Below are 57,671 nucleotides of genomic sequence, written 5' to 3'. Positions count from 1 at the left end.
CTCGAACTCGAAAACTCACTGACTTTGGCGGTGTTTAAAGGAACAGTATCCATAATTCGAGACTCGGTGTATGAAAAGATCGAAACGTCATTCAGGTAAGCAAGCGGTTCATCATGAAGAGATTTTCCGGTGCACTTAATTCGTGTAGTAAGCCTCAGTCGCCAGCGTAATCAGCACGATCAACATGACGGCAGCAAACAAAACCAGCAGCAGACGTCCAAACTTCGGACGCCCGTCATCTGCCGGTGGTCTTTCTTTTTCTTTCGGAAGCATAGTTAATCGCCCTATGGAATCAATAAACTCGACCCTGTTGTTCTGCGTGCTTCCAGATCCTGATGTGCATGGGCAACTTCACTCAAGGGATAACGCTGGCGGATGTCGATTTTAACTTTTCCGCTTTCAACCATCGTAAACAAATGTGACGCCATCTGTTCCAGATCAACTCTGTTTGCGGTGTAATTCATCAAACTCGGCCGGGTAATGAACAAAGAACCCCTTGAGGCAAGCTCACTCAGCGAAAACGCAGGGACAGGGCCCGAAGCATTACCAAAACTGACCATCATTCCAAGCGGAGCAAGACAATCCAGAGAGCCGGTGAACGTATCCTTGCCGATAGAATCATAAACGACCGAGACACCTTTGCCTTCCGTAATTTCCCTTACGCGTTCGACAAAGTTTTCCTTATTGTAATTAATAACATGAGCGCATCCATGCGCTTTTGCCAGCGCCGCTTTTTCGTCTGACCCTACGGTTCCTATCATATTGACACCAATTGCGCGCGCCCACTGGCAGGCAATCAAGCCCACTCCCCCCGCGGCGGCATGAAAGAGTATGGTTTCCCCGCCCTTAAGTGGATAGGTACGGTGAAACAGGTACTGCACCGTCAGTCCCTGCAACATCATTGCCGCCGCAGTCTCAAACGAAATACTGTCAGGCAGGCGAACCAATTGTGCAGCCGGCATGACCCGCGCCTCTGAATATGCGCCTAAAGGCCGGCCTGCATACGCAACCCTGTCGCCGACAACAACATGAAGCACACCATCACCGACCGCTTCAACGACGCCAGCGGCTTCCATACCTAAGCCTGCGGGAAGAGCTTGAGGATATAAACCGGTACGAAAATAAACATCGATATAGTTGAGGCCACATGCCTTATGCCGGATAAATACTTCGCCCGGCCCCGGCTTACCCAACTCAACATCCACGTATTCCATTACTTCGGGACCACCTACACTGCGCATCCTGATTGCTTTGACCATATTTGCTCCTACATTTTTTTTCTGGTTAACAAATACATCCCGCCCACCACTAACACCGTACCAGCTATCTGCCAGCCGGTAATCGGCTCAGCGAGAAAAAAAGCGCCAAGGAACAAGGTGGAGACCGGACCTATCATCCCCGCTTGTGAAGCAGTCGCCGCGCCTATACGCTGCACTGCAATCATTGTCATAAACACGGGCAATACCGTACAAAATATCGCATTAATGACGGACAAAAAATAGACCGGAGCTGGCTGCAGTAACATGGAAGCTGGACGCAACGCAAAGAACTGGCCTATGCAGGCAACGCTGGATACGCACATCGCATAAGAAACCAGCCGCAAAGAACCCAGTTGACGCACCATTTGCCCAGACTGAATCAGATAAACAGCATAAGAAACAGCCGCGCCCAGTACCATCGCTGAGCCCAGCAATACGTCTTTCCCACCAAACTCAAGATCGTGTAAAAACACCAGGACGATACCAAAATAACTGACAACCAAAGCCGCCCATTCCAACATCGAGACTTTCCGGCGATACCATACCGCCGACATCAGCAGAACAAATGAAGGGGTGAGAAACAGTATCAAACGTTCCAACCCGGCAGTGATGTACTGCAAGCCCAGAAAATCTAAAAATGAGGAAAGGTAATAGCCAACCAATCCCAACCCAACCAAGCGCCACCGGTCTGAAACAGACAAAGGAGATGAATTCCTCATTTGCCAGACGGCGATCGCCGCAAAAAGCGGCAACGAGAAAGCCATGCGAAAAGTAATCAGAGTGACTGCATCAACCTGATACCGGTATATGAGCTTGGCAACGATGGCTTTGGTTGAAAACAGAATGGCGCCGGCAATGGCTATGGCGAGTCCACCAAGATAATGCTGCCGCGTATGAGAGTTCGGTTGTTGTGAATGCATACCGGAATTGTAAGGCCATCTGACGAAATAAGAGGAAAACTGAGAAATGAGAACACCTCATTTACTGCAGAACAGACTGGAATAGCCTCAATCGCAAATAATTAGTACACGTTTATTGTAGGCAACTTGCAACATCCGGCCAAAAACGCAATGTGCGGTAGGCATCATTTTTTTGCAAACGCGTCATCAAAATGGCGAAAAAGCGAGGTCATGCATCGCATGCGGAAGACATATCCGGAAACCGCGACAATACAACAACGGGCGAAAAACCTCGGACCAACAAGGCTGTGCGTACACAAGGTTCAACGTCACCACTTCTTGCCATAACGGGGCTGCTTTGAAGGATTATTCAGACGGATGATTAGTGTGTCTATAAGCCTATCGGACTGTTGATTTCGCCATTTTCCACCATGCCAGTATGATAAAATGCGCGTCTTCAATATCAAACTAAGCCAGGCAAAACCGCTGACCAGATGGCTCAGCAATTGCCAATTCAGGAAAGAGCGACCATGGCAGGACATAGTAAATGGGCCAATATCAAGCATAAAAAAGCGGCTACCGATGCAAAACGCGGCAAAATCTGGACGCGTCTGATTAAAGAAATTACCGTGGCAGCGCGTATGGGCGGAGAAGACGTCGATTCCAACCCACGTCTGCGCCTTGCCGTTGATAAAGCTGCAGATGCCAATATGCCGAAAGAAAACGTCACGCGCGCGATACAACGCGGTGCTGGGACTCTGGAAGGCGCAAACTATGAAGAAGTTCGCTACGAAGGCTACGGCATTGGTGGTGCAGCACTGATCGTTGATTGTATGACCGACAACCGCGTCCGCACGGTTGCCGAGGTACGTCATGCGTTCAATAAATACGGCGGGAACATGGGCACAGAAGGTTCTGTTGCTTTCATGTTTAAACACTGCGGCCAGATGTTATTTGCGCCAGGAACAAATGAAGATGCGTTGATGGAAGCCGCGCTTGAGGCAGGTGCAGATGATGTGGTTACCGATGAAGAAGGTGGTATCGAAGTATTATGCGCGCCATTTGATCTGTCAGATATACGCGCAGCACTCGAAGCTGCTGGTTTCAAACCGGAAGTTGCCGAAGTCACGATGAAACCTGCGACAGAAACAGTCTTTACCGGTGAAGATGCGGCCAAAATGCAGAAATTGCTGGATGCACTTGAAAATCTGGACGACGTACAAGAAGTTTATACCAACGCCATCGTAGAAGAATAATATGAAAATTCTGGTTGTCGGCTCTGGTGGCCGCGAACACGCTCTTGCCTGGAAACTTGCTCAATCTGAGCGGGTACAGACAATTTTCGTTGCCCCTGGTAACGGTGGAACTGCAACGGACATTCGTCTCAAAAATATCGACATCACTGATCCCTCCGCACTTGCTGATTTTGTTCAGCAAGAGCAGATTGAACTGACCGTCGTTGGCCCGGAAGTTCCGCTGGCAGCAGGCATTGTGAATATTTTCCGCGACCGTGGTCTGAAGATTTTTGGTCCATCGAAAGAAGCTGCGCAACTGGAAAGCTCAAAAGACTTTGCTAAAGCATTTATGCATCGTCATCAGATTCCAACCGCCGAATATCAGACTTTCTCTGACGTTCAGGCAGCGCACGATTACATCTCTGCCAAAGGCGCACCTATCGTCATCAAGGCGGATGGTCTCGCTGCGGGCAAAGGTGTAGTGGTGGCGATGAGCCTGGATGAAGCACATGCGGCTGTTGACATGATGCTGTCCGACAACAAGCTCGGTGACGCAGGCGCACGCGTCGTCATTGAAGAATTTTTAGCCGGTGAAGAAGCCAGTTTCATCGTCATGGTGGACGGTAAAAATATTTTGCCGTTGGCAACCAGCCAGGATCATAAACGCTTGCTGGATAACGATGAAGGCCCGAATACCGGCGGTATGGGTGCATACTCTCCTGCACCGATTGTCACTCCACAGTTACATGCCCGCGTGATGCGCGAGATCATTGTGCCGACAGTACAGGGCATGGCAAAAGACGGCATCGTATTCACCGGCTTTCTGTACGCTGGGTTGATGATTGATGAGCACGGCACACCGAAGACACTGGAATTTAATTGCCGCATGGGTGACCCTGAAACTCAGCCTATCATGGCGCGCTTGAAAACCGATCTGGTCAGTGTGATGGAACATGCGGTCAACGGCACGCTGGACACCGTAGAACTTGAGTGGGACAGACGCACAGCGATGGGTGTCGTGATGGCCGCCGCCGGTTACCCCGATGCACCACGTAAAGGTGACAAAATTACGGGTATTCCAACAGAAACGCCTGACAGTGTTACATTTCATGCTGGCACCGTGCTGAACGACAAGGTACTCAGTACCAATGGCGGCAGGGTTTTGTGCGTGGTCGGCCTTGGCGACACAGTCAAACTTGCGCAAAAACATGCCTACGATGTTGTTGAAAAAATTCATTTTGACGGTGCTCAATACCGTCGCGATATCGGCTGGCGCGCGCTAAACCGCAAGCACTGACAAGCACTATAGGTGCTTCCGAGAGAGCATTCTCTGCGCAAAAATAAATGGGTTGGACTATGTCCAACCCGTCTTGCTTTTTGAAGATCACCCTGATCACCATAATAATGACCGATACACAAGCCGTTAAAAATTATTTACTGTCATTGCAAGCGAATATCGTTGCCTCGCTTGAGGCTGCCGATGGACATCAGTTTATCAGTGACAGTTGGGAACGCCCTGATGGTGGCGGCGGCATTTCCCGCGTGATCGAAGAAGGTCATGTTTTTGAACGGGGCGGGGTAAATTTTTCCCATGTCATGGGCAACAATTTACCGCCGTCAGCAGCAGCCAGCCGCCCGGAACTGGCAGGCAGAAAATGGGAAGCAATGGGTGTCTCACTCGTCTTACATCCACGCAATCCCTATGCGCCAACTGTACATATGAATGTGCGTTTTTTCACCACCCATGCGGAAGGTAAAGATGCGGTCTGGTGGTTTGGCGGCGGCATGGATCTGACACCGTATTACGGTTTCGAAGAGGATGCACGCCATTTTCATCAAACCTGCAAAGACGCACTGAGCCCGTTTGGCAGTGATTTGCATCCGCGTTTTAAAAAGTGGTGTGATGAGTATTTTTATTTAAAACACCGCAAGGAAGCGCGTGGTGTCGGCGGCATTTTTTACGATGATTTCAACGAATTAGATTTTGCGCAGAGTTTTGCGATGACCAAAGCAGTCGGTGACGCTTTCATCCCTGCCTACCTGCCAGTTCTTGAAAAACGCAAAGAACTCTCCTACAGTGAGCGGGAGCGGGATTTCCAGGCATATCGTCGTGGGCGCTACGTGGAGTTTAATCTCGTGTTTGATCGTGGCACACATTTTGGTCTGCAATCAGGAGGGCGGACGGAATCCATTCTGATGTCTATGCCCCCTGTCGTAAAATGGCGCTACAACTGGGCTCCGGAAACTGATAGTGCCGAGGCTCAATTAACAAATTATTTTCTGGTGCACAGGGAATGGGTTTAAGCAGTAAAAATCCTTATTGCGCCTTGGTTCTGGGTGGCAGTTTTGATCCTGTCCATACTGGCCATATCGCACTGGCAAAGCATTTGTGCGATGTACTTAAACCGGATGAATTACGCATTATCCCAGCCGGACAACCGTGGCAAAAATCCGCTCTGACGGCTACATCAGAGCAAAGAGTCAGTATGCTGAAGCTGGCTTTTGAAGAATGGTCAGGCTGCAAGCTGATCATTGATGAGCAGGAAATACGACGCGCAGAAGCCCATATCGCCAGTTACACCATAGAAACGCTACGCGAACTGCGAACAGAACTGGGGGCGCAAGCCTCTATCTGTTTTGCCATGGGAGCAGATCAATTGCTGAATCTGCACACATGGCATCAGTGGAAAGACTTATTCGGCGTCGCGCATTTATGTGCTGCAAGTCGTCCCGGATTCGATATCAGCCTCGCCTGCCCTGAAGTGACGAAAGAGTGGCAGGAAAGAATGATAAGCCCAGAAGAAATGCGTGCCAGTGCTGCCGGAGGAACTTATCTGGACTCAAGTCTGGCCATTGATGTATCCGCGACCCAACTGCGTAAAGAATTAAAACAGCATAACCCGACAATCAGATTGCTAGTCACTCACAAGGTGCTAGACTACATACAACAACATTCAATTTATCAAAATAATGGATATTAAAAAATTACAAACACTGGTCATTGATGCTCTCGAAGATGTGAAAGCACAAGACATACAATTGTTTGACACTATGCACCTGACCAGTCTGTTTGACCGTGTTCTGGTTGCATCAGGAACGTCGAATCGTCAGACCAAGGCATTGGCCGCATCCGTCCGCGATAAGGTCAAAGAAAATGGCGGCACGGTCATCAGCGTCGAAGGTGAAACCACCGGTGAATGGGTACTGGTCGATCTGGGCGACATGGTTGTGCACATCATGCAACCAGCGATCCGCGCTTACTATCGTCTGGAAGAAATCTGGGGCGACAAACCTGTCAAACTCGGCGCAGCAAAACGCACGGCAAAACCTGCAGCATCAGCAACATCCTCTGACGATGCAGAAAAGCCAAAACGTGTCCGCAAAACAGCAGGTAAAGCAGCACCTCTGGAAGTAACGCACGACATGATGGCGATTCAGACCACGATCGACGATGAGAAAAAACCAGCGCGCAAACCACGCGTGGCGAAAACAGTGGATGGCGACGCGAAACCTGCACGCAAACCTGCTGCCCGCAAAGCAGTCGATGGCAGCACAGTGAAAGCACCAAAAGTTCCGACTGGTGGCCGTATTAAAGTCGCTGCGACTAAAGCAGCCGTGGCATCGGCAAAAGAAGCTGCTGCCAAACGTCCTGCCCGTAAAAAAACAGCCGAGTAATCTGCGCTGTTCTGAATTACCAAATGGCTGCCTTGCGCAGCCATTTGTTTGCGCCAGACCTTTAGCTCATTTCAGTTTTTTAAAAAATATTATGCAACTCATCATCGCCGCAGTTGGTCATAAAATGCCAGACTGGATAGAAATGGCATTTCAGGAATACGCCAAACGGATGCCACCTGAATGCCGGATACACTTGAAAGAAATCAAGCCCGTAGAACGTTCTGGCAGCAAAACGGCGGAAACGGTCATGGCGTTAGAGCGCACAAAAATCGAAGCCGTCATTCCCAAAAATGCGCGCGTCATCGCATTAGATGAACGCGGTAAAGACTGGACCAGCGTCGCCCTTTCACAGAATCTGAGCCTATGGCAACAGGATGGGCGGGACGTGGTTTTTGTCATCGGTGGTGCAGATGGTCTGGATGCAGAATTCAAAGCAAAAGCGGACACGCTGATCAGAATTTCAAGTCTGACGTTGCCGCACGGCATGGTCAGAGTCGTGTTGGCAGAGCAGTTGTATCGCGCCTGGTCCATCACGCAAAATCATCCTTATCACCGCGTATAAATTGAGTAGATCATAAAAATGCAACGCGAAAATAAAATCTATCTCGCATCAAAAAGTCCGCGCCGCCGCGAGTTGCTCACGCAGGTCGGTATCGAATATGAATTACTCCTGCTCCGAGATATACCGCCGCGTGGTCCGGACGTGACAGAAATTGTGTTACCCGGAGAGTTACCTCACAACTACGTCAGCCGTGTGACCAAAGAAAAAGCTGAAATGGCATGGAAGGTTATACACATGCGCAAGCTGCCGGTGCGTCCCGTGTTGGCAGCAGATACCACCGTTGTGATTGATCAGAAAATACTTGGGAAACCGGCCAACCGCGACGAAGCGGTATCGATGCTCACACTACTGGCAGGAAACACCCACGAAGTATTGACCAGTATCGCGGTACAACACGAACATGGTCTTATCGCGGCAACACAAGTATCGGAAGTCAGCTTTGCGGCATTAACTGCACAGCAAATTCAGGATTATTGTGACACGCCAGAACCCTACGATAAAGCTGGTGGCTACGGTATACAAGGTGCTGCAGCGCGTTTTATTTCCCACATTAATGGCAGTTATTCTGGCATCATGGGATTACCGTTATTTGAGACTTGTCAGGTGTTACGTCAGTCTGGAATTTTTATCCCTTAATTTCTGAACTTCATGAGCGAAAATCTCCTCATTAATATTACGCCACAAGAAACCCGCGTTGCTCTGATTTTTCAGGGAGCAGTGCAAGAATTGCACATAGAAAGAACCCTATCCCGCGGCCTTGTCGGCAATATTTATCTCGGCAAAGTCGTGCGCGTCCTGCCCGGCATGCAGTCGGCTTTCATTGATATAGGTCTGGAGCGGGCGGCTTTTTTACACGTTGCCGATATCTGGGATGCACGCCCTCAGGAGGGTAGTTCGAATGCACCACTGACGCCGATAGAAAAGCTGCTGTTTGACGGCCAGGCCATCATCGTTCAGGTCATTAAAGACCCGATAGGAACGAAAGGTGCACGCCTGTCCACCCAGATCTCGATTGCCGGACGCATGCTGGTGTTTCTGCCGCAGGACACCCATATCGGCATCTCTCAGAAAATTGAAAATGAAGCAGAGCGCGAAGCATTGCGCAGTAAAGTACAAAGTCTGCAACAGGCCGATGAAAAAGGCGGATTCATTGTCAGGACGATGGCGGAAGATGCATCTGATGAAGATTTGAAAGCTGACGTCGATTACTTGCGCCGCACCTGGTCTACGATCACCCAGCTTGGCAAAACCAAGCCGCCAACGACCTTGCTGTATCAGGATCTGAATCTGGCGCAAAGAGTCTTACGCGATTTCGTCAATGAAGAAACAGAAAATATTCAAGTCGATTCGCGCGAGAATTATCTGATGCTACAAGAATTCGGCAGGCATTATATGCCTTCCGTACTACCCAAGCTGCAACACTATACGGGCGAACGTCCGCTGTTTGATTTGTATGGCGTGGAAGAAGAGATTGAACGCGCCTTAGGCCGCCGTGTTGATCTGAAATCTGGCGGTTATCTGATTGTCGATCAGACTGAAGCGATGACGACGATTGATGTGAACACCGGAAGCTTTGTCGCTGGTCGCAATTTTGACGACACGATCTTCAAAACCAATCTGGAAGCGGCACACGCGATCGCCAGACAACTGAGATTGCGTAATCTGGGGGGCATCATTATTCTCGATATCATTGATATGGAGAATGAAGAACACAAAGCTGCCGTGCTGTCTGAGTTAAACAAGGCATTGTCACGTGACCGCACCAAACTGTCTGTGTCTGGTTTTTCAGCGCTGGGGTTGGTTGAAGTCACGCGCAAACGCACCCGTGAATCACTGGCGCATGTATTGTGCGAAACCTGCCCTGCCTGCAATGGTAAAGGTCAGGTAAAAACTGCCCGCACTATTTGCTACGAAATTTTGCGCGAATTATTACGTGAAGCGAAACAATTTAATCCGCGTGAATTCCGCATCATGGCGTCGCAGGTCGTGGTCGATATGTTCCTTGAAGAAGAATCACAACATCTGGCCATGCTCGGAGACTTCATTGGCAAACCGATTTCACTGCAGGTTGAAAACGTGTTCCATCAGGAACAATACGACATCATCCTGATGTAATTTTTCTGCTTATTTTATTTCATGCAAAACCGCGATCACTGGGTTGATTACGCCAAAGGCCTGGGCATACTGTTAGTGGTGTACGGTCACGTGAGTCGCGGTGTATTCAATGCTGGCATCAAGGTCGATGCGGAACTGTTCAAGCTGATTGACAGCGTCATTTACAGCTTCCACATGCCTTTGTTCTTCTTTTTGTCGGGACTGTTTTTTTTACCGTCCTTGCAAAAATATGGCCGCACCGGATTAATCGCCGACAAACTTGACAGCGTGCTGTACCCGTATATTCTCTGGTCATTGCTACAGGGCTTTATTGAGGTTTTTTTATCCGGGTATACCACTTCTTCGACAACGACTGGCGAAGTGTTATCACTGTTCTGGCAGCCACGGGCGCAGTTCTGGTTTCTGTATGTGTTATTTGCCATTTTCGTTTTGATGGCAATGCTGTATCGCGAACGTCAGTCTTTACCCGAATGGGTATTACCTCTGGCAGCACTCGCCGCCTGGTTTTTACAGATGTTTGTGCAACTACCTTTTCCTCTGGATTTTATCAGCAGCTACCTGATTTTCTTTGTATTGGGAATGAACGCCTTGCGCTGGAAAGACGTACTGAAAAAGCAGGCACTCACAGCAACACTATGCGCTGTCGCAATTTTCACCGGACTGGAATATTTATTCCATGCCCAACTGCATCTGCTCTATACCGATAAGTCTGTACTGAATCTGGCGTTGGCAATCGCAGGAATTGCATTGATCTGCAGCACAGCGGTGTTGCTGGCGCAATGGAATCAACAGTGGATGACATGGCTGGCGATGCTGGGATACTGCTCAATGCCGATTTATCTGATGCATATCCTGACCGGCAGCGGCGTCAGGATAGTGTTAAGCAAATTACTGCATATACAAAGCGCCGCCCCACATTTAATTATCGGCAGCCTGGCAGGATTACTGATACCGGTGGCCGCGTATCAGCTTTCAAAAAATGCAGGATTGCACGGCTTACGTTATTTATTCATGCCACCAGCGGGCTTATCTTTGAAAGTGCGTTTAGCCCGGAAATAGCAAATCAAAAGCGTCCATAGCGGCAATGCGCCCTTCATCCGTAGGAACAACCCAGATTTCAACCCGACTGTCACTTGCATGAATTGCGCAGATTTCATCGCCACTCGCCGCCAGATTTTTCTCCTCATCTATCCTGACGCCAAGATATTCCAGCCCGGCACCGACCTGTTGTCGTAAGATCGCATCGTGCTCACCGATACCTCCGGTGAACGCAAATACATCGACGCCGTTCAGGCAGGCGGTTAAAGCGCCAGCTTCACGGATGACGCGATACGTAAATAAGTCTATCGCAGCTTGTGCCTGCGCCTGTCCGCTGCTGCGCAAGGTTCGCATATCTGCCGAAATACCAGAAACGCCTAACAGCCCGGATTCCTTGTACAGGGTTTTTTCCAGTTGTTTCGCATTCCATCCTGCCTGCAATAAATGCAGGATGACACCGGGATCAAGCGCGCCGCAACGGGTTCCCATCATCAGTCCGTCTAATGCAGAAAAACCCATCGTCGTCGCGACGCTACGTCCCTCTTTCATCGCACAAACGCTGGCGCCATTGCCCAGATGCGCCATCAATACACGTTGGTCAGCTTTGTCTGAATTTTGTCGCAGACGACCAGCCACATAACGGTAAGACAGCCCGTGAAAACCGTAACGGCAAATGCCCTTTTCACGTAAACTTTGCGGCAAAGCTATCGTACGTTCAGTCACAGGCATCTGTGCATGAAAACCCGTATCAAAACAGGCAATCTGCGGCACTTCGGGATAGGCTTTCTGAAACGCCAGCACACCATCCAGATTGTGCGGTTGATGCAGCGGAGCAAGCGTATTCAGCGTCCGCAGATAAGTCATGGTGTCATCATCGATCAACACTGACTCGGCATAGCGCGCACCACCATGCACTATCCTGTGTGCAACTCCGGCAATACGTATGCCTGCACTATGCTGGTCGATTAATTCCCGCAAGGCTTTGAGTACGGCAGCAAACGAGTCACCATCCGCATCGAGTTCCAGATCTTCCAGAACAAACTGCTGCCTGATGTCACCGGCATCCAGACGTATGCAAGGCTGTCCACCGGGTTCCAGCCCTTCCACGATGCCGGACATACTAGCGGCGTCTACCTGACTATCATGCAGAGGGTAAAGCGCAAACTTAATGGTTGATGAGCCAGAATTCACCGATAAAATCGCACTCATTTTCATGGCGTATTTTTTCTGTATTCATGCGCCAATAATTTGACCAGCGCTGCGGAAGCAACCCGCGCCGCTGGCCCATCAGCACGACTGGTCAGAGCAATTGGCACCCGTGCACCGAGTACCACGCCACACGTCGATGCACCGGCAAGATATTCAAACTGTTTCGCCAGCATGTTCCCGGATTCAAGATCAGGAACCATCAGAATATCTGCGTGACCAGCGACCACAGACGTAATACCTTTGATCCTCGCCGCCTCTGCAGAAATCGCATTATCAAATGCCAGTGGCCCGTCAACAATCGCACCGGTAATCTGCCGGCGATCCACCATTTTGCACAAGGCCGCTGCGTCGAGCGTCGAAGCGATTTTCGGATTCACTGTTTCGACTGCCGATAAGATCGCCACTTTCGGTTCAGCCGTTCCCAGTGCATGCGCGAGATGAATCACGTTTTGCAGAATATCGGCCTTTTCCAGCAGATCAGGGGCAATATTCAAGGCAGCATCGGTTAGTAACAACACCTTGTGATACATGGGAACATCAAGGTGAAAAACATGAGAAAGTCGGCGCTTGGTACGCAATGCAGGGCAATGGACGACAGCCCCCATCAATTCATCGGTATGCAGGCTGCCTTTCATTAAGGCTTCCACCTCACCCGCAGCTGCCATTGCAACCGCTTTTTCTGCCGCCGCATGGCTATGTGGCACATCAATCACTTCGATGCCAGAAATATCCAGTTGCGCGAGTTGGGCTACTTCATTCAGTTTGGCCAACGGTGCCACCAGCACAGGCACGATCAGTCCTTGTTTCGCCGCATCCAGTGCGCCAGCCAGAGAATCAGCATCACACGGATGAACTACCGCGCAACGTACTGCGGCCAGACTACGTACACTATCCAGCAATTTTTGCTGACGGGCACCCAGATCGAACATGGTGACAGTAGGTAAATGCGCACGCGGGCGACTGACCCGCTCAACAGGTGCAATCACCAGCGCGTTCCCGAACACCACTCGTGCACCATGCTGATTCACGATTTCACAACTCAGCGTAACGCGCTTTTTTTCATCATCTTTTGCGGCCACCGTCACCGTCGTCGTCAGCGTATCGCCGATACGCACAGGTTTTACAAAATGCAGATCCTGCTCGAGATATATTGTGCCGGGTCCCGGCAACTGCGTGCCGAGCACACTGGAAATCAGCGCCCCGCCCCACATACCATGTGCAATCACTCCGTGAAATAAAGTTTTGCCGGCATACTCCGGATCGAGATGCGCAGGATTCACATCACCTGAAATCGCCGCAAATGCCTGTATGTCTTCATTACTCAAAGTCTTGATATCACTGGCAGTCTGACCGATCTGTAATTCGTCATAGATAACATTGACTATCATGTCAGGCACATTGGTATCGCTATTCATGCGGTCATTCATAGTGGTATTCCAGAAAGAGATAAAACGTGGGAACGGAAAAAACAGAAGGATGCAAGAAATGATTAATTCACAATATGATAACCAGCATCGACATATAAAGTCTGCCCCGTCATTCCGGAAGAGGCGTCACTGACGAGAAATGCGGCAAGCTGCCCGATTTCATCCAGACTCACCAAACGCTGCAACGGGGAACGTGCCACGGCTTTGGACATCAGTGCGTCAAAATCCTGTAATCCTGATGCGGCACGGGTTGGTACCGGGCCAGGCGACATCGCATGGACACGGTGGCCGTTCTGCCCCATTTCCATCGCCAGATATCGCACCAGAGATTCCAGTGCCGCTTTGACCGGCCCCATCAGCCCGTAGTTTGCGACGGCTTCATCTGCACCCAGATAACTCATTGTGATCAGGCTTGCACTCTGGCTTAAATGCGGTTCGCATAAACGCGCCAAGCGGGCGAAAGAGTGACAGGAAATATTCATAGCCTGCAAAAACCCGGCAGCAGAACTATCTATCACCCTGCCCTGCAAATCTTCTTTCGGTGCCCATGCAATGGAATGAATAAGAAAATCGATCTGTCCGAGATGGCTGACGCTCGCATTCACCAGAAATTCGAGCGCATCGTCCTGCTCAACATTACAGACAATCAGGGGCGCCTCAAGCTCTGCCGCCAGAGGCGCAACATAAGTCTGCGCTTTCTCATTCACACAGGAAACGACCAGCGAGGCGCCCATTTTTTTTAACACCGCCGCGCAGCCATAAGCAATGCTATGCTCGTTGGCGAGGCCGATAATCAAGCCCCGCTTTCCTGCCAGTGAAAAACTGCCGCCTGTATTTATCATCTTAATTCCTGTTCTTATTCACAAGTTTTCAATCTGCGATTCAATTCAGAACTCAACTCACCCCGATTGATGAAATGAGTTTTAACCAAACTGTTTTTTGAAACGTAATATGGTCGCGCCGCTGACGATACAACCGATAACAAGAATGCCCGAAAACAAAGGCCACAATATGCTGATGCCTGCGCCTTTCATCAAAATGCCATAACTGGCATTGATGTAGTAATACAGTGGCGACACATACATTCCCCAGCGCATCAGCGTCGGCATCGCTTCGGGCGGCGTCCAGGCACCGGATAAAAACATCATCGGTGCCAGTATCAGAATCACCATCATACCGGCCTGCGCCATGTTGTTCGTCAACGTTGCAATCCAGATGCCTATACCCGCCAACGTGCTGACGTACAGAGTAGTTAAAGCAAAAAATAACAGCAGGCTACCGCTGACCGGAATAGAAAAGATCGGGACTAAGATACCGAACAAACCCAATGCTGTTCCACCCAGCAACACCGCCACCATCGCCACAATTTTAGGAATCATAATCTGCAAAGGTGACAACGGTGAGACAAGCAATTGCTCTATCGTACCGCGTTCTTTCTCCCTGACCATCGCCGCTGCCGGCAGCAACATAGAAAATAAGGTCACCACGTTGAGCAACTCTGAAATGCCCATGAACCAGGCGTCGTTCTGATTCGGATTAAACCAGACCCGGCTGTTATTGTTGATGACCGGGGCATCCAGCGCAGATAAATCAGAACTGAAACCGAGATTGCCTGCCGCCTGTTCCAGCCCATAGCGAGCCACAATCTGGGTGGCGTCAACGGCAGCTAAAAAACCCAGCACAGAATTCGACGCATCAATCTGCAATTGCACAGAAGTGTTATCGCCGCGCGTCAGCGCTGCGCCAAAACCCGGAGGAATATCCAACACAGCCATCGCTTTGCCATCATCAAGCAACTGCTGCCCTTGCTTTGCATGATCGATCGCACCTGCCCAGCGAAACTCCGGCGGCATAAAGCGTCCGGCGAGTTCGCGTGATGCGGCGCTGCGATCAAGATCAAACAACACCAATGCCGCATTATTCAACTGAAACGAGACGCCGGACGCCGCGTTATAAATATCCGCCGAGAATGCATACAGCACAAACACCAGCAATACAGGATCACGTAAGAGTTGCAATAACTCTTTCCAGATCATCGCCTGCAAACGACTCCACCAGACCCGGTCAAACAGAAATATCATGTCAGTTTCCTCATCGCTCAATTATCCGGACGTTTGTGAAACGCCAGAAATCCGGCGGTAAATAAGGCTGCCGCATAGAGAGTCAGTATCAGCAAATCCATCCACAAAGCGGCAAAACCAACGCCTTTCAGAAAACTGCCTATCGTAATTTCAGCGTAATACATCCCGGGTAAAAGATGTGCAATCACCGCGGCAATGGCCGATAACGATGGAATCGGAATAATCATTCCCGAGTACAGTACCGCTGGTACCACGGTCACGATAGCAGTCCCCACCATCGCCGCCACCTGCGTATTCACCATCACCGATACCAGCAAACCGATACCCGTCGTGCAGATCACATACAGTATCGTGGAGATAAGGAAGAACAAGGGATCACCTTTAAATGGCGCGCCAAATAACAGCAGCGCAAATCCGCTCAGTGCACAGGCATTGACGATAGAAATACCTACATACGGCAGCAATTTGCCGATCAGATATTCGCCACGGGATAAGGTGGAGGAATAGACGTTATAGATGGCTCCAGACTCTTTTTCCCTGACCACCCCCAGCGCGGTCAGAAATGGCGGTGATAGCATCAGAATCACCATGATTAATTTCGGTGCGACCGACCAGATGCTTTTGACTTCCTGATTGTAGAGGTAACGTGTTTCCAGTTTGACCGGTTGCAAACTGCTGCGTATTTTTTCCTGACTGATACCGGTCATTGCAGAAAAATGTGCCGATAAATTTTCCACATTGATCGCCGCGTTGATTGCCGTCACATAGCCTTTGGTGGTCAAAGCGCGGAACGGAAACGTACCGTCTATCCAGGTCTGTACTTCCGCAGAGCGCCCCGCTTTCAGATTTTGTCCGAACTGCGGCGGAATCACGATCACCGCCCGCAAGGTATTATCGATGACGAGTTTTTCCACCTCTTTCTCATGTCTGGCATAACCTTGAAATGAGAAATAACGGGAATCTGTAAAACGATGTGCATAGTCACGCGAAGTAACAGACTGATCGTAATCGACTATCGCCAGCGGAATATTTTCCACATCCAGCGACAAGCCATAACCGAACAAGAGCATCAGCAGAGACGGTACAAAAAAAGCTAATGCAAAAAACAGCCGGTCACGAACGATTTCGCGCCACTCTTTAAATGCGACCACCCGGATACGGCGCAGATTCATATTTTTTCTCCTCTGGCTTTCGCATCTTCCGCTTCAAGGCGAGTCACGATATGCACGAACACATCTTCCATCGCCAGACGTTTCGGTGACACTTTCAGCACTCCTGTATCCGCAATCACATCCGCCATCTGACGCAACGCCTGTTCATCGTCAGGCATCAGCACATGGACTCGCGAACCAAACAACGCCGCACTTGAATAACCTGCGGCCTGCAAACGATCCAAAGCCGCCTGCGCATCGCCGGTCTGAATTTCATAGAGTTTGCCAGCCTCTTTTTCTACATCGGCTTTTAACTGATCGGGGGAAGCATCGGCGACGATACGCCCGGCATACATCAACGCCAGGTGATCACAATGTTCGGCTTCCGACATGTAATGCGTCGTCACCAGTATCGTCACATTCTCTTCCCGCGAGAGGCGGAACAGCACATCCCAGAATGCGCGTCGTCCCATAGGATCAACGCCCGAGGTTGGTTCATCCAGAAACAATACTTGTGGCCGGTGTATCAGCGCGCATCCCAGCGCCAGCCGTTGCCGCAAGCCCATGGGCAAACTGGCGGCCAGTGCTTTACCAAACGGGCGCAAACCTGCCATGTCAAGTATCCAATCCATGCGCGCTGCTGTTTGTTGCCGGGTCAGGCCATAAATACCGGCATATAAGCGAATGTTTTCCAGCACCGATAAATCCAGATACAGCGAGAATGCCTGCGACATATAGCCAATGCGCTCACGTATCTGGCGTCCTGCCGTGCGCATGTCTGCACCGGCAACCCGCCCTTTGCCATCGGTCTGACTCAGTATTCCCGTCAGCATTTTGATGACGGTGCTTTTTCCGGCACCATTCGCGCCCAACAAACCAAATATCTCGCCTTGCGGCACCTGAAAACTGACCTGGTCAACGGCTTTAAATTCACCAAAAGTCCGACTCAGATTCACTGCTTCAATTGCCAGGCCATTGTCTGGATGTCGTTGCGCGGCAGGTTGTGCTGCGCTGTTTTTTTCGTCTTTCCCGGCCAGATCTTTTTTTCTCAGTAAGGCGATGAATACGTCTTCCAACTCAGGTTCCAGCACCTCGGTCCGCTGCTGCGGTATGCCTTGCAGGCAAGACGCCACTTCAGCTTTTGCTGACGCAGGATCTGGCTGATCGACAAAAATTCGCATGTCTTGCCCGAGCACTTCCAACTGTGGGAACGTCTGCGTCAGACGATGTACCGCCGCCACCTGTTGCGAGGCATCAGCGCAGACACTGCTGACAATAGCGCCTTGCGCAAGCATCCTGATCTTTTCCGGTTCTCCTGATGCCAGAATTTTTCCGGCATGCATCAAAGAAACGCGATGAAAACGGCTGGCCTCATCCATGTATGCCGTTGATACCAGCGCGGTGATTCCCTTTTCCTTCAGCAAGCGCGAGAGTATGCTCCAGAATTCACGTCGGGATACTGGATCAACCCCCGTCGTCGGCTCATCCAGAATGACCAGTTTAGGCTCATGTATCAGGGTACAAACCAGACCCAGCTTTTGTTTCATGCCGCCGGAAAGATTCTTCATCGGGCGGTCACGGAAACGCTCAAGCCGGGTGCTGCGTAACAATGCTTCCTTGCGCGTACGCAGTTCTTCACGGCTCAGCAGACGCAAGCCGCCAAAGTAATCGATATTTTCTTCTACCGATAAATCGCCATATAAATTCTGTCCCAGCCCTTGCGGCATCAGACCAATGCGGTCTTTGATCTGCTCGCTGGATTTTTCAGAATTAATCAGGCAGCCGAATACCCGTAAGTCACCACCGTCATGGGCAAGCACACCGGCAACGGCTTTGAGTAAACTGCTTTTACCCGCACCATCCGGCCCTATCAGACCGTAAATTTCGCCTGCCTGTACCTGCAGACTGATGCCATCCATGGCAACGGTATCGCCATACCGTTTAGTCAGCTCGCGCGCATCCACCACCGGTGCGGACGATGCAGACGGTGCAGCAACGCTATCCGCGTCTGACTGTTGATCAGGTTTCATTGCCGCAGACAAGTTCATTTCCAGCGTGGCTTTTGCCAGGTGATATTCTCTTTCCAGCGTATAACAGCATCGGCTGGAATTCCCGGCATCAGCTTATGGTCAGGATTTTTTGCAATCGCCAGTTTGACGGCATACACCAGTTTCACGCGCTCATCCGTGGTCTGCACTTCTTTCGGGGTGAATTCAGCACGTGAGGAAATATAACTGACGGTCGCTTCATAAAACTGATCCGGTTGTGCATCCGTGTAGATACGCACTGGTAAGCCCAGACGCAACTGGCCGATTTTTGATTCTGGCACATAGACTTTTAAATGCAACTGATCCAGATTCACCATTTCAACGACTGCGCCACCAGGTAAAACCACTTCGCCCGGTTCCCGCAAACGCGTCAATACGATGCCGCTTGCAGGCGACTTGATCACCAGATCGCCAAGCACAGAATCGGCTTCCGCCACTGCAGCGGCCGCTCTGTCGCGTTGCGCCCGTAAGGCTTCAACTTCCTGTTGTCTGGCTTTGACCTTATCTGTTCCCAGCCCTGCCTGAGATAAGCCTTGCTGCGCGCGTTTCACTGCTTCCTGTGAGGCTTTCACATCCGATTGCGCAACCTGCCATGCGAGATCAGCCTGCTCATACCGGTGACGTTCGATGACACCACGCTCAAACAATTCTTTGTGTCTTTGTGCATCGCGCCGCGCCTGCTGTTCAACCGCGCTGGCCTTAGCGAGCGTCGCCTGTGCCTGACTGACGCCAGCATCAGCAACACTGACGCCCATCGGCACTTCCCGTTGTGCAATATCTAAATTCGCTTGTGCTGCTTTCAATTGCGCATCGGTCGCATTCAGTGCCTGCCTGGCCTGCTCAGCTTTCGCCTGAAAACTGGTGTCTTCCAGTTGCGCGACAACCGTACCAGCCGCCACGGTGTCACCTTCTCTGGCGAATATTTTATTGATGCGGCCCGGATATTTTGCGGCAGCGACGATACGATCACCTTCAATGCGGCCGCTGGCAGCGATCAGCCCTTCAGGTAGTTTCCGGCTGCTGGCAAGATAATAAAAAAATCCAACGCCAATCACGATGGCGGCAACGCCCAACAATGCAGGGCCGATAAACTTACGATTTTTTTCCATCTGTATTCTCACATTGATAAAGGGGGACGCAAGGCAGAAACAAGCCAGCGTACGCTTGATGTGCACGGCGACTGCTCGCGATCAGGTGCTGAGTGAACGGTGACTGATGTGTAGTCATATCAAAGCTGTCCGGCAGCATGTTGTAATTGCAGACGCGCAAAGGCTCTGTCGTACAAGGCATTATCCCGGTTCGAGTAAGCCTGCAAACGACGGGTTTCTGCATCCAGCACATCGCTGTTCGGCGCAAGGCCTGAGCGATAACGTTCACGCGCCAGCAGTAAGGTTTCATCGGCCTGTTCGACTGCCTTAGAAACCAGTTGCATGCGGGCGTTCGCCTCTTGTTGAGACAACCAGGACTGGCGCACCTGCAAGGCGATCTTTTCCCGGACATCAAGTTCAGCTTCGCGCACAGCCTGTGCATTGACTGCAAGTTGTGATGCCTGATTCCGGATCAGCCCGCCGTCAAACAACTCCCATTTCATCACAACGCCAACCCACCACGCTTTATCTTCGGCCAGATAGCGATTTTCCAGTTTGCTATAGCCTGCACTGACGCCGATTTGCGGCAAATGCCCGGCACGTACACTGGCAGCCTGATTTTGCAATGCCGAACTTTGCATCGTCAGTTCCTGCAATTCTTTACGCTGGGTATTGGCGGTCTGTAATAAGGTATTCAGATCACTTTCAGCCGGTGTCTGACCTGCCAGACCAATATCGACCAACTCCACCGTCTGATCGTATGGGCGCCCCATCCAGCGGTTGTACGCGGCACGCGACAGTTCCAGCGCATTCGCTGCCTGCAAGCCGAGTTGCTGCGCATTTGCAAGGGCAACCTGAGAAGCCAGTAAATCATGTTTAGCCACGTAACCTTGCAGGAACAATTCCTGCACGTCGCTGACATGCTTACTCACCGCGCTGATATGGCTTTTCGCAACCTCGTTCGCGTGTTCCGCCCGCAGCACGGCAATATACGACTGCGCTATCGCCAGTTTTAACTCGCTACGGGTCAGCTTGGTGCGTGCTTCGCTGGCATCGGCCTGCGCCCGTGCAGCAGCCACCCCGGATGAAATTTTCCCGCTGGTGTACAGCGGTGCGGACACCGTCACGCCGCCAAAATAGGCAGAATCCTGTGCAAATGGCAGACTGGCGCCTTTCAGCATCGGCAAAGCAGGAATATTAATCTTGGCCGCAGGCTCCGATTCTGTTCTTAAATAACCAGCTTCGACAGCGAGCTTAGGCAAGTAATTCGCCTGCGCGGAGCTGAGCTGATGTTGCGCTGCCTGCTCTTTGTATTGCGCAGAGGCCAGCACATGATCACGCTTGAGAGCGATATCCCATGCCTGCTCCAGCGATTCTGCGGCATATGCCGTGCCACTCAGAGTCAACAAATGCAGGCAAAACAAACTGACGGGTAACCATAGGATTTTTCGAGGGTGACTGTTTTTTTTCACGCCGCCTTGTTTTAGCGGGCAAGTGCATAATGGCAGTCGATGAAGATTGAAAACAAAGTTTTTCATATTAGCACCAGACATTAGTCATCGCAGTGTATTGATAATGTTGCACAATCGAATTGATTCGCATCAATTCACCCCCTTTTGAAGTTTGTGACAATCGGAACTACCGCTAAAGGAAAGTCAGATGAGTACAAATAAGCCCCTTCAGGATACGATAACATCCCTGCCCGCAAATAAGGAACATCACGACCAGATTTGTTATCTGACCGGAGAAGAAGCCCCCGTCAATCCTATGGATATGGCGCTGCAAAATCACATCGCGAAACTGACAGGCGGGATTTCGCCTGCCAGTGTCAATCTGGCGTGGGCTGACTGGGCTATGCATCTGGCGACCACGCCAGGCAAGCAAATGGAACTGGTCGGACTGCTGCAAAAGCAAGCAGCCGAATGGCCCGCATTTATGCGTGCAGCAACGCTCAGTCCTAACGCAGCGACACCGGCAACTAGCACGGCCGAGGCGATAAAGTACAGCGTCCCTGCCAGTACATCGGACACACGCTTTTCCCATACCGGCTGGACGCAGTGGCCATTTAACGCAATGTCGAAAGCGTTTCTGCAAACACAGGATTTTTGGAATACCGCGACGACCGGTATACGTGGCGTCACGGCGCATCATGAAGACGTCGTCAACTTCATGGCCAGACAGCTATTGGATATGAGCTCACCGTCGAATATTCCCTGGATTAATCCGGAAGTTCTGGAAGCAACGCAGCAGAGCGGTGGTAAAAATATCCTGTCCGGGTTCACGCACTGGTTGGAAGACGTTGGCGTCAGTCTGCCGACCAATGAAGATAAAGAAAACGATGAGGAGCAAGCTCCATTCAAACCGGGACGGGACGTCGCCGTCACACCGGGCAAAGTCGTGTTCCGCAACCACCTGATTGAACTGATTCAGTATTCTCCGCAAACGCCAAAGGTTTATGCAGAACCCATTTTCATTGTTCCCTCCTGGATCATGAAATATTACATTCTGGATCTGTCACCACATAATTCCATGGTGCGCTTTCTGGTTGAGCAGGGTCATACCGTCTTCATGATTTCCTGGCGTAACCCCGGTCGTGACGATCGCGATCTCGGTATGGATGATTATCTCGACAGCGGTTTATTTGCGGCATTAAAAGAAGTTCACAGCATTTGCAAAAAGCCGTTGCACGCGGTCGGTTACTGTCTCGGTGGCACCTTGCTCGCCATCGGTGCTGCCGCGATGGCCGGGCAAAAAATTCATGGCGAAAAACCATTCGCCAGCATGGTCAGCAGCATTACTTTGCTCGCGGCACAGACCGATTTCAGTGAACCAGGCGAACTCGGATTATTTATCGATGAAAGCCAGTTAGCCATGCTGGACGCCCTGATGTGGAAACAAGGCTATCTCGATGGCAAACAAATGGCTGGTTCGTTCCAGTTACTGAATTCCCGCGATCTGATCTGGTCAAAAATCATGCGCGACTATCAGTTAGGGCTGCGCAATAAGCCGAATGATCTGATGTCATGGAATGCTGATACAACCCGTATGCCCTATCGTATGCACAGCGAATACTTAAAACACCTGTTCCTGCATAATGATCTGGCAAAGGGGCATTACGAAGTGCACCAACACGCTGTCGCACTGAAAGACATACAAATACCGATGTTTGTCGTGGGAACCGTGAAAGACCATGTTTCACCTTGGCGCTCTGTTTACAAAATTCATGTACTGACCGATACCAGCATCGACTTTGTACTTGCCTCGGGCGGTCATAATGCGGGCATTGTTTCAGAGCCGGGTCATGCCCATCGCAGCTATCAGTTTATGCCAAGCAAGGGACATGGCGCCAGCTATGAAGATCCTGATGTCTGGCTGAAGGAAGCTAAAACAGAACAAGGATCGTGGTGGACTTACTGGCAGCAATGGCTGGCCAGACATTCATCGGCAACGCAAATCAAAGCCCTGCAGCCGCGCAACGATGCGGATCTGGGAGCGGCACCGGGACAATATATTTTTGAAACCTGAAAACGACGGAGTCGCCGTCAAATAACTCCCGATAAAAAAAAGAGGCAGGTAAAACCTGCCTCTTTTTTCGATCAACGCCCACAATTATTCGTGTACAGCCGTCATTGCTTATGCGGCATTACGTCTGAATAGATGTCTGAGCTTTTCCGCTACATTCACAACCACCAAAACGAGCGCACCGGCAACAATACCAAACAGCATATCGAGTACCGAAGGGGCTACCGCTGCGATCACACCGCCCACCAGCGGCAGATCGGCTCCGCCTTGCGCGATATTCTGTATCAGATCATGCATCGCGTGAATGCCATGCGTGAGTATGCCGCCACCAACCATGAACATGGCGATAGTACCGATCACCGTCAGAGATTTCATCAGCCGTGGCGCAAATGCCAGCAAGCCATTACCAGTCACTTGCAGCAAACTCCGCACAATGCCAGTTGCATTTCTGCGCTTCAGATATAAACCAACATCGTCCAGTTTCACTATCGCGGCCACCAGACCATAAACACCAATCGTCATGATCACTGCAATCATGGCTAATACGGTCACTTGCGAGGAAAACGGAGCAGACGCTACGGTTCCCAGAGTAATGATGATGATTTCGGCACTCAGAACAAAATCCGTGCGCACAGCACCTTTGATTTTTTCTTTTTCAAACGCCATGATGCTTGCGTCATCATGGGCGACGGCCGCCAGTAACTGCTCGTGCTCGCTGCTGACTTCTTCTACGCTGTGCAGATACTTATGCGCCAGCTTTTCAAATCCCTCAAAACATAAATACGCGCCACCCAGCATTAACAAAGGTGTCACCGCCCAAGGGGCGAGCGCATTAAGCAATAGCGCCAGCGGCACCAGTATCACTTTATTTTTCATCGAACCAAGCGCGACCGCCCAGACCACCGGCAATTCACGATTCGCGCGTACCCCTGCGACCTGCTCAGCATTCAGGGCAAGATCGTCTCCCAGTACACCGGTAGTCTTTTTTGCGGCGATTTTGGTCATCGCTGCCACATCATCCAGCACCGTCGCAATATCATCAAACAGTGCGAGTAGACTTCCTCCGGCCATAATGCCCTTCCTCTTAAATTTAATTCAAACAACCACGGCAGTGCGGGAAATCAGTGCCACATAAATGCTGTTACCGGCAATCCCGTACATGCGGCGACATCCGATCAGGTTTGGATACGCTTACGGATGCGGCTCAATGCTTCCGGCGTCACCCCCAGATAATGGGCGACATCGCGCAACTGTATGCGGGATGCAATCGCAGGATAGTTTTTTAAAAACGACTGATAACGCTCTTCCGGTGCCATCGTCAAAAGTTCACGCTCGCGCTGCTCTTTACGCACGATATGCCATTCCAATAATTGACGTACCGCCCGCTGCCAGTCTGGATGCAGCGCGATCAGCTTATTGATTTCCGAATAATCGACCTGCTCAATCTCGCATTGCTCAACCGCAGTCGCAAAGTAATCCGTACGCAAACCAGCCAGCAACACGTTCGGGCAGGCAAAAAAGTCCGCCTCGCCGATAAACGACTTTATCCACTCCTGGCCCCCTTCGCTGAGATAAGTCAGTTTCACAATGCCGGAACGGACAACATAGACATAAGGTTGCCACTCTCCGGCGCCAAAGATATTTTCACCTTTGCTGAACTGGCGTAACTGATACGACGAACGTAACACGTCCCAATCCGGCAAAGGCTTGCCAGCGGCACGTTCGAGTAAATCCCTGATTTGCTGCATCTCGCCCGAGTCCTTAAACACGACCTGAGGTCGCCTTCATAATCGACTGTAAATGCGGCCAGACCAGATCAGGACTTAATTTTTGCATGCAATCATGATGCCCCAACGGACATTCGCGCTGCTTGCAGGGGGCACATTTGAGACGCAGAGAAAACGAATGCGCAATATCTGAAAATGGCGGCGCATGATCGGGATCGGTCGGCCCGTAAATGGCCAGAGCCGGGCGATTCAGTGCCGAGGCAATATGTAAAAGTCCTGAATCGTTGCCAACCATCGCGATAGCCGTTGACATCAGCGCCACCGCATCATCCAGACAGGTTTTACCTGCCAGGTGATGCACTTGTGGACAAGCTGCCACGATCTCATCGCAGACCAATGCATCTTTAGGCGATCCCAATAACACGACTTGGGTTTCCGGATAACTGGCAAGCACTAATTTCGCCAGCGTAGCAAAATGGCTGGCTGGCCATCGTTTTGCGGAACCAAATTCCGCACCGGGAGCGAAGCAGATCACAGGCTTTTCATCGGATAAACCGGCCTTTTGCAACGCCGCAGCGCGTTGAGCAGCACTGACTGTCAGTGTTGGTCTTGGCAAGTTCAACGTCGCCTGCGGTGACGGAGAAAAAGCCAGTGCTGCATAAAACGTCACCATAGGTCGGGGATGCGCTTTATCGTCAAAGTGCATCACATTGATCAGACCGTAACGACTTTCGCCTCTATAGCCGACACGCTTTTTTATTCCTGCCATCCAGGGCAGCAGTGCAAATTTCAGGGTATTTGGTAACACATAGGCCGCATCATAGCCACGCCTGCACAGTAAGCGGGCAAAACGCCATCGCTCACGCAATTGCAATGCGCCATGTTTAAACGGCGTTTCCAATATAGTGTCAACCTCAGTCATCGCCCGCAGAACCGGTGCCACCCATGTCGGTGCCAACACATCGATTGCATGCTGAGGATATTGCTGCCGGAGTAGTTGCAACAATGGCTGCGCCATTACTGCATCACCTATCCAGTTCGGAGCGATTACCAGTAATCGCGGCGTTGGTGGTGAAACTGATTGCATCATCGTGCTACTTGTTCCATGAAAAAGAGCTCATCATCCGGATTAAAAAAGTTCTACAGCATAGTACACAGTACTGATCGGGTTTACGCAAAACTGATGCCAGCAATACGCAAATACCTTCAGACGCTCAGAATGCTGCTGCAGCAACCGTGTTATCTGGTTTAATCTGCAAATTGCAAACGATACAGGTTTGCATACACGCCGTCTCTGGTCAACAGTTCTGTATGCGTACCGGTCTCGGCAATCCGTCCGTCCACCAGCACCACAATCCGGCTTGCGCGCTCAATTGTGGAAAGCCGGTGTGCAATCACCAGCGTCGTCCGCCCTTGCATCAGTTCATCCAGTGCTTCCTGCACAGCACGCTCAGATTCGCTGTCGAGTGCAGAAGTCGCTTCATCAAGAATCAGGATAGGCGCATCTTTATAGATTGCCCGGGCAATTGCGAGACGCTGACGCTGACCGCCGGATAAGCGATTGCCGTTATCACCGATAGTGGTGTTCAAGCCATCCGGCAAATCACGCACGACATCATTCAGATGTGCCGCCTGTACCGCAGCAGCAATGCGCGCCGGATCGGGCTGCGGATCACCATACGCAATATTGGCAGCGACAGTATCATCAAACAACACCACATTCTGACTCACCATCGCTATTTGCTGGCGCAGGCTGGTGAGCGAGATTGCGCTCAGTGAACGTCCATCCAGCAAAATATCGCCACTCACAGGCGTATAAAAACGCGGCACCAGATTCACCAGCGAAGTCTTGCCACCGCCCGACATGCCGACCAACGCAATGGTTTCGCCCGGTTGTATGCTGAGGTTGATATCGTTCAACGCGCGCTGTTCTTGTCCGGGATAAGCAAAACTGGTCGCCACGAATTCCAGTTTTCCTTGCGCGCGCGCCGTCAGGTTTTCACCACTGTCTGTTTCCGGCGAAGTATCAATCAGACCAAACACCGATTCCGATGCGGCAAGCCCGCGCTGCATGGGACCATTCAAATCCGCCAGACGTTTCAGTGGCGTCAGTAACAGCAGCATCAGGGTGAAAAATTCTGCAAAATTACCAGCTGTAGTCTGATTTGCAGCTGCCTGCGACACCGCGATCATAATCACCACAGCGACAGCAAAAGCAGCTGCCAACTGCGTCAGCGGCGTGGTGGAAGCCACCGCCACCGTGGTACGCATCGCATAGCCACGGAGTTTTTCATTTTTATCTTCAAAACGCTGTTGCTCGTATTGCTGACCACCAAAAATGCGGATCACCTGATTGGCGCGGGTCGCCTCTTCTATCACTTGCGTCAGTTCATTATTCACACTCAGCTGATTCTGATTCAGCTTACGCAAGCGCTTGCTGACGCCGCGTACCAGTACCGCCATAACCGGGATCAGCACCAACGCGACAATAGTCAGTTGCCAGTTGCGCCACAATAAGGCCAGCAACAGCACCAGCACCGTCAGCGAATCGCGGAACAGTGTCGTCATCGACACCTTCAGCATTTCCACAATCTGTTGCGCTTCAAACATGATAGTGTTGATGATGCGGCTACTGGATTCTGCCTGATAAAAACTGACCGACACGTTCAGTATGCGATCAAAAATTTTGGCACGTAATTCGTTCAGCAATTTGGTGGAAATCCAGCTCATCAGATAGCTGGTCGTAAAGGTACACAAGCCGCGCACCAGAAAAATACCGATAATCGCGACCGGAATTTTCCATAAAGCCATATGCGATTGTTCACCTTTAAAGCCGTGATCGAGCAGATAACCCAGCACTTTCGGAAACATGACCTCGGTCGCCGCGGTGCCCAGCATCGTCAGCAATGCCAGCAAAATCCGCGAGCGATATGCCTGTACCGATATCCATAGCCGCTGAAATACTGTGATCGTTTCTTTATTAATCAAACTCATATTTTTATAATGTCTTATATTTTATGCGGGTTTTCAGGCATTTTTGACCTGTCAGGCGCAGCAGATATAGGGGATCGCTTTTTCATTCTGAAATATTCCCCATCAAAACTGTTCCTGCACAACTTGTGCATTCAAGCCTATCGCCACAACGCAACCGGCACCATTTGCTTTAGGCCTGATTCGCTTTATCTCTGAGCATATTCTGACGCAAACCGGCTAGTGGAATCGCCAGCAAAATCATGAATGCCAGACCGAACACCGCATCGCGCAAAATCGCATTGAACATCGCCCCTGTCATCATCGCCAAGGTTAACATGCTCAGCAGCATAGCTTTGTCTTTCGTTGAATTATCTTTACTGAGCGCCATTCTTCTGGCGATTCTGAACTGACAGAACCAGATCCACAGCAAGGCCGCAACGCCTGCCATGCCTAACTCTGTTGCATACAGCAAGTAGTCATTATGCGGCGTCGTCATGCCGTTACTGCTCAAACCTTGTGAGCGCTGCCGGTAATTCGGCATCCACGATGCAATGCCGTGTCCACTCCACGGTTTTTCCGCAATCATGCCTGCGGTAATCCGGTAAATCTCAGCACGCATGCCGTCATCATCTGATGATTTTTTTCCATGCGCAAAATCGTTCGCCTGTTGTATTGTGCAAACGGCACGTAATTTGGCGATATCCCATGGTGGCAGTTGCACCTGACTCACAACGCAACTCGCCGGACGCGGCAAGTCTGCGACATATTTCAAGCAAGCTGCGATGGTGATCAACAATACCAACGGTAACAACAGGCTGCGTAAATTCCATCGTAGATTGCGCAACAAGATCAGGCCGCCCATCAGGAAAAACATCAGGCTCGCGGTACGCGTCTTTGACAGCAACACCAAGGCCGCCACCACGTACAGCAACGCCAGAATGCGCAACAGATAATGCTTTTGTCGCAAACGCAGTTCATGCAGCATCCAGCCCGCCGTGATCGCTAACAAGACGCCGAGCAAAATGGCTTTATTACCCTGATACAAAACATAGCTGTGGAACAGCGTGTTATCCGGCAAGACATGAAAGAAATTCGCAACGAATAAGGTCGAAGCCATCACGGCACCGGCAAAAAAAACCGATACCGCTTTGCGCTGCCAGTCTCCCGCATCAAGCGCCAGAAACGGCAGTAGCAACAGATAAGTCTGGTAATGCATCAGCGCGGGCCAGAACTCTTTTCCCATCTCAGGCGGTCGCTGTTGCGTCAGTGCGATGACGACACTGACTGCCGTCAGCAGCAGCACCGGCATCAACAGTGGGCTCTGCCGGATGTTATCCAGTTTGCGTGATGCTTGTCCCGACAGGATCAGTGCGAGATAGAAAAAAAAGATACCGGCATACATCACACCGACCGGAAAAAACAGAGTCAGCGGCAGACACATCAGTATCTGCTCAGGCAATCGCTGACGCCAGTGTCGTTCCAGCGGCACGCTCAGATGTGCGGCTGGAACGACAATGGCGTCAGCGGTAAGGAGATTATCAGTCGGCATGAAATCAGGCGTATTCGATCGTGACATTTTTCGGAGACAACCATTCGCCCAGACTCAGACGTAAATTATCGTCAGGATTCACGCGCCACTGATCGGATAAATACAATTCGGCACTCGCCTCCGCATTCTGATAGCTGATCAATACCGGGCAGCCATCCGCGTTCAGATGCGGCTTCAACAATTCCTGCAGTTTTTTAGTATCGGTGCTGGCTTGTAAAGTCAGACGTAAGCCCTGAGAAAACTGCACCCTAGCCCGACCGATATCCATGACTTTTTCTGCCGAAATCCGCAAACCGCCAGAGAAGCGATCTTCCGAGACTTTGCCCAGCACTGCCAGAAATTCATCTTCCTTAAACAAGGATTTGAACTCTTCCATGATCTCGCTGTAGACAGTGACTTCGACCACGGCCGTACTGTCATCCAGCGTCACGATCAGCAACTTGCCACGCTGCGTCATCTGCGTGCGGACACCGGTAATGATGCCGCAGATCAGGCGTAAATCACGCGAAGGCTCTACTTTCGCTAACGTCGTCTTGATGAACTGACGCACTTCCGGCGCATACGAATCAAACAAATGACCGGATAAATAAAATCCCAGCGCCAGCTTTTCTTCTGTTAAACGTTTTTTGTCAGACCAGACCGGAACATCAATATAATCTGGCGGCGGGATCAGATCATCATCGTCCCCGAACAGGCTGACCTGATTTGCCGCAGCCTCTGCCTGATCCGCCGCCTCTATCGCCAGTGATACCGTCGCTAACAACACGGCACGATCTTTCCCCAGGCAATCCATCGCACCAGCGCGGATCAGCGACTCTATCGTGCGGCGATTGACCTGACGTTTATCGACCCGTTTACAGAAATCAAACAAATCTTTGAAAGGTCCATCGGCAGCGCGTACCGCCATGATATTTTCTATCGCATTTTGCCCCGAGCCTTTGACCGCGCCCATGCCGTAACGTATCTGCATCGCTTTCTTGCCAGGTTCACCGACTGGCATAAAACGGTAATCCGATTGATTGATATCCGGTGGCAGCATTTTCAGCTTGCAGATATCCATCGCGTCTTCGACTAAGATTTTTACCTTATCGGTATCATCCATCGCGAGCGACATATTGGCTGCCATAAACGCGGCCGGGTGATGGGCTTTCAGGTACGCGGTGTGATACGACAACAGCGCATAGGCGGCAGCATGGGATTTATTAAAACCGTAGCCCGCGAATTTTTCCATCAAGTCGAAAATCTCGTCGGCTTTTTCTTGTGGTAAGCCGTCTTTGGCTGCACCGTCGCGGAAAATCTGGCGGTGTTCTGCCATCTCTTCGGCTTTCTTTTTGCCCATCGCCCGACGCAGCAAATCCGCACCGCCGAGTGAATAACCACCGACCACCTGCGCCATCTGCATCACCTGTTCCTGATACACCATAATGCCGTAGGTTTCCGACAAAATGCCCTCAGTACGCGGATCGGGATAATCAAACTTTTCACCGTGCTTACGCTTACAGAAATCAGGAATCAGATCCATAGGACCCGGGCGATACAAAGCCACCAGCGCGATAATGTCTTCAAAGCGATCGGGGCGCGCATCTTTCAACATGCCTTGCATGCCACGACTTTCCAGCTGGAATACCGCGACGGTTTTCGCTTTGGTCAGCAATTCATACGAAGCTCTGTCATCCAGTGGCAATTTCGCCAGATCAAACTCCGCCATCGACGGATCCAGCATTTTGATATAGCGCACGGCACGATCAAGAATCGTGAGTGTCGTCAAACCCAAAAAGTCGAACTTCACCAGACCGACGGCTTCGACGTCATCTTTATCGTATTGCGAGACCACGCCGGAATCACCGCCCTGCGTATAGAGCGGGCAGAAATCCGTCAACTTACCGGGCGCAATCAACACACCACCGGCATGCATACCAATATTGCGGGTAATGCCTTCGACTTGCTGCGCCAGATCGAGCAGGGTTTTGACTTCCTCTTCGTTTTCCTGACGCTCGGCCAGCAAAGGTTCTTCGATGATCGCCTCCGCAATCGTGACCTGCTTACCCGGTTTGAATGGAATCAGTTTCGAGACGCCATCGCAAAACATATAGCCGAAATCCAGAACACGACCGACGTCGCGAATTGCGCCTTTGGCCGCCATCGTTCCGAAGGTGGCGATCTGCGACACCGCTTCCTTGCCGTAGCGATCTTTCACGTACTGAATAACGCGGTCACGGCCTTCCTGACAGAAGTCAATATCAAAGTCGGGCATCGATACCCGCTCAGGATTTAAGAAACGTTCGAACAGCAAGTTATATTGCAGCGGATCGAGATCGGTAATCAGCAGTGAATATGCAACGAGTGAGCCTGCACCGGAACCACGACCCGGGCCGACGGGTACGCCATTGTTTTTTGCCCATTGAATAAAGTCAGCAACAATCAGGAAGTAGCCCGGAAAACCCATCTTGATAATGGTGTCGGTTTCAAACTTCAAACGCGTTTCATATCGGGCGCGCTCTTTCTCACGCTTTTCTTCTTTCGGAAACAGATGCTGCAGACGGAATTCCAACCCGCGCTTCGCCTCATGTACCAGAAACTCATTGATATCCATACCATCAGGAGTAGGGAAATCTGGCAACTTAGGTTTACCGAGTTCCAGCATCAGATTGCAGCGTTTGGCAATTTCTACGGAATTTTGCAAAACCGCCGGCATATCGGCAAACAGCGCCTGCATTTCTGCCTGCGTCTTAAAGCATTGCTGGTCGTTGAAGCGACGCACACGCTTGCCGTTAGCCAGCATGTCGCCTTCCGAGATGCAGACCCGCGCTTCGTGCGCCATGTAATCATCTTTACTCAGGAATTGCACCGGATGCGTCGCCACGACCGGCAGACGTAATTTCTTTGCCAGCGCCACCGCGTGCCGCACATGATTTTCCATGTTGGCTTGGCCTGCACGTTGAATTTCGATATAGAAATGCTCAGGAAAAATACTTTCCCAACGGCGCGCATGCTCTTCTGCCAATGCCAGATTGCCATTATCAATCGCCACGCCGACATCGCCAAAATGTGCACCGGATAAGGCGATCAAGCCGCCACCTTCACCCTGCTCATACAATTTCTGCAACCACTCAAAGCGTATCTCCGCTCGGCCTTTGTATTGATTCGTCAGCCAGGCTTGCGCTAACAATTCACAAAGTTGCAAATAACCCTTGCGATTTTTGACCAGCAACATCAAACGTGATGGTTTTTCACGGTCGGTTTCATTGGTAATCCAGGCATCACAGCCGGCAATCGGTTTAATCCCTTTGCCCCGGGCCGCCTTATAAAATTTAACCATGGCAAATAAGTTTGCCAGATCGGTAATCGCCATTGCTGGCTGCATGTCTTTGGCTGCAGCCTTAATCACGTCATCAATACGCACCAGACCATCCACAATTGAATATTCAGAGTGGATACGTAAATGGACAAATTTTGGATCGGACGGCGCAGCGGATGTTGCTTGAGCGTTCGCTTCTGGAGAAAGTGTTAATTCTGTAGTCATCCCGCTATTCTACCGCGAGCCCAGTTCTGCACATCAACTTTACGCACGACAAATAAGTATCAGAATGCATATGTTTATGACGAAACCATATCCAATCAGACATTTTTTTTGTAGAAGAAGCAAAGAATTTTTCCCGCAAGAAAGACCGCCGCTGAGTTTTACGAAAAAACACCAGCAGATTACCCGCAAAGTTGCATTGGTACGACAGCGGCACGTAAGTGCTGTGTTAAGCTCAAATCAAGTATTGACGCCTTCCGGAGCCTATTTTGCCAACCGTTTTTAGCATGCCAGATGCTGTATTTTCGCGTCGTGTATCAAGCCTCAAATACAGACGTTTATTTGCAGTATTGCTATTTGCTCCTTACCTGAACGCGCAAGCCGGATTTGTAGAAGAATCGGCTGAAAGAGGCGAATCTCTTTTTCTGGATGATATTCCCGTCGTTTTGTCCGCATCACGCTTATCTCAGCCCATCAACGAAGCACCTGCGGCGGTCACCGTCATTGATAAGCAAATGATCAAAGATTCCGGTGCCTGGGATCTGTCCGAAATCTTCCGGCTGGTTCCCGGCATGTACGTGGCATACCATGCTGATCCATATTTCTCCGCAGACAGTACCGTTGCCTATCACGGCATGGTGACAACGACGACCTCTGATCGGATGCAAGTATTGATTGATGGCCGCTCGGTCTACTCAGGCTTGTTTGGTGGCGTTAACTGGAGCGATTTGCCGATAGTACTGGCAGATATTGAACGCATAGAAGTGATACGCGGCCCGGATTCAGCCAGCTATGGCGCAAATTCTTATCTCGGCGTCATCAATATCATCACCCTGCATGCGGCAGAATCCCGCGGTGCATCGGTCTCCTTTTCATACGGCAACAGCCGCTCAGAAGCTGTGTTTCGTTATGGCGCAAAAAGTGGCGATCTCAGCTACCGTATGACGGCAAGCATACGCAAGGATGAAGGGGAAAATGCATTGATCCAGCATCCGACCTCGCAGGATAAATTCTGGACGCTGAACAAATACGATAACAAGACGATGCAGATTTTCAATCTGCGTACTGATTACCAGATCAACGCCAGCGACACGCTGGAATTTCAGTTTGGCTACAATGGCGGCCCGCGCGAAGTCGGCGAATATGACAACGTCGCGGCAGTCACGCGCCGGGCTGAAAATCATTTTGAAATGCTCTACTGGCGCCGTGCGCTGGAATCAGGCGGCGAGTTATCGGTGAAAGCGTTTCATACGCAGGAAAGAGTCAATGCCAGGCTGATCGATTCCGACGGCATCAGTGACGGTGATGCGAGATTCAGCCGGTTTGATCTGGAAGCGCAACACACCTTTTCACCGTTTAAAAATACCCGTCTGGTGTGGGGCGGCAGCGTGCGCTACGACAATACCTATGCACCGTATTATCTGGGAGTCGGTGATAACCAGTACCTTTACGGCGATTTCCCTTACCATCTGCAAAGATTATTCGGTAATCTGGAATGGCGAGTCCGTCCTGATCTGGTGTTGAATGCCGGGGCGATGGCAGAACACAATACCTACACCGGCAGCGATGTTACGCCAAGGATTGCACTCAACTGGCATGCCACTCCCGATCACACATTCAGAATCAGTCATTCACGTGCCACCCGTTCTCCTTCCGTATATGAAAAGATCTATGAGGGCTACTGGCGCGGTGCCGATATGTACCCCAGCTTGCCACCACTGCAAACGGAACGCGTCAAATCAACCGAAATTGGCTACATGGGAAAAATCGCCAAAGCCGATGTCGATTTCCGCATTTTTTATGACGACTACAATGAGCTGATCGATGTCCGCAAAGAAAAATCTGCGATAAGCGGCGACCTGAATGCCGGTCGCGCATTAATGCGTGGTTATGAATTGCAAGTCAAAGCGCCGCTGGGTGACGCGACCCGTATTATTTATGGATTATCAGGCGGCACCGTCAAAAGTGACAACATCAACGGCGTTATTTATAGTGACTCGTTACCCAAATACAGTCACAGCCTGTTAATCAGCCATAAATTTAATGAGCAATGGCAAGGCAGCCTGGTCGCCTATCAGGTAGCGAAAACAAAATTCAATGCGACCGATTTCAATCCGGTGATGAATCGTGGTTATTACGTCGATGGCAATCGCCGCTTTGATGGCCGCCTTGCCTACCAATTCAAAATGGCAGGGAATCAGGCCGAGCTCGCGTTGATCGTGCAGAACATTGCGAACGCACATTACTTTGAATATCGCCACGACAACGAATTTCCTGGCCGCTTAACCAGACTGAAACTAAAGGTCGATTTTTAAATCATGGGACGCTTACGCCGACTGATCAGCAGGGATTTGCACCGCAAGTGCTACGCCTGCCTGCTCGGCTGGGCACTCATACTGTTGCCCGGCATCACCGCTTCGGCGTACACGCTGGACAACATCACTATCGTCCTGAGTGACGAAGGCACCGCATACGAAGAATTTGCGAATCACCTCAACAGTCTTTTGCAGCCCTCAAATAAAACCTCAGTCAGGCTACTCTCGCTGAAAAATATGGCAAATGATGAATTCAGCCGTGCTACAGCTAACCAGTTGGTGATCGCCGTTGGCACGCCCGCCATGGTGGCGATGGCGCAAAAGCCGGCCACCAATCTTGTACTGAACGTACTGGTACCACGGGCAACCTTCATCAAAACAGCGAAGCAATATAACCGCGGCCAGGACCAGCGGCGCTTTTCAGCGGTGTATATGGATCAGTCATGGACAAGACAGTTGCGCTTGATACGCGCTACCATGCCAACACGCCCCAAAGTCGGCATCTTGCTCGGCAGAGAATCCAGCGACTACATCGCCGCCCTGCAAACCGCGGCAAAAGAAGTTGATCTGAATCTGAATATCGAAACCGTTATCGATGATGCAGATTTACTGAGCGCCCTGCGCAGACTCTTAAACAACAGCAATGTGATACTGGCCGTACCCGATGCGCAAATATATAACCGCAATAATATCCCCAGCATTTTATTAACCAGCTACCGCCAGCAAGTTCCCTTATTCGGGTTTTCAGCGTCCTACGTCAAGGCAGGTGCTCTCGCTGCGGTCTATAGCTCACCAGCCCAGGTCAGCCAGCAGGTGGCAGAAATCATCGCCAATCTGGCGCCCGGCGGCGGTTTGCCTACCCCACAGTATCCACGCTATTTTTCATTAAATACGAATCAGCAGGTTGCCCGCTCACTTGGCATCAGCATCGAGTCGGACAATGAAATTCAACGCCAGCTCAAGCAACTATCGGAGCCGGCACAATGAAAAACTGGCAGCTATCAAAACGCATACTGTTTATCGCCCTGGTGCCCGTATGGGCCATCATGATCTTGTTGACGGTGTTGGTCGTTGTGGTCGGTATTACTGAAATTGATGGAGCGCTCAAAGCACGCGGCGCCCTGATCACACGTCATCTCGCTCCCGCCTGCGAATACGGCGTGTTCTCAGGCAATCGCGAAGTCTTGCAGTCGATGGCGCAGGCGATCATGAAAGAAGACGATTCGCAAGCGGTAATTATTACTGATACTGATAGGCATATCCTTGCCATCAGCGGCAAACCCGATGTGCTCACCGCTGACCACCAACGGGCAGCCATGGAAGGCCGTATCTCCAAAGGCAAAGGCAGCCTGATTTTTGGTGCCCCGATTTATCAGGGCAATACCGAAGGCGACGCATTTGATTTATTCGACAGCACAACCAAAGAAAGGGCAGAAAAAGCCAAGCTGCTGGGCTACGTCTATCTGGAACTCAGTACCGCATCCAGCCAGCGCAGTAAAAACCTGTTTGCGATTGTCAGCCTGCTGATAGGCGTCATAGGCACTGCGTTTGCATCCGTACTGGCGCTGCGCATGAGTAATGATCTGACACGCCCACTGTCGCGCCTGATCGACGGCGTGCATCGCATGGCACAAGGCGAATTCAGCACCCGCATCCTCGCCAATTCCGGCGGGGAGATCCAGGAACTCGAAGATGGTTTTAATAAAATGGCGTCTGAAATTCAGCGCAGCCACGATGAAATGCTTGAGGTCAATACCAATCTGGAAAAACTGGTCGGCGAACGTACCCGCCAGCTTGAACTGAAAAATCAGGATCTCGAATATCTGTCCAATACCGACCGCCTGACGGGTTTATACAACCGCTTCAAGCTCGAAACCATCCTTGATGAAGAACATCTGCGCAGTCAGCGTTATGGCAGCGCTTTTGCGCTGACCATTATCGACGTTGATAAATTCAAGTCAGTCAACGATACCTACGGTCATCAGGTCGGTGATCAGGTGCTGATCAGCATCGGTAAAATTCTGCAAAAAAACGTGCGCAGTAGTGATGCCGTTGGGCGCTGGGGCGGCGAAGAATTCATCGTCATCTTCCGCGAAACTACCGCAGAAGACGCGATTGCTGTTGCGGAAGAACTGCGGGCCGCAATAGAAGCCTACGAATTCGACACCATAGGCAAACGCACCGCCAGTTTTGGCGTTGCTGCTTACCGCCATCCCGACAATATCTCAGAAATGATACGGCGCGCTGATAATGCCCTGTATATGGCCAAACACAATGGCAGAAACCGCGTCGAATACAAAAAAGACTGATACGTCGGTGTTGCCTCCGGGCGGGTACAACTCCACCCGGTTCTGCTCAGTTTCAGCATCCATACTGCATCAGCCTTTTATGCGTGGTACGCCAGACAATGACGCTCACGCCAAGCGCCAGCACCCGCACAACAAACACCCGCCAAACAAATGCGCTTTCTGTGCTGCGCTACGGTAAAATGCTTGTCATCCCATTATGGAAGCACTGAAGCGCACGTTCGCTCACGAGCACAGATCAGGTTGGGCGTCCCTTGTTCACCACCTGCGCAAAGCAATTTGCCAGAGACCTGCCTGCCATCTGCCTGCCGCATAACGAACCAGCGCCTCAGTCTCGTGTCAAACATCTATTTTTTATCGGTTTAATTTATGAGCAACGACAACAAAAATAAGGCAGCAGCAGAAACCGCCGCACCCGTTTCCAATTTTTTACGCGCCATTATCGATAACGACAACGCCGCAGGCACTTACAAGCGCGATGGCATGCCAACCGTCATCACCCGCTTCCCGCCAGAACCAAATGGCTACCTGCACATCGGTCACGCCAAATCGATCTGCCTCAACTTCGGCTTAGCCCGCGATTACAACGGCGTTTGCCATCTGCGCTTTGACGATACCAACCCTGAGAAAGAAGATCAGGAATACGTCGACACCATCATGGACAGCGTTAAATGGCTGGGTTTCGACTGGCAAGCTTCAGCACAAAACGGCGGCGGCAATCACCTGTATTACGCCAGCAATTATTTCGACACTTTCTACGCGATAGCCGAATACCTGATCAATGCTGGTCACGCCTACGTCGATAGCCAAAGCCCTGAAGACATGGCGGCGAATCGTGGTGATTTCTCACGGCCTGGCGTGAACTCGCCTTTCCGTGATCGCACAGCCAGCGAATCTTTGGATTTATTCCGCCGCATGAAAGCTGGTGAATTTGCTGATGGCGCACACATCCTGCGCGCCAAAATCGACATGGCGTCACCCAACATGAATATGCGCGACCCGGCGATCTACCGCATTCGCCACGCCCATCATCACAACACTGGCGACAAATGGTGCATCTACCCGATGTACGACTACGCGCACCCGCTCGAAGACGCAATCGAAAACATCACGCACTCGATTTGTACTTTGGAATTCCAGGATCACCGCCCGTTCTACGACTGGATCATCGCCCGCGCAGCCGAAGGTGGCTTCTTCAAACAACCGGTACCACGCCAATACGAATTCGCGCGCCTGAACTTAACCTATGTCGTCACCAGCAAACGCAAACTGCGCCAACTGGTAGAGCAAAATATCGTCAGCGGTTGGGACGACCCACGCATGCCCACCATCGTCGGCATCCGTCGCCGTGGCTACACGCCAGAATCCATCCAGCTTTTCTGCGAACGCATAGGCGTGACGCGCTCTGATGGCTGGATCGATTACAGCACACTCGAAGGCTGTCTGCGTGAAGACCTCGACCCCAAAGCACCACGCGCCACCGCCGTGCTGCGCCCGTTGAAACTGATTATCGACAACTTCCCTGAAGGCGAAAATATTTCCTGCAGCGCCCCCGTTCACCCGCACCACCCGGAACGCGGCAACCGCGAATTCACCATCGGCAAAGAACTGTGGATAGAGCAAGAAGACTTCATGGAAGAACCCGTCAAAGGCTACTTCCGCCTGTTCCCCGGCAACAAAGTGCGCCTGCGTTATGGCTACGTCGTTGAATGCACCGGTTGCGATAAAGATGAAAACGGCAACGTCATCGCCGTGCACTGCAACTACTTCGCCGACAGCAAATCCGGCACCGAAGGCAGCGCAAATTACAAAGTCAAAGGCAATATCCACTGGGTCAACGCCGCCGATGCCTTAGAAGCCGAAGTGCGCCTGTACGACCGCTTATTCACCGATGCAAACCCGGATGCTGGCGGCAAAGACTTCATGGCACTACTCAATCCAAACGCATTAGAAATTGTCAAAGCCTATGTAGAACCCGGCATGAAAGACGTGAAGCCCGATACGCGTTTACAGTTTGAACGCCACGGCTATTTTGTCGCTGATCGTGTGGATTCTGTGGTGGGGAAACCGGTGTTTAATCGGGTGACGACGTTGAAGGATAGTTGGGGAAAGTAAGAGAAACACCTAAAATCTATAGGAAAAAAAATGGCTCATATTCTAGAGTTTAAAATCACAGGTCTGCTTGGAAGGAAAAAAGCCTATCACCAAGTACTAAACCGCGATACCAACATATTCTTTGGTACAAACGGAAGTGGGAAAACGTCATTACTCAAAATTTTGCATGCTGCACTAAACAGGGAAACCGAATCGCTTCAGAATATCGTTTTTAAATCCGCTGAAGTAAAAATATTTTCAGTGAAATTTAATCGTATATTTACTCACAAACTGGAAAAATCATTTCATAAAGAACTTCTCGCAGATTTTTTTTCTGAAGAGCAAGAAGAGACTACTACTTCTATTCCCAATAGAAATGAATGGCAAGTCACACCTCAAACAATCGATGGAAAAGTGATTAAGTCCGCCTGGCAACACAGGTTTTTATCTACAACGCGTTTATATGTGGCACAAAATAGCGACGAACGATCAACAAGGAGAACTTCTGCTTCGCTGTCGGAAGACGATTTGGATACTTTCTTTAACGATTCTATTCAACGAGTCTGGTCTTCCACATTTGCTGATGTGTTAAGTACAATCAAAAACGCACAAGAAGAAGGCCTCCAGCTTGTGCTTCGCGAAGTACTAGAAGACAAAGATCGTGACACTTTAAAGTCGAGTGTACCGCCAGATGTTGCATTTAAAAGATTACGCAGTTTTCTAGACAAACAACAAGGTAAAGATAATAGAAAATTACTGGGTAGCGAGGTGAAATTTACTGAACGCTATGAGAAAAATGCGATGCTTAGAAACGTAGCAAATCATATTAACAAAGTTGAGACAGATATTGATGTCGCGATTCAACCAATTACAAAGCTTCGAGAAACTCTAGCTTCGATGCTGTCTGGCGGAAAAGAAATCAAATTTCTTGGAAGAGAAATAGTTGCCCACACTGAAAGTGGAACACCAATTTCACTCGGTCATTTGTCGTCTGGAGAAAAACATCTTATTAGAATATTACTTGACTCACTTGAAGCAGATGGAAATACAATCATCATCGATGAACCTGAACTTTCTATGCACATTGATTGGCAAAGAAAACTTATTGCTGCTATTTCAGAAATAAACCCGAACTGTCAATTAATAATTGCAACACATTCTCCTGAAATTATGGCCGATGTTGACGACGAAAAGATTTTTGTATTATGAGTAGACTGAACTACAGTTCAAATGGGTTAATCCGATCAATGCAGATTTCTAGAAATAAGTTGTTTGCTTATTGTGAGGGGAAAAATATTGATCCGTTTTTTTACGGACAACTTCTAAATAAAGCCTGCAAAAATGAATCTATCGAGTATGTTGTTAACCGAGCGAATCAAATTGATTCAAAAACTGGAGGAAAAGAGGCGTTAAAGAAGCTGTTCTACGCGTTAAAGAGAAAGAAATCTTTGAAATCTAAATTCAAAGGTAAAGAATTCAACATTCTTTTTTTCATGGATAAAGATGCTGACTGCGTATTAAAGAAAAGAATACGGTCAGACCACGTAATTTACACTGAACTCTACTCAGTCGAAAATTATATTTACAAATATGGAAAATTAAGAAGAGCTATAGCTATCTCAGCTTGCCTTGATGAGCCGATTGTTAGCACACATTTTTCATGCTCGAAGACTTGGGTGGAGCAAAAAGCTCTTCTATGGAAAGAATGGATTACGCTTTGCTTGTTTTCCCAAATTTATTCAGTAAATTCGGGATGTACTTATGGTCGCATTTCAATCATAAATGACAGTGACACCTGCAAACTTTTATGCAATACAAATAGAAATCTCTATAACGAGCAGGTCACAAGAATTAAGAACGAATTTTTACGGAAAACCAACCTTCAACCATTCGAATTCGAATTGAAATTTAAGCGTGTTGAAATGTTAGTTGAAAAAAAAATCAAAGAAAAGATTCTTTTCTCCTTATTTAAAGGTAAATGGTGTGCAAATATTTTGGAATCTGAAGTCAAAGATTTGCACAGTCAAGAAATAAATTTAGACAATTTAGGAAAACGAATTGAATCGACACTGTTGGCAACACTCGATTTTAGTGACGATTGGGCGTTGTACTTCTTTAGAAAAATAGAAAAAATAATTCACTAAAATCATAGGAACATGGGGTCACCCTCATAGTCAGCCTGTTTTAACCACCACATCATTGCGCGATAACGAATCTTTACGCCACATCGAACAGTAAGCGCAAGGAGCCACGTACACCGCTTTACCATGCAAAAAATGGCAGCCAGATGCTGTTGCGAAATGCGCAGGAAGCTGTGCAGCACGTTGGTGCTCGGGCGTATCATTGACAGTGGTCACTCCTTAAAAATACGGATCACGCGACATCAATGCACGCACTGAATAATCTTTTATACGGCAATATTGATTTCCTCAAAAATGAGGAATATCGGGCGTTTCAATTCCGGTTTTTATGCATTTTATTGCTGGCAGGTGCGGGGGTGACCGCGCTGTTGCTGGCGGGCGTCGCCAGCGGGGTGAACCATATCGATGCCATCCATGTCGTTTCGATGACGTGTTTTACGCTCATCAGTCTGGTGATCTGGCTGGTCTTGCGCGGGCAGCCGCAACGCTATATGGCGGTGGCGTGGATGTACGAGTGCTTATGCCTGCTGGAGTATGTTTCTGCGCTGTATTTTGTGTCGGAAGATGAGATGCGGGTGATCTGGTTTTTTACCAATATTCCCGGCGTTTATATTTTGCTTGGTCAGCGTGCAGGCATGTCGATTACCATCATCACGATCATTGGTCTGGCGATGGGCAATGCATTTTTGCCGCATCCTTATTCAACGAATGCGATCGCCACCTTGCTGGCTGCATTGATGTATCTGGGTGCTTTTTTTCATGTTTATGGCGCACGCTCGGTGTCTTACTTCATCCGCATGCGCGAGTCTAACCGGCAGTTGCGTCATATTGCTAGCCACGACCCGCTGACCGATCTGCTGAACGCGGGCGCATATTATGCGACGTGCGATCAGTTAATTCATCTGGCAAACCGCCACCAGCAAAATTTTTCTGTGCTGTTTGTCGATCTTGATCACTTCAAAAAAATTAACGATACCTATGGACATGAAGCCGGTGACATCGTGCTAAAAGCCGTCGCTAAAAAACTGCAGGAATCAGTCAGACAAAGTGATGCGGTCGGGCGTATCGGTGGTGAAGAGTTTTCAGTTTTTCTGCCGGAAACCGATTTAAGCGGTGCGGTGAAACTGGCTGAATATATGCGCAGCGAAATTGAAAACCTGATGCCGCAGATCGGCCATCAACGCATTAAAGTCACCGCCAGCATCGGCGTCGCCAGCGGCGAAGGCGGCGAACAAAATATCGCCGCCATTCAGCGCCGCGCCGATCAGGCGATGTACGACGCCAAACAGCAAGGCCGCAACCGGGTATCCTGTTTTACGCAAGCAGCCTGAACGCGTGCGACTGCCCACTTCCTACCCACTTCCCACGCGCATCGCATCGGCAACCCAGCGTACGCACCTACCGCCGCTGGCACCATTCACTACGCATCAGCAGCATTTCAGAATATTAAGCTGAGCGTTTTCATTATTTTCTCATCGCATCTCTTAATATGTATGCGGCTTGTGGCGTGTTTTCATGCCACGGGGCGCATGTTTATTGGGTGCTACCTTTTGTGAATATTGCGACTGATCAGCTCGCTTCGTCTGTCAATTCATAGCTCAATCGGCACCTTCTCATCAGTACCTTTCTTTTTATTTTTTGACATTGTTAAATTTTCACCAAAATAAGAAAAGGCCATCCGTTTTGCCGTTAGAATAGAAACTCCTTCTGATGGCATTTCCCTTACGCGAGGCGAGTCATGAGTTTATCCGCAACGATGCAGCAAGCGAAAACCGAGGCAACACAACCTGCGCAACGCAGCAGCCAATTGGCAACGCAACACCAGCAAAGAAATTCGAGTGCTGCTCAAAGCGAATTGTCTGACCTTCGCCCGCAAGCCACCGCACAGCGTCAGCTACAAGACACCGCCAACAACAGCCCGCAAAGCCATCAGCTCAACACCTTTCAACAGATGGCGCAAAACAGCGCTCGCGCCACACAGCTCAAAGCCATGAGCGCAATGATGAATGCGCCTGCTGTGCAACGGGTGGAAGAAGAGGAACCGCTCCAAGCTAAATCGGCAACCGAAACAGCCCAGCGTGACGTAGCAGATGCAGCCGAAGCGCCTAAGCCAAATAACACTGGCCTGCCCGACAATCTTAAATCCGGTGTCGAATCGCTGTCCGGCATGAGCATGGATCATGTCAAGGTGCACTACAACTCCTCACAGCCAGCACAATTGAATGCCCACGCCTATGCGCAAGGCAGTGAGATTCATGTCGCCCCAGGGCAAGAGCGCCATTTGCCGCACGAGGCCTGGCACGTCGTGCAGCAGGCACAAGGACGCGTGCAGCCGACGATGCTGATGAAGGCTGGAGTGCCGGTGAATGATGATGCGGGGTTAGAGGCTGAGGCGGATGCAATGGGGGCAAAGGCATTAACGTCTGGGCAAACCGCAGTACAAATTAAAAGTACAGGAGCAACATCTTCATCCGATAGCCAGTGCGTGCAAACGAAGATGGTGGATGTTACTACCAATGAAACGCTTGTTAACAATGGACTGACAAAAACAAAATTCCGAAAAGCTAAAAAAGCCATTCTTGATCACTCAGTAGCGGGAGAATGGAAAAACATATTAAATTACCGGCTCATCGATGATAAAGAAGTAGTGGAGCAGCTAGAGCGCGAAATAACCGGAGAAAAGATTACAGCAGAGATTGAATTTTACATGGGATCAGCCTCTCTTTTATACCCCAATACGTTTGTCTATGAATCAGTAGGCAGCATGGTTCCCGATGTAAACAAGTTTAAAGTTGTAGACCCAGGAAATGCCACAGTCATCAAGCGCACTTCAAATGACAAGAGTAAAGATGTTCCCGAAAATCGGGAGAGTAAACCCGTAGGTTATGTTGTAAACCTCGCGTCTTACTATGGAGAAAAAGGTGTCAATAATATCGCCCCCGCCTATTACAGTGATGCCATCAGCGGATCAGAAGAGGAAAAAGGTAACCGCCTTGCCATTGTTGCCGGTTTAAACTCTTTCGAGCCCGTTACAGAAACAGCGTATACCCAAACAACATCGAAACTGGATAGTGCTGTCAGTAGTTTTAAAATGCCGGGCTTTGCTGCTAACGTGAGTACGTTTGGTTTTCTGTGGCAACCACAATGGCAAAAAAATGGAGCGAATGTTTCAATAGATAAACTACGCAGTGTTCTATCACTCTATGGTGATGAATCAAAAGTAGCCAAAGAGTTTCTGGAACAACAAAAAGGTTACAAATCCTACCTGCCCTACGGCATCTTCCGCGAAACAGTGACCGCCAGCCCGCAAACCAAATCCTTTGTGTCAAAACTTAGTGCATACAATGACCCAGTCTATATTCACTCGGGAGACGGTGACTCGATCGACCTGAAGATTCCATCCGGCGAAGGCCCTGAACTCAGTGACACCGGCGTACTGGATCGATACAGCGAAGCCCTTGGACAAAAAGAACACAATCCTATGCTTGCCATTGGCGGTTATAACTTTTTCCGCATCAATGAAATTAATGTGAAATCTGAAATTGTCAAAGCCGATTCCACTATTACTGACTATCGTGAAGTGGTGGGCAAAGATACCAAGATCGATAAAACAAAGACAATTCTTCTGGACAAACTGCAAGACAAAGACGCGCTACTCGTCGATCAACGCTGCAAACAGATCATTCACAACACACAAGTCGTTAATCGTTGGGATCACTTGATACGTGGTGCAATCGCCAAGGTCTTTCCCAAGATGCTCTACCCCACTGAACCGAATATGCTGATCAAAGCGCACGACAGCAATGACGGCTTTAATCTCTTCAGCCATGAGAAATTTGAAAGCAACGGTACGCTTAAACAAGAGCAAAGAGGAACGCTGTGGGGAAACTCTGCCTCAGAGGGGCGCATACTCCGGGAAAATCTTGAAAAGATGTATCCAGACAAAGCCACCAAAAGCGGTAAAAACTTCGTCGACTGGATAGAAAACGCCTCACTGCCCACAGATACACGCGGCTTTGAAAGACACTTTCTGGTATCCGGCTACGAACGCTATCCCGACAGCATGGAAGAAAAAGACTGGCCACCGGTTTATCACCCACCAAGGGAGGAAATAAGAAATAAGCCCATACCGCTAGAAACCGAAGCGATTCAACAAGCACAGTCCTACACCAGTGCTGCTCGCCTGGCAGATATGTATTGCCGCGCCGCAGGAATAGAAAAAGACTCAAAGGACGGCAAAGCCGCCAAGATGTCATTTGATGAAATAGAAAGCATAACCCAGCTCCTGATGAGCGGCCAGACTGTTGAAATATCAACGAACAAAGGTACAGGGGTACCGGGTGAAATTGTGTTGAAGATCAAAGAAGACTTTCTTGCGAAGTTTGGTGTGGAATAAGTAATCGGATTAATTTCCACGTTAAGCGTAGTGAATTTAAGGTCGTAGACTATGCCGTAAGCACCGCTGGCCAATGTCCTCTACGCATATTCCTGATTTTATTTTTTAACGTTATTAAATTATTACCAAATCATGGATAAATCCATTGGTTTTGCCATTAGTATAGATTCTCTTTCTTGTGGCATTTCCCTTACACGAGGCAAGTCATGAGTTCATTCGCAGCGATGCAGCACGTAAAACCCGAGGCAGCACAACCTGCGCGACTCCAGCACAGCAATGCGAGTGCTGTTCAAAGTGAATTTACTGACCAGCGCCCGCAAGCCACAGTACAGAGGCAATTGCAAAACGCCGCCAACAACAGTCCACAAAGCCACCAGCTCAAGGCATTGCAGCAGATGACACAAAACAGCAATCGCAGCATGCAGCTCAAAGCAATGGGGGTAATAATGAATGCACCAGCTGTGCAACGAGTGGAACAAGCGAATCAACTGCAAACCAAATCGAAGAATTCGATTGTTCAGTTATTGAACCCAACAACTATATCGTCCGGTGGCACACTCCAACTGGCAACCGAGATTAACCATGATGCAGGTCATGTTGTGACCAACAGCGGCCCAAATGGCGAGGCCGAAGCACACGTTGTTGGTAAGTCGATGAAGGCAAAACTCGACGTGCGCCACCCCGTCGTTGGAACGGCAACGGGAGTCAATTGGACCTGGATGCAGCATTTACGCAGGACTTACCCCAGGGCTGGTGTCGTCCGTGGGCACTTGCTAAACCATGATCTGGGTGGATTTTCGATTCCAGAAAATCTCTACCCTATCTCTACCGAAGCGAATGCCGATCATTCTCAAAAAGTAGAACAGAAAGTGAAAGCACTCTTAAGTGCAGCAGAACGGCAACACCAGAGGCAACCCGACAGCGCTCCGAGAATTGAGTACGAGGTTGATGTTGAGGAAGGCACGGCGGAAGATCCTAGTAAGGCGACGTTTAAGTGCTCCTATGGGATAGAAAATAATCCGCAGAGCAAAGTTACCGTTCCATCTGACTTAGGTTCGCACAAGGGAGGATTTCGAGGAAGTGGAAATCAGAAAGCTCCTGCGGCGTGGGCACACGGCAAACGGAAGGGAACAGATGTTGAGAGTAACCCCTTAACAGACTACACTGATGATCCATCCAAGCGCGTAAACGCCATGGTCAACATTACAGCGGCGGCGGCGCGTAAGGATGGAGTTCTTGAGACAGCGAACGTGAACGCACCAGCCTCAGTCAGACTTCCAGCGGTAGCAGATCCCGCGTCCAAAGATCGATTCTTAAATTGGGAGCCCAAACTAGGAACGCGAGATCGTTACGCGTTGAGGGTTTTCAAGAATCTGGGGAAGGATCTGAAATCGATAAAGCAAGATATCTTTGCTAGCGAAATCGAGCGTTGGCAGGAGGACGATGACTATATACCCACACTCGAAAACATGCTTAATAAGTTGCGACTGCAATTCACTGCATTGGTGGATAACTGGATAATTGGTGACCATTTGTTCGCGAATCTTTGGGGAAAAGAGACTAAGCGTCATACGAAGAACAAAAGCATCTTGACGAAGACGAGGAGAGGCAAGAGTAAATAAAACACAAATAGAATTAATGCCAGTGCAGATAAAGTGCCAGTTAACTAAACTGCTAGGCGAGCACGTGTCGCCCGCCCTGCATATTCCATCGTCAGTCTACTTACTGGTACTTTTCGCCCGCGCCACGTGCAATTTTTTGTAGCTGTCAATCAAACGCTGGTGACGCTCCAGACCTTCCAGTTTCATACTCGTCGGCGTTAAACCGTAGAAGCGTACGCTGCCATTGACCGATCCGATGGCCGCATCCATGCGCTCGTTGCCAAACATACGGCGGAAATTGGCTTCGTAATCGTTCAACTCTAATTCATCGTCCAGTGTGACTTCCAGCACTACGTTGAGCGCTTGATAAAACAAGCCGCGTTCGACGCTGTTGTCGTTGTATTGCAGGAAGGCTTGCGTTAAATCCTGCGCGTCGTCGAGTTGCGCTAAGGCGAGATGGATCAGCAGTTTTAATTCCAGCACGGTGAGTTGTCCCCACACTGTATTTTCATCAAATTCAATGCCGATCAGGGTGGCGATGTCGCTGTAATCGTCCAGCTCATTGTTATCTAAACGATCCAGCAAGTCTTCCAGCGCATCGTCATCGAGCTGACGTATATTCAGAATATCGCTGCGGAACAATAAGGCTTTGTTGGTGTTATCCCAGATCAGATCTTCGACGGGGTACACTTCTGAATAACCCGGCACCAGGATGCGGCAAGCCGTCGCGCCTAACTGGTCGTACACCGCCATGTAGGATTCTTTGCCCATATCTCCGAGGATGCCAAACAAGGTTGCAGCTTCGTCGGCATTGGAGTTTTCACCTTGACCAGAGAAATCCCATTCCACAAATTCGTAGTCGGCTTTGGCACTGAAGAAGCGCCATGACACGACGCCACTGGAATCGATGAAATGTTCAACAAAGTTATTCGGCTCCGTCACAGCCTGGCTGACGAAGGTGGGTTGCGGTAAATCATTCAGGCCTTCAAAGCTACGGCCCTGCAACAATTCTGTCAGACTGCGTTCCAACGCAACTTCAAAGCTGGGATGCGCACCAAACGAAGCAAATACGCCGCCGGTACGCGGGTTCATCAGGGTCACGCACATGACCGGATATTGCCCGCCTAGCGAAGCATCTTTGACCAGCACCGGAAAGCCTTGTTCTTCCAATCCCTGTATACCAGCCAAGATGCCGGGATACTTTGCCAGCACGTCTTGCGGCACATCAGGCAAGGCGATTTCACCTTCGAGAATTTCACGTTTGACTGCGCGTTCAAAAATTTCAGACAGACATTGCACCTGCGCTTCAGCCAGCGTATTACCAGCACTCATGCCATTGCTGGCAAACAGGTTTTCTATCAGGTTCGATGGGAAATAAACGGTCTCGCCGTCGGATTGGCGCACGAATGGTAATGAGCAAATACCACGTTCTGCGTTACCCGAATTGGTGTCGATCAGGTGCGAGCCACGCAGTTCTTTATCGGGGTTGTAAATCTCCAGGCTGTATGCATCCAGTATATCTTTTGGCAGCGCGTCTTTTTTGCCCGGCTTGAACCATTTTTCATTCGGGTAATGCACAAACTCGGCATTGGCGATGTCTTCGCCCCAAAACGAACCAGCGTAAAAATGATTATTACTCAGGCGCTCAATGTACTCGCCCAGCGCCGACGCCAAAGCGCTTTCTTTGGTCGCGCCTTTGCCATTGGTAAAGCACATCGGTGAATGCGCATCACGGATATGCAATGACCACACATTCGGAATGATATTGCGCCACGAAGCGATTTCGATTTTGATGCCAAGACCCGCGAGTAAGCCTGACATATTCGCGATGGTTTGCTCTAACGGCAAGTCTTTGCCGAGGATATAGGTCGCGGCATCCGCATCTGGATTCAGGGTCAGCAAGGCTTGCGCATCGGCATCGAGACTTTCGACTTCTTCGATCACAAATTGCGGGCCTTCCTGCACGACTTTTTTGACAGTGCAACGTTCAATTGAGCGCAAAATACCCTGGCGATCTTTATCAGAAATATCGGCGGGTAACTCAACCTGAATTTTGAAGATTTGCGCGTAACGGTTTTCCGGGTCAACAATATTGTTTTGCGACAGACGGATATTCTCAGTAGGAATATTGCGCGTGTTGCAATACAACTTCACGAAGTACGCCGCGCACAATGCCGATGAAGCCAAAAAGTAATCAAAAGGCCCGGGCGCTGAGCCGTCGCCCTTATAGCGTATAGGCTGATCAGCGATCACCGTGAAATCATCGAACTTGGCTTCAAGGCGAAGCTTATCGAGAAAGTTGACTTTAATTTCCATGAGGAGTGTTCCAAAAAAGCGGCCAAAAGCGCATTAAAAGTAAATCAGGCGCCATTATCCGTTCTTTTAGGTGTGTACGCACTGTGTACGCATCAATCGCTTTGCACCTCTGATGCATTAAAGCAAACGATATGTACACCCAGGTTTCCCGATGCTAAAAAATTCACAGGTAAAATAGGCCAACCGGTTCGACACGCGTACCGCTATTGATCCCTTTAAAACCTGTGTTCAGGTAGTTCACAATATGAAGTTAATTCTTAGCCTGCTTCTCAGTTACTGCCTGGCAGCATCAACGTTAGCGGCGGATGTTGAAATAATGCGGGCGCAGTCAAATGATAGTGAAAGCATGACGGCGAGGACGCCGCTACTTACACAGGTGAGTCAAATAAGAAATGTCTTGATTGTCGATGCAGTTCGAGAAAATGATCGATGGCTCAATGCAGAAAAAAAGATGAAAGAATCGTCTCTCGCAAAAGCAATTGCAGACGCACACAAAAAAAGCGTCGCTGAGAATACGATCCAAGCTTACACCGAAGTCATAAAGCAATGCCAGCGTGAAACCTCTCAGCTACAGACAGTGCCGTTTATGCGCAGTGATAGTCAGCAAGCACATTGCTACCGTTACTGATGCTGCCGTCACCAGGTAACTCAGGAGCAAGCATCATTCCGCCGGATTCTCACTGTTTTAATGACAATCAAAAGAACAGCAATCTTAGATGCAGCTCCTTTCCCCTCTTTGCGAGGAGGAGAAAGGAAGCACCGATTTATTATTTTTTGTAAATGCCGACACCAAGCAGGTAGTTGTCGACTTTTTCTATGTACGTCGTTTTTTGATCCAGCAATTTAGTGATGGGATTAGGCCAGCGATATTCGACCCAGCCTGAGCCCTTCGTTTTTGCGACCTGCAGCATTTCTTTGGTCACCAGTTTTCCGTCGCCATCTTTAAAATCCATCAGCGGTTTTCCGACCAGTTTGGTATTCGCCGATGCGAGCATGGTTCCTTCCATATCGAATGCAATGACATACAGATCGCGGTCATGGAATTGTTTGTTGGAAGGATCGTTGAAATCTGCCAGCGCCTTGTCTTTGCCATTGGCTTTAAAGTGGGCAATCGCTTTTTTTACCATTGCTGTCGCCTGTTCAGCAGTGCCGTGATCCTCTGCTGCTGAAGACACGCCGCATACAGCAACAGTCATCAGAAATGCCAGTATCATTGATCCGATTTTTTTCATGTCAGTCTCCCTATTTTTGGTATACATATTGGCTCCCGCTGCTGTCGAGTCGTGACGGGCACGATCATGACAGGCCGGATTGCTGCCCAGTATAGGGTTAGTGAAAAATTCTTATTGCAAGAAATTGTTGAATCGATTTGAGTAAAATCATACACAGCGGTAAGCCGCAACCCGTGCCCTGCACCACGCTGCCGCACATGTGTCTTAACACGATGTATATAAACAACGGTATCGCAACGACAAGCTGAGATCGGAAAGCCTGGTTGTAAGTTTGTGTTTTGCGGTTCCTCATACATGAGCAAGCGCAGCGAAACAAAGTAATACACCAGAGATGGCATCGATTGACGCCGCTTATTGATGACGCTTATTGATGGCGGAGAATTTGATAATCGGTGCGTAATTTGAGACTAATTTCTTTTCCCATCACCGAGACATCGGTTTCTACCATTTCGGACTTCACCAGATTATCCCCGTTTACCTGTTTTTCATATTCAGTGACGGCAACAATGCGGTTCATTTTGAGGATGATCTTGACGCGGAAGGCTTCAGTATTACTGTATTCCATTCTTTGTAAATCGCCCTTTTCGTTGAGTGTGATAATGCCTGCAATTTTGTCAGGAGGTACGCCTCGTAAATCAGCGTCTTTACGCATGTGAAAACGCCAGCGTCTGGGATGATTGCCCGCATCTATCGCCTGCAAGGATTTCTCATCGACCTGTGCGCTCAGCATTTCCTGCTCGGCACTTTCCATTTTTTCGAGAAATTTTCTGGTTTCTTTTTCTGTGGGCGTTCTGCCTTCAAATGACTCCAACAACCATTGCTGCTTTTTCTCTTTGGCCGGATCAAACACACCTACGCTTTTGAGCTTATCATTTTCATGGGATGTCACACGATAATGCCATGCGCTGACTTTACTCTGATCTGCAACTTTCAGCGCATCCATGACAACATGCGCACTGGCGCTTGAGGAAAACGCCAGACACATCAGTAATCCACGTAAAAACATTTTTTTCCTTTCTGTTTTCGTTCGGTATGACGCAAAAAAGTGATGGCTATTTCAGGCATATCGTCCCCGAGCTTTTGCTTTGCGTTTTCGTCCTTGTCGCCACGCTCCGATAGCGTCAGATGCAACAGCACATTCTGGTTTTATTGCCCGACAGGTGTCTCACTGCCTGACTGTGTTGCATGATCTGTTTCGATACTGTCACGCCCGTTATTTTTTGCACGATATAAAGCAGCATCGGCTCGCTGCAGCAAATGATCAAAATCGTCATCTGCGCTGGCATTACTGGCAATGCCAACGCTGAGAGTACAGAGCGGTAAATCCGTTTGCGCATTTTTCAGCGATGCCTGAATCCTGGCGGCGACCAATCGCGCTTCAGCCACCGTTGTTCCAGGCAACACCACAACAAACTCTTCACCGCCGAAACGTGCGATCTGATCACATTCACGTAACAACTGACGGATTTTTCCCACTACGAATACAAGCACCTGATCCCCTACTGCATGACCATGCAGATCATTGACACATTTAAAGTGATCCAGATCTATCGCCAGCAGCGCCAGCGGAAAATCAGCCTGACGGGCATGCAATTGCAGTCGTTCATAGTAAGCGCCACAACCTCGGCGATTGAGCACACCCGTCAGAGGATCTTCAACCGCACGCTGCTCAAGCACAGCCTTTAAGCGACGCGATGCCATCACAAGGAAAACGACGCTTAACAACTGCACCAGTATTGTCGATGTTGCGAGATAGGTTGTTGCCAGATTACTGCCCTTCGCCAGATTCACACTCGTTTCATCCAACGTCAGTGCAACGCTGCCGCGCAACAAATTCAGACCAGCGTGCACTAATAACAGCACCATAAAAAAATAACTGCTGAAATGTTTCTCACCATGACGCCAGACCAAGCGGATCAGCGCACAATACATCACAAAAGTGGTCAGTGAATAAATCGCCACGCGCATGCTGAAATCAGGATTCACCACCAGCCACCACATCAATCCAGCGATGGTAAGACCCCAGATAAACAAAAACAAACGCCAGCTCGGCTTCTGCCCATAAAACAATTGGGTGCCGATCAGAGTCATGCCCTGCCCCCACAACATCGCGCCATTAAATCCGGGAATCGCAACGTATTCACTCAGTATTCCTTGCGTCGCGAGTATGGGCAACGCCAGCAAAGTCATTAACTGTGCCCACGCCCAATGCCCCACGCCCTGCACTTCTGACTTAAAAGTGCGATGCACCGAAAACATGATGACGCTCATGCCGATACAAATAAATGCATTCATGAAGACTAAGGTGTAGATATCAAGTGGCTTCATCGTGCTTTTATAATAGAAACAGGCTCGGGTTTTCGTGCGTGCAATTATAGTGGATTACACTCTGAAATTTCCTTAATGCAATTTTCGTGATAATGGAAGATGGTGTGCTTACGCACCGATACCATCAGTCTGGATGCACGAGCATCAGATTGATCATTTCGTAGCTCTTCTGAAATAAGCTGCTGATCCATCAGCGTTTTTTGCACAGTCGTCCATAGCGATTTACACTACGTTCTGCAGCGTCCATGACATACAAAAGCTACATTAAAACAGCACAAAAATCACGATAAAGGAAATCCATGCAAGACTGGCCTGTTTTAAAAACGCTGTGGCAGCGTCATTGTGACCCGGCTTATCAAGCCGATGCACGCGCATCGATGGAATGGGAACAACAGATACAAGCCTTGTATGCCAATCAAATTGCACACCCTGCCGCACTCAGATTTTTGCTACAAAAACGTCCAACTCTGGAAGAATTTCAAGACTGGGTCGCGAGTACCAGCGCACAGTATGTGGTCGCTGAGCACGAGCAGGAGACCGAGGATGACAACTATCGTCTTTCGTCTGAACAAATCGCGTTCTGGCAGGAAAACGGTTACCTGATTTTACCCAAAGTTATAGACGCCGCGGCATGTGCTGCCAGTTGCGACGCCATCTGGCAATATACGGGAGCGACGCTGCAAGACCCGTCAAGCTGGTATCAGCCACAATGCATACAGCACGGCCTGATGCTGCCCTTATACAATCATCCGCAATTGAACAGCAACCGCGCATCAAGACGTATTCGCGCTGCCTATACGCAGCTCTACGGTAGTGAGGCAATTTACAAGACGATCGATCACGTCAGTTTCAACCCACCGGAAACGGCCCATTTTTCTTTTCGCGGGAGTGCCCTGCACTGGGATGTCAGTATCGCGCAACCGATACCGGAACGCTACCAGGGTTTGCTGTATTTAACTGACTGCGCCGACAGCGATGGCACCTTTCATTGCGTTCCCGGTTTCCATCGCCAGATCGCCGACTGGCTCAAGCAATTCAAGCCCGAAGACAACATCCGGCACATTGCGGCAGAAACACTGACAACGCGCGCCGTACCGGGCAATGCAGGCGACTTTATCATCTGGCATCAGGCTCTGCCCCACTGCGCAACTCCGAATCACGGTCAAACCCCGCGCATGGTGCAGTATCTGACTTATATTCCGACGAATCATGTGGAACACAGCGTGTGGATCTGAGGTTGGGTGATTTTTATTTTGTTCAGCCTCTAGTTCTTCGAAAACCGATTACAGCATGCGCCCACGCTAATCGGAACATTCAGGCGCAATGGTTTGATGCACTATCCATTCAAAGTGCAATGTAGCTCGAATTAGCTAATAGCCGAAAATATTTACAATTAAGCCAACTTTTTCGCTAATATGATTATTTTCCGCATAGCCTTTCCACTACGCGAGGTCGATCATGAGTTCAGCAGCGCCATTGCAGCAAGCGACAGCCAATTCACACTCCGAAGCAAGGAATACCCCTCGCCAACTCAGGCAAAACTCAGCGAGATCTGCCAGCGAAAAGCAAAATAGCTTTGCTGACTCACGACCACAAACGGCTATACAACGTCGCCTGCGAGAAACAGCAGCCGATAGTCCGCAAACTACTCAATTACTAGCCTTGCAGCGCATGGCTGCGGCAAGTGAACACGCTAACCAACTCAAGGCAATGAAAGCAACAGCGAGCGCCGCTGCTCTGCAAAGAGTCGAAGACGAAGAACCGTTGCAAGCGAAGTTCTCCGCCATACAGCGGGTAGAGGAAGAAGAACCTCTGCAAGGCAAGTTCAGCACCGCACAGCGGGTGGAAGAAGACGAGCCCCTGCAAAATAAGCTGATGACCGCGCAAAGAACCGAAGACGAAGAACTGTTGCAGGGGAAATTCGCGCCTGTGCAACGCGTGGAGGAAGATGAACTGCTGCAAGGAAAATTCGATACTGTACAAAGACAAGAACAAGTCGCCGCCAGGCCCAATAATACTGGTCTGCCGAATCAACTCAAATCCGGTATCGAATCTCTTTCCGGCATGAGCATGGATCATGTGAAGGTGCATTACAACTCATCCCAACCAGCCCAACTCAACGCACTCGCTTACGCACAAGGCAGCGATATTCACGTCGCACCGGGGCAGGAACAACATTTACCGCATGAGGCCTGGCATGTCGTTCAGCAGGCGCAGGGGCGCGTCAAACCAACGATGCAGATGAAAGGCGGCGTACCGGTCAATGATGATGTCGGGCTAGAGACAGAAGCGGATGTGATGGGAGCGAAGGCTTTATCAATACAGAAAAAATCTGAAGACGGATCTACACATGGGGCCTCGGAAAAAACACTACATCTGGATAATGAGGCGCAAAGTTTCGGCTTTAATGTTAAAGAGTTAATCGATATAAAACGGAAAATTGACGGTATCGATGGTGGAGGAGCCGTGCAACGACACAAAACAGACGTTGTGCAGCAAAAGAGTACGTGTGCTGGACTTGCATATGTAAATTATGCAAATCTCAACAGTGACGGCAAGGCTGCGTACAATTTGCTAGATAATAAGCGAGCAAATTTTGCGAATATTGATAAAACTGATGGTGGAGTGAATGCAATCACCGATAGTCAGAGTCGCGTGATTTCGGCAGAGCGTACGATCTCGTCTACAGCGGCACCGAGAAGCTCAATACAAACGACTATTGGTTGGCTTGGCAGATTAGAAGAAGGCAAAACTACTGGCTACGATGGTGGTCATTTAATTGCATCAAGCCTGGGCGGACCTGGTACTTGGGGGAATATGGTTCCACAAGACTACATTGAAAATCGCTGGGGTGATTGGAGAAAATATGAAAGGGAAGTCAAAGCTGTCATCGCTAAGACTGGCTCTCCACCTATTCTTAAGGTTCAATTAGGCTATAGCGGAGACTCAGTTTTACCCAGCACATGGGATAGTTGGCTAGACGATAAACATGGTGTCAACCTCAACTGGTACTCAATGTTTTGATAATCGAAAGAGTCGCGTCAATAATCCTCCCTAATAAATCTGCGGCTCCCGGCACATTTTCACGCCAGCAGCCGCATTTTCATTAGGGGTTGCGGTGACGTACTCATCGTCAAAATGCGTCACCTGAATTGCACTACTTCGCAACGAAGCGTAGTGAACCGGCGTTGCGAATGCGCTTGCCGCTGCGTTCGGCGGGCATGAATTCACATGATCGGGCAATGCGCAGGCTTTCCTGATCGAGTTGTTCATCGTCACTGCCCCACTGTACTTTGGCATCCAGCACTTTTCCTGTCTCAGACGTATAAATACCGACGACGATACCCGCATCTTTATTTTTATTATCTCTGTCATCGGCGATACGCAATTTGTCTGAGGACTTGCAAGTCTTCGCTTCCAGCACTGCAGGACTTGTATAGCCCTGATCAAACTTCCAGCGATAGGCGGTATAAGTTTCACTCGGCACCCAGCGACCTTCGGGTAGTATCTGGCAGCCAATAATCGCGTTCATCACGGTCAGATCAAGCATTTTCCAGCCACTGCTACGGACTAACTGAAACGCCTTGATTTTGCCGCTCTCATCAATCATCAGCTTCAGCATAGTGTCACCTTGCATACCATAGCGAAGGGCAGCTTCGGGATACGTGGGAATCGCGCACGCAGTGGCAATATCAATTTTCATATCATTGATTTTCGGTGTCACAGAATCTGCGATGACATTGGTCGCGGACGCTGCAACTGGTGCCGACACCGCAACCGGTTCTGCCGGTACCGCGTCTCTGGCTATCGCGGCGGGCGACATCAAAGTTTGCAACAGCATCCACAACAAAACTGCTCCGGAAA

At 49.8% G+C, this 57,671-nt stretch carries 45 protein-coding genes (2 of these 45 cut by a window edge); 22 read left to right on the top strand and 23 right to left on the bottom strand.

The genetic code is table 11. The annotated features are described in order from the left end of the window. From H8K26_RS12200 to H8K26_RS12185, 4 genes are all read right to left on the bottom strand, one after another. Positions 1–53: the 5' end (the start) of a DUF1631 family protein gene (locus H8K26_RS12200; RefSeq protein ID WP_190479872.1), read on the bottom strand. 2,125 nt of this gene lie to the left of the window's left edge; the window shows 53 of its 2,178 coding nt (coding positions 1–53); its start codon is at positions 51–53; its stop codon lies off the left edge, out of view. 82 nt (positions 54–135) lie between these two features. After that, the gene (locus H8K26_RS12195) at positions 136–273 is read right to left on the bottom strand and encodes a hypothetical protein (protein WP_190479870.1); all 138 of its coding nucleotides are present in this window, start codon (positions 271–273) and stop codon (positions 136–138) included. An 11-nt stretch (positions 274–284) separates the two neighbouring features. After that, complete coding sequence (locus tag H8K26_RS12190) at positions 285–1,259, bottom strand: quinone oxidoreductase family protein (RefSeq protein WP_190479868.1); 975 nt, start codon at positions 1,257–1,259, stop codon at positions 285–287. Positions 1,260–1,267: 8 nt separating this feature from the next. Further along, on the bottom strand, positions 1,268–2,179 hold the full coding sequence (locus tag H8K26_RS12185; protein WP_190479866.1) for a DMT family transporter: 912 nt from the start codon (positions 2,177–2,179) through the stop codon (positions 1,268–1,270). Positions 2,180–2,688: 509 nt separating this feature from the next. On the opposite strand from H8K26_RS12185, the gene H8K26_RS12180 reads away from it, so the two are divergent. From H8K26_RS12180 to H8K26_RS12140, 9 genes are all read left to right on the top strand, one after another. Beyond that, entirely contained in the window at positions 2,689–3,414 is a 726-nt protein-coding gene (locus H8K26_RS12180) for a YebC/PmpR family DNA-binding transcriptional regulator (protein WP_186897913.1), read from the top strand. 1 nt (position 3,415) lies between these two features. Further along, entirely contained in the window at positions 3,416–4,690 is a 1,275-nt protein-coding gene (purD, locus tag H8K26_RS12175) for a phosphoribosylamine--glycine ligase (RefSeq protein WP_186897912.1), read from the top strand. A 107-nt stretch (positions 4,691–4,797) separates the two neighbouring features. Beyond that, positions 4,798–5,697: an oxygen-dependent coproporphyrinogen oxidase gene (hemF, locus tag H8K26_RS12170; protein ID WP_190479865.1), complete on the top strand. Its 900-nt coding sequence runs from the start codon at positions 4,798–4,800 to the stop codon at positions 5,695–5,697. Beyond that, positions 5,688–6,374 (top strand): nicotinate-nucleotide adenylyltransferase, encoded by a 687-nt coding sequence (locus tag H8K26_RS12165; RefSeq protein WP_190479862.1) that lies wholly within the window; start codon positions 5,688–5,690, stop codon positions 6,372–6,374. Before hemF ends, H8K26_RS12165 begins: the two co-directional genes overlap by 10 nt. Continuing rightward, positions 6,364–7,068, top strand: a complete 705-nt coding sequence (gene rsfS / locus H8K26_RS12160) for a ribosome silencing factor (RefSeq protein ID WP_190479861.1) — start codon at positions 6,364–6,366, stop codon at positions 7,066–7,068. Before H8K26_RS12165 ends, rsfS begins: the two co-directional genes overlap by 11 nt. Before the next feature lie 91 nt (positions 7,069–7,159). Continuing rightward, positions 7,160–7,630 carry a 23S rRNA (pseudouridine(1915)-N(3))-methyltransferase RlmH gene (gene rlmH, locus H8K26_RS12155; RefSeq protein WP_190479857.1) on the top strand — a complete coding sequence of 157 codons (471 nt, stop codon included), beginning with the start codon at positions 7,160–7,162 and terminating at the stop codon, positions 7,628–7,630. Positions 7,631–7,648: 18 nt separating this feature from the next. Continuing rightward, positions 7,649–8,266, top strand: a complete 618-nt coding sequence (locus H8K26_RS12150) for a Maf family protein (RefSeq protein WP_190479855.1) — start codon at positions 7,649–7,651, stop codon at positions 8,264–8,266. Positions 8,267–8,278: 12 nt separating this feature from the next. Next, positions 8,279–9,745 (top strand): ribonuclease G, encoded by a 1,467-nt coding sequence (gene rng, locus H8K26_RS12145; protein ID WP_186885078.1) that lies wholly within the window; start codon positions 8,279–8,281, stop codon positions 9,743–9,745. A 21-nt stretch (positions 9,746–9,766) separates the two neighbouring features. After that, positions 9,767–10,804: an acyltransferase family protein gene (locus H8K26_RS12140; protein WP_190479853.1), complete on the top strand. Its 1,038-nt coding sequence runs from the start codon at positions 9,767–9,769 to the stop codon at positions 10,802–10,804. Here H8K26_RS12140 and H8K26_RS12135 read toward each other — a convergent pair. The 8 genes from H8K26_RS12135 to H8K26_RS12100 form a co-directional block, all read right to left on the bottom strand. Further along, on the bottom strand, positions 10,790–11,998 hold the full coding sequence (locus H8K26_RS12135; protein WP_223827002.1) for an acetate/propionate family kinase: 1,209 nt from the start codon (positions 11,996–11,998) through the stop codon (positions 10,790–10,792). The two genes, H8K26_RS12140 and H8K26_RS12135, sit on opposite strands and share 15 nt — an antisense overlap. Continuing rightward, the gene (locus H8K26_RS12130; protein ID WP_223827001.1) at positions 11,995–13,419 is read right to left on the bottom strand and encodes a bifunctional enoyl-CoA hydratase/phosphate acetyltransferase; all 1,425 of its coding nucleotides are present in this window, start codon (positions 13,417–13,419) and stop codon (positions 11,995–11,997) included. The genes H8K26_RS12135 and H8K26_RS12130 overlap by 4 nt, the downstream gene beginning before the upstream one ends. Positions 13,420–13,481: 62 nt before the next feature. Beyond that, positions 13,482–14,261, bottom strand: a complete 780-nt coding sequence (gene fabI / locus H8K26_RS12125; protein WP_190479851.1) for an enoyl-ACP reductase FabI — start codon at positions 14,259–14,261, stop codon at positions 13,482–13,484. Positions 14,262–14,342: 81 nt separating this feature from the next. Continuing rightward, complete coding sequence (locus H8K26_RS12120) at positions 14,343–15,500, bottom strand: ABC transporter permease (protein ID WP_190479849.1); 1,158 nt, start codon at positions 15,498–15,500, stop codon at positions 14,343–14,345. Positions 15,501–15,517: 17 nt separating this feature from the next. Continuing rightward, on the bottom strand, positions 15,518–16,672 hold the full coding sequence (locus tag H8K26_RS12115) for an ABC transporter permease (protein ID WP_186885074.1): 1,155 nt from the start codon (positions 16,670–16,672) through the stop codon (positions 15,518–15,520). Next, the gene (locus H8K26_RS12110; RefSeq protein ID WP_190479847.1) at positions 16,669–18,681 is read right to left on the bottom strand and encodes an ATP-binding cassette domain-containing protein; all 2,013 of its coding nucleotides are present in this window, start codon (positions 18,679–18,681) and stop codon (positions 16,669–16,671) included. Before H8K26_RS12110 ends, H8K26_RS12115 begins: the two co-directional genes overlap by 4 nt. A gap of 14 nt (positions 18,682–18,695) precedes the next feature. Next, entirely contained in the window at positions 18,696–19,808 is a 1,113-nt protein-coding gene (locus H8K26_RS12105) for an HlyD family secretion protein (RefSeq protein WP_190479845.1), read from the bottom strand. A gap of 119 nt (positions 19,809–19,927) precedes the next feature. Next, positions 19,928–21,259 (bottom strand): TolC family protein, encoded by a 1,332-nt coding sequence (locus H8K26_RS12100; RefSeq protein ID WP_190479843.1) that lies wholly within the window; start codon positions 21,257–21,259, stop codon positions 19,928–19,930. A gap of 187 nt (positions 21,260–21,446) precedes the next feature. Between H8K26_RS12100 and H8K26_RS12095 the strand changes: the two genes are divergently transcribed. Then, positions 21,447–23,312 (top strand): PHA/PHB synthase family protein, encoded by a 1,866-nt coding sequence (locus H8K26_RS12095; protein ID WP_190479841.1) that lies wholly within the window; start codon positions 21,447–21,449, stop codon positions 23,310–23,312. Positions 23,313–23,420: 108 nt separating this feature from the next. On the opposite strand, the gene H8K26_RS12090 is transcribed toward H8K26_RS12095, so the two are convergent. The 6 genes from H8K26_RS12090 to dnaE all read right to left on the bottom strand — a co-directional run bounded on the left by H8K26_RS12090 (position 23,421) and on the right by dnaE (position 33,081). Next, positions 23,421–24,380 (bottom strand): DUF808 domain-containing protein, encoded by a 960-nt coding sequence (locus tag H8K26_RS12090; RefSeq protein WP_190479839.1) that lies wholly within the window; start codon positions 24,378–24,380, stop codon positions 23,421–23,423. A gap of 104 nt (positions 24,381–24,484) precedes the next feature. Further along, entirely contained in the window at positions 24,485–25,078 is a 594-nt protein-coding gene (locus H8K26_RS12085; protein WP_190479837.1) for a Crp/Fnr family transcriptional regulator, read from the bottom strand. Next, a complete protein-coding gene (waaF, locus tag H8K26_RS12080) occupies positions 25,071–26,126 on the bottom strand; it encodes a lipopolysaccharide heptosyltransferase II (RefSeq protein WP_190479835.1) in 1,056 nt (351 codons plus the stop codon). Before waaF ends, H8K26_RS12085 begins: the two co-directional genes overlap by 8 nt. Positions 26,127–26,284: 158 nt before the next feature. Beyond that, on the bottom strand, positions 26,285–28,030 hold the full coding sequence (gene msbA / locus H8K26_RS12075; RefSeq protein ID WP_190479834.1) for a lipid A export permease/ATP-binding protein MsbA: 1,746 nt from the start codon (positions 28,028–28,030) through the stop codon (positions 26,285–26,287). A 169-nt stretch (positions 28,031–28,199) separates the two neighbouring features. After that, entirely contained in the window at positions 28,200–29,558 is a 1,359-nt protein-coding gene (locus H8K26_RS12070) for an O-antigen ligase family protein (protein ID WP_190479832.1), read from the bottom strand. A gap of 4 nt (positions 29,559–29,562) precedes the next feature. Then, positions 29,563–33,081 (bottom strand): DNA polymerase III subunit alpha, encoded by a 3,519-nt coding sequence (gene dnaE / locus H8K26_RS12065; protein ID WP_190479831.1) that lies wholly within the window; start codon positions 33,079–33,081, stop codon positions 29,563–29,565. Between the two features lie 266 nt (positions 33,082–33,347). Between dnaE and H8K26_RS12060 the strand changes: the two genes are divergently transcribed. The 9 genes from H8K26_RS12060 (at position 33,348) to H8K26_RS12020 (ending at position 47,952) form a co-directional block, all read left to right on the top strand. Then, positions 33,348–35,393 carry a TonB-dependent receptor plug domain-containing protein gene (locus H8K26_RS12060; RefSeq protein WP_190479829.1) on the top strand — a complete coding sequence of 682 codons (2,046 nt, stop codon included), beginning with the start codon at positions 33,348–33,350 and terminating at the stop codon, positions 35,391–35,393. A 3-nt stretch (positions 35,394–35,396) separates the two neighbouring features. Then, a complete protein-coding gene (locus H8K26_RS12055) occupies positions 35,397–36,380 on the top strand; it encodes an ABC transporter substrate-binding protein (RefSeq protein ID WP_190479827.1) in 984 nt (327 codons plus the stop codon). Beyond that, positions 36,377–37,702: a GGDEF domain-containing protein gene (locus H8K26_RS12050; protein ID WP_190479825.1), complete on the top strand. Its 1,326-nt coding sequence runs from the start codon at positions 36,377–36,379 to the stop codon at positions 37,700–37,702. Before H8K26_RS12055 ends, H8K26_RS12050 begins: the two co-directional genes overlap by 4 nt. Positions 37,703–38,068: 366 nt before the next feature. Beyond that, positions 38,069–39,814, top strand: a complete 1,746-nt coding sequence (locus tag H8K26_RS12045; protein WP_190479822.1) for a glutamine--tRNA ligase/YqeY domain fusion protein — start codon at positions 38,069–38,071, stop codon at positions 39,812–39,814. Positions 39,815–39,844: 30 nt separating this feature from the next. Further along, on the top strand, positions 39,845–41,002 hold the full coding sequence (locus tag H8K26_RS12040) for an AAA family ATPase (protein WP_190479821.1): 1,158 nt from the start codon (positions 39,845–39,847) through the stop codon (positions 41,000–41,002). Further along, a complete protein-coding gene (locus H8K26_RS12035) occupies positions 40,999–41,937 on the top strand; it encodes a hypothetical protein (protein ID WP_190479820.1) in 939 nt (312 codons plus the stop codon). Before H8K26_RS12040 ends, H8K26_RS12035 begins: the two co-directional genes overlap by 4 nt. 242 nt (positions 41,938–42,179) lie before the next feature. Continuing rightward, positions 42,180–43,265, top strand: coding sequence for a GGDEF domain-containing protein (locus H8K26_RS12030; protein ID WP_190479818.1), 1,086 nt, complete (start codon positions 42,180–42,182; stop codon positions 43,263–43,265). Between the two features lie 407 nt (positions 43,266–43,672). Beyond that, a complete protein-coding gene (locus tag H8K26_RS17760) occupies positions 43,673–46,330 on the top strand; it encodes an eCIS core domain-containing protein (protein ID WP_223826999.1) in 2,658 nt (885 codons plus the stop codon). Between the two features lie 206 nt (positions 46,331–46,536). Further along, entirely contained in the window at positions 46,537–47,952 is a 1,416-nt protein-coding gene (locus tag H8K26_RS12020; protein ID WP_190479815.1) for a hypothetical protein, read from the top strand. A 96-nt stretch (positions 47,953–48,048) separates the two neighbouring features. On the opposite strand, the gene H8K26_RS12015 is transcribed toward H8K26_RS12020, so the two are convergent. Beyond that, on the bottom strand, positions 48,049–50,247 hold the full coding sequence (locus H8K26_RS12015) for an OsmC domain/YcaO domain-containing protein (RefSeq protein ID WP_190479813.1): 2,199 nt from the start codon (positions 50,245–50,247) through the stop codon (positions 48,049–48,051). A 244-nt stretch (positions 50,248–50,491) separates the two neighbouring features. Between H8K26_RS12015 and H8K26_RS12010 the strand changes: the two genes are divergently transcribed. Beyond that, the gene (locus H8K26_RS12010) at positions 50,492–50,875 is read left to right on the top strand and encodes a hypothetical protein (protein WP_190479811.1); all 384 of its coding nucleotides are present in this window, start codon (positions 50,492–50,494) and stop codon (positions 50,873–50,875) included. 139 nt (positions 50,876–51,014) lie between these two features. On the opposite strand, the gene H8K26_RS12005 is transcribed toward H8K26_RS12010, so the two are convergent. From H8K26_RS12005 to H8K26_RS11995, 3 genes are all read right to left on the bottom strand, one after another. Continuing rightward, positions 51,015–51,479, bottom strand: coding sequence for a cache domain-containing protein (locus H8K26_RS12005; RefSeq protein ID WP_223826998.1), 465 nt, complete (start codon positions 51,477–51,479; stop codon positions 51,015–51,017). Between the two features lie 364 nt (positions 51,480–51,843). Beyond that, positions 51,844–52,485 carry a hypothetical protein gene (locus tag H8K26_RS12000; RefSeq protein ID WP_190479810.1) on the bottom strand — a complete coding sequence of 214 codons (642 nt, stop codon included), beginning with the start codon at positions 52,483–52,485 and terminating at the stop codon, positions 51,844–51,846. A 140-nt stretch (positions 52,486–52,625) separates the two neighbouring features. Then, a complete protein-coding gene (locus tag H8K26_RS11995) occupies positions 52,626–53,807 on the bottom strand; it encodes a GGDEF domain-containing protein (protein WP_190479808.1) in 1,182 nt (393 codons plus the stop codon). 299 nt (positions 53,808–54,106) lie between these two features. Between H8K26_RS11995 and H8K26_RS11990 the strand changes: the two genes are divergently transcribed. Together H8K26_RS11990 and H8K26_RS11985 are read left to right on the top strand one after the other, a co-directional pair. Beyond that, positions 54,107–55,042, top strand: coding sequence for a phytanoyl-CoA dioxygenase family protein (locus tag H8K26_RS11990; RefSeq protein WP_190479806.1), 936 nt, complete (start codon positions 54,107–54,109; stop codon positions 55,040–55,042). Between the two features lie 223 nt (positions 55,043–55,265). Continuing rightward, positions 55,266–56,831, top strand: a complete 1,566-nt coding sequence (locus H8K26_RS11985; protein ID WP_190479805.1) for a DNA/RNA non-specific endonuclease — start codon at positions 55,266–55,268, stop codon at positions 56,829–56,831. Between the two features lie 133 nt (positions 56,832–56,964). Here the strand turns inward: H8K26_RS11985 and H8K26_RS11980 are convergent, their stop codons facing one another. Continuing rightward, positions 56,965–57,671, bottom strand: the 3' portion of a protein-coding gene (locus tag H8K26_RS11980; protein WP_190479803.1) for a TonB family protein. Its footprint extends 10 nt past the window's final position; 707 of the gene's 717 nt are visible here — the last part of the coding sequence; the start codon falls outside the window, past its right edge — the gene reads right to left on this strand; the stop codon is at positions 56,965–56,967.

It is taken from the genome of Cognatundibacterium aquatile, assembly GCF_014699135.1.
GTDB classification, from domain to species: Bacteria; Pseudomonadota; Gammaproteobacteria; order Burkholderiales; family Burkholderiaceae_D; genus Undibacterium; species Undibacterium aquatile.
Note: the sequence above shows the minus strand (reverse complement) of the source record. Positions and strands in the feature narration are given on the sequence as shown.

Excerpts from the sequence above, each read along its gene's own strand:
- H8K26_RS12195 (WP_190479870.1), bottom strand. The coding sequence starts at position 273 with ATGCTTCCGAAAGAAAAAGAAAGACCACCGGCAGATGACGGGCGTCCG.
- H8K26_RS12190 (WP_190479868.1), bottom strand. The coding sequence starts at position 1,259 with ATGGTCAAAGCAATCAGGATGCGCAGTGTAGGTGGTCCCGAAGTAATG.
- H8K26_RS12185 (WP_190479866.1), bottom strand. The coding sequence starts at position 2,179 with ATGCATTCACAACAACCGAACTCTCATACGCGGCAGCATTATCTTGGT.
- H8K26_RS12180 (WP_186897913.1), top strand. The coding sequence starts at position 2,689 with ATGGCAGGACATAGTAAATGGGCCAATATCAAGCATAAAAAAGCGGCT.
- purD (WP_186897912.1), top strand. The coding sequence starts at position 3,416 with ATGAAAATTCTGGTTGTCGGCTCTGGTGGCCGCGAACACGCTCTTGCC.
- hemF (WP_190479865.1), top strand. The coding sequence starts at position 4,798 with ATGACCGATACACAAGCCGTTAAAAATTATTTACTGTCATTGCAAGCG.
- H8K26_RS12165 (WP_190479862.1), top strand. The coding sequence starts at position 5,688 with ATGGGTTTAAGCAGTAAAAATCCTTATTGCGCCTTGGTTCTGGGTGGC.
- rsfS (WP_190479861.1), top strand. The coding sequence starts at position 6,364 with ATGGATATTAAAAAATTACAAACACTGGTCATTGATGCTCTCGAAGAT.
- rlmH (WP_190479857.1), top strand. The coding sequence starts at position 7,160 with ATGCAACTCATCATCGCCGCAGTTGGTCATAAAATGCCAGACTGGATA.
- H8K26_RS12150 (WP_190479855.1), top strand. The coding sequence starts at position 7,649 with ATGCAACGCGAAAATAAAATCTATCTCGCATCAAAAAGTCCGCGCCGC.
- rng (WP_186885078.1), top strand. The coding sequence starts at position 8,279 with ATGAGCGAAAATCTCCTCATTAATATTACGCCACAAGAAACCCGCGTT.
- H8K26_RS12140 (WP_190479853.1), top strand. The coding sequence starts at position 9,767 with ATGCAAAACCGCGATCACTGGGTTGATTACGCCAAAGGCCTGGGCATA.
- H8K26_RS12135 (WP_223827002.1), bottom strand. The coding sequence starts at position 11,998 with ATGAAAATGAGTGCGATTTTATCGGTGAATTCTGGCTCATCAACCATT.
- H8K26_RS12130 (WP_223827001.1), bottom strand. The coding sequence starts at position 13,419 with ATGAATGACCGCATGAATAGCGATACCAATGTGCCTGACATGATAGTC.
- fabI (WP_190479851.1), bottom strand. The coding sequence starts at position 14,261 with ATGATAAATACAGGCGGCAGTTTTTCACTGGCAGGAAAGCGGGGCTTG.
- H8K26_RS12120 (WP_190479849.1), bottom strand. The coding sequence starts at position 15,500 with ATGATATTTCTGTTTGACCGGGTCTGGTGGAGTCGTTTGCAGGCGATG.
- H8K26_RS12115 (WP_186885074.1), bottom strand. The coding sequence starts at position 16,672 with ATGAATCTGCGCCGTATCCGGGTGGTCGCATTTAAAGAGTGGCGCGAA.
- H8K26_RS12110 (WP_190479847.1), bottom strand. The coding sequence starts at position 18,681 with ATGAAACCTGATCAACAGTCAGACGCGGATAGCGTTGCTGCACCGTCT.
- H8K26_RS12105 (WP_190479845.1), bottom strand. The coding sequence starts at position 19,808 with ATGGAAAAAAATCGTAAGTTTATCGGCCCTGCATTGTTGGGCGTTGCC.
- H8K26_RS12095 (WP_190479841.1), top strand. The coding sequence starts at position 21,447 with ATGAGTACAAATAAGCCCCTTCAGGATACGATAACATCCCTGCCCGCA.
- H8K26_RS12090 (WP_190479839.1), bottom strand. The coding sequence starts at position 24,380 with ATGGCCGGAGGAAGTCTACTCGCACTGTTTGATGATATTGCGACGGTG.
- waaF (WP_190479835.1), bottom strand. The coding sequence starts at position 26,126 with ATGATGCAATCAGTTTCACCACCAACGCCGCGATTACTGGTAATCGCT.
- msbA (WP_190479834.1), bottom strand. The coding sequence starts at position 28,030 with ATGAGTTTGATTAATAAAGAAACGATCACAGTATTTCAGCGGCTATGG.
- H8K26_RS12070 (WP_190479832.1), bottom strand. The coding sequence starts at position 29,558 with ATGCCGACTGATAATCTCCTTACCGCTGACGCCATTGTCGTTCCAGCC.
- dnaE (WP_190479831.1), bottom strand. The coding sequence starts at position 33,081 with ATGACTACAGAATTAACACTTTCTCCAGAAGCGAACGCTCAAGCAACA.
- H8K26_RS12055 (WP_190479827.1), top strand. The coding sequence starts at position 35,397 with ATGGGACGCTTACGCCGACTGATCAGCAGGGATTTGCACCGCAAGTGC.
- H8K26_RS12050 (WP_190479825.1), top strand. The coding sequence starts at position 36,377 with ATGAAAAACTGGCAGCTATCAAAACGCATACTGTTTATCGCCCTGGTG.
- H8K26_RS12045 (WP_190479822.1), top strand. The coding sequence starts at position 38,069 with ATGAGCAACGACAACAAAAATAAGGCAGCAGCAGAAACCGCCGCACCC.
- H8K26_RS12040 (WP_190479821.1), top strand. The coding sequence starts at position 39,845 with ATGGCTCATATTCTAGAGTTTAAAATCACAGGTCTGCTTGGAAGGAAA.
- H8K26_RS12035 (WP_190479820.1), top strand. The coding sequence starts at position 40,999 with ATGAGTAGACTGAACTACAGTTCAAATGGGTTAATCCGATCAATGCAG.
- H8K26_RS12030 (WP_190479818.1), top strand. The coding sequence starts at position 42,180 with ATGCACGCACTGAATAATCTTTTATACGGCAATATTGATTTCCTCAAA.
- H8K26_RS17760 (WP_223826999.1), top strand. The coding sequence starts at position 43,673 with ATGAGTTTATCCGCAACGATGCAGCAAGCGAAAACCGAGGCAACACAA.
- H8K26_RS12020 (WP_190479815.1), top strand. The coding sequence starts at position 46,537 with ATGAGTTCATTCGCAGCGATGCAGCACGTAAAACCCGAGGCAGCACAA.
- H8K26_RS12015 (WP_190479813.1), bottom strand. The coding sequence starts at position 50,247 with ATGGAAATTAAAGTCAACTTTCTCGATAAGCTTCGCCTTGAAGCCAAG.
- H8K26_RS12010 (WP_190479811.1), top strand. The coding sequence starts at position 50,492 with ATGAAGTTAATTCTTAGCCTGCTTCTCAGTTACTGCCTGGCAGCATCA.
- H8K26_RS12005 (WP_223826998.1), bottom strand. The coding sequence starts at position 51,479 with ATGAAAAAAATCGGATCAATGATACTGGCATTTCTGATGACTGTTGCT.
- H8K26_RS12000 (WP_190479810.1), bottom strand. The coding sequence starts at position 52,485 with ATGTTTTTACGTGGATTACTGATGTGTCTGGCGTTTTCCTCAAGCGCC.
- H8K26_RS11995 (WP_190479808.1), bottom strand. The coding sequence starts at position 53,807 with ATGAAGCCACTTGATATCTACACCTTAGTCTTCATGAATGCATTTATT.
- H8K26_RS11990 (WP_190479806.1), top strand. The coding sequence starts at position 54,107 with ATGCAAGACTGGCCTGTTTTAAAAACGCTGTGGCAGCGTCATTGTGAC.
- H8K26_RS11985 (WP_190479805.1), top strand. The coding sequence starts at position 55,266 with ATGAGTTCAGCAGCGCCATTGCAGCAAGCGACAGCCAATTCACACTCC.